Origin of the sequence: Nocardioides sp. S5, from assembly GCF_017310035.1 — a bacterium.
Classification (GTDB): Bacteria; Actinomycetota; Actinomycetes; order Propionibacteriales; family Nocardioidaceae; genus Nocardioides.
In genome coordinates this window covers 2,716,028-2,772,346 of sequence record NZ_CP022296.1, presented here as the reverse complement: position 1 = coordinate 2,772,346, position 56,319 = coordinate 2,716,028, and the positions used below count along the sequence as shown (strand labels likewise).

The 56,319-nt window shown below is 71.3% G+C and carries 60 protein-coding genes (2 of these 60 only partly in view); 40 read left to right on the top strand and 20 right to left on the bottom strand.

The features are described 5' to 3' along the window. A protein-coding gene (locus tag CFI00_RS13705; RefSeq protein WP_242532395.1) for a potassium channel family protein crosses the window boundary here: on the bottom strand, positions 1-229 show its beginning. The gene continues 431 nt to the left of window position 1, outside the view; only the first 229 of its 660 coding nucleotides appear in the window; its start codon is at positions 227-229; its stop codon lies off the left edge, out of view. Between the two features lie 66 nt (positions 230-295). Here CFI00_RS13705 and CFI00_RS13700 point away from each other — a divergent pair, with 66 nt between their 5' ends. The 7 genes from CFI00_RS13700 (at position 296) to CFI00_RS13670 (ending at position 5,938) form a co-directional block, all read left to right on the top strand. Then, positions 296-814: a hypothetical protein gene (locus tag CFI00_RS13700; RefSeq protein WP_207081683.1), complete on the top strand. Its 519-nt coding sequence runs from the start codon at positions 296-298 to the stop codon at positions 812-814. After that, positions 811-1,329 (top strand): hypothetical protein, encoded by a 519-nt coding sequence (locus CFI00_RS13695; RefSeq protein WP_207081682.1) that lies wholly within the window; start codon positions 811-813, stop codon positions 1,327-1,329. Before CFI00_RS13700 ends, CFI00_RS13695 begins: the two co-directional genes overlap by 4 nt. Before the next feature lie 30 nt (positions 1,330-1,359). Then, positions 1,360-2,331: an NAD(P)/FAD-dependent oxidoreductase gene (locus CFI00_RS13690; protein ID WP_207081681.1), complete on the top strand. Its 972-nt coding sequence runs from the start codon at positions 1,360-1,362 to the stop codon at positions 2,329-2,331. 8 nt (positions 2,332-2,339) lie between these two features. Then, a complete protein-coding gene (locus CFI00_RS13685; protein ID WP_207081680.1) occupies positions 2,340-2,753 on the top strand; it encodes a hypothetical protein in 414 nt (137 codons plus the stop codon). A gap of 74 nt (positions 2,754-2,827) precedes the next feature. Continuing rightward, complete coding sequence (locus tag CFI00_RS13680) at positions 2,828-4,105, top strand: glycosyltransferase family 4 protein (RefSeq protein WP_207081679.1); 1,278 nt, start codon at positions 2,828-2,830, stop codon at positions 4,103-4,105. Continuing rightward, positions 4,092-4,835 (top strand): methyltransferase domain-containing protein, encoded by a 744-nt coding sequence (locus CFI00_RS13675; RefSeq protein ID WP_207081678.1) that lies wholly within the window; start codon positions 4,092-4,094, stop codon positions 4,833-4,835. The genes CFI00_RS13680 and CFI00_RS13675 overlap by 14 nt, the downstream gene beginning before the upstream one ends. After that, complete coding sequence (locus CFI00_RS13670; RefSeq protein ID WP_207081677.1) at positions 4,832-5,938, top strand: prenyltransferase; 1,107 nt, start codon at positions 4,832-4,834, stop codon at positions 5,936-5,938. The genes CFI00_RS13675 and CFI00_RS13670 overlap by 4 nt, the downstream gene beginning before the upstream one ends. Here CFI00_RS13670 and CFI00_RS13665 read toward each other — a convergent pair. Together CFI00_RS13665 and CFI00_RS13660 are read right to left on the bottom strand one after the other, a co-directional pair. Next, positions 5,894-6,550 carry a class I SAM-dependent methyltransferase gene (locus CFI00_RS13665; RefSeq protein ID WP_242532394.1) on the bottom strand — a complete coding sequence of 219 codons (657 nt, stop codon included), beginning with the start codon at positions 6,548-6,550 and terminating at the stop codon, positions 5,894-5,896. The genes CFI00_RS13670 and CFI00_RS13665 overlap by 45 nt on opposite strands. Further along, positions 6,551-7,852, bottom strand: a complete 1,302-nt coding sequence (locus tag CFI00_RS13660) for an alpha/beta hydrolase (protein WP_207081676.1) — start codon at positions 7,850-7,852, stop codon at positions 6,551-6,553. Between the two features lie 37 nt (positions 7,853-7,889). Between CFI00_RS13660 and CFI00_RS13655 the strand changes: the two genes are divergently transcribed. Beyond that, positions 7,890-8,780 carry an aminoglycoside phosphotransferase family protein gene (locus tag CFI00_RS13655; protein WP_207081675.1) on the top strand — a complete coding sequence of 297 codons (891 nt, stop codon included), beginning with the start codon at positions 7,890-7,892 and terminating at the stop codon, positions 8,778-8,780. A 208-nt stretch (positions 8,781-8,988) separates the two neighbouring features. Here CFI00_RS13655 and CFI00_RS13650 read toward each other — a convergent pair whose 3' ends face one another. Next, on the bottom strand, positions 8,989-10,413 hold the full coding sequence (locus CFI00_RS13650; RefSeq protein ID WP_207081674.1) for an HNH endonuclease signature motif containing protein: 1,425 nt from the start codon (positions 10,411-10,413) through the stop codon (positions 8,989-8,991). Between the two features lie 100 nt (positions 10,414-10,513). Beyond that, positions 10,514-11,260: a dienelactone hydrolase family protein gene (locus CFI00_RS13645; protein ID WP_242532393.1), complete on the bottom strand. Its 747-nt coding sequence runs from the start codon at positions 11,258-11,260 to the stop codon at positions 10,514-10,516. A 137-nt stretch (positions 11,261-11,397) separates the two neighbouring features. On the opposite strand from CFI00_RS13645, the gene CFI00_RS13640 reads away from it, so the two are divergent. Both CFI00_RS13640 and CFI00_RS13635 read left to right on the top strand, forming a co-directional pair. Continuing rightward, positions 11,398-12,342: a zinc metalloprotease gene (locus CFI00_RS13640; RefSeq protein ID WP_207081673.1), complete on the top strand. Its 945-nt coding sequence runs from the start codon at positions 11,398-11,400 to the stop codon at positions 12,340-12,342. A 134-nt stretch (positions 12,343-12,476) separates the two neighbouring features. After that, a complete protein-coding gene (locus CFI00_RS13635) occupies positions 12,477-13,130 on the top strand; it encodes a hypothetical protein (RefSeq protein ID WP_207081672.1) in 654 nt (217 codons plus the stop codon). Here the strand turns inward: CFI00_RS13635 and CFI00_RS13630 are convergent. Then, on the bottom strand, positions 13,124-13,765 hold the full coding sequence (locus CFI00_RS13630) for a sulfotransferase family 2 domain-containing protein (protein WP_207081671.1): 642 nt from the start codon (positions 13,763-13,765) through the stop codon (positions 13,124-13,126). The genes CFI00_RS13635 and CFI00_RS13630 overlap by 7 nt on opposite strands. Before the next feature lie 296 nt (positions 13,766-14,061). Between CFI00_RS13630 and CFI00_RS13625 the strand changes: the two genes are divergently transcribed. Both CFI00_RS13625 and CFI00_RS13620 read left to right on the top strand, forming a co-directional pair. Beyond that, positions 14,062-14,478: a hypothetical protein gene (locus CFI00_RS13625; RefSeq protein ID WP_207081670.1), complete on the top strand. Its 417-nt coding sequence runs from the start codon at positions 14,062-14,064 to the stop codon at positions 14,476-14,478. A gap of 13 nt (positions 14,479-14,491) precedes the next feature. Further along, entirely contained in the window at positions 14,492-15,028 is a 537-nt protein-coding gene (locus CFI00_RS13620; protein ID WP_207081669.1) for a cytochrome b/b6 domain-containing protein, read from the top strand. Between the two features lie 6 nt (positions 15,029-15,034). Here CFI00_RS13620 and trxA read toward each other — a convergent pair whose 3' ends face one another. Genes trxA through CFI00_RS13605 form a run of 3 tightly spaced genes read right to left on the bottom strand, consistent with a single transcriptional unit; the run spans position 15,035 to position 17,169 of the window. Further along, positions 15,035-15,715: a thioredoxin gene (trxA, locus tag CFI00_RS23980; protein ID WP_207081668.1), complete on the bottom strand. Its 681-nt coding sequence runs from the start codon at positions 15,713-15,715 to the stop codon at positions 15,035-15,037. A gap of 60 nt (positions 15,716-15,775) precedes the next feature. Then, a complete protein-coding gene (locus tag CFI00_RS13610) occupies positions 15,776-16,471 on the bottom strand; it encodes an MBL fold metallo-hydrolase (RefSeq protein ID WP_207081667.1) in 696 nt (231 codons plus the stop codon). Then, positions 16,465-17,169: a maleylpyruvate isomerase family mycothiol-dependent enzyme gene (locus CFI00_RS13605; protein WP_207081666.1), complete on the bottom strand. Its 705-nt coding sequence runs from the start codon at positions 17,167-17,169 to the stop codon at positions 16,465-16,467. Before CFI00_RS13605 ends, CFI00_RS13610 begins: the two co-directional genes overlap by 7 nt. Before the next feature lie 172 nt (positions 17,170-17,341). On the opposite strand from CFI00_RS13605, the gene uvrA reads away from it, so the two are divergent. The 12 genes from uvrA (at position 17,342) to CFI00_RS13545 (ending at position 30,820) form a co-directional block, all read left to right on the top strand. Next, entirely contained in the window at positions 17,342-20,383 is a 3,042-nt protein-coding gene (gene uvrA, locus CFI00_RS13600) for an excinuclease ABC subunit UvrA (protein ID WP_207081665.1), read from the top strand. 44 nt (positions 20,384-20,427) lie between these two features. Beyond that, positions 20,428-20,886, top strand: coding sequence for a Rieske (2Fe-2S) protein (locus tag CFI00_RS13595; RefSeq protein ID WP_207081664.1), 459 nt, complete (start codon positions 20,428-20,430; stop codon positions 20,884-20,886). 43 nt (positions 20,887-20,929) lie between these two features. Then, the gene (uvrC, locus tag CFI00_RS13590) at positions 20,930-22,924 is read left to right on the top strand and encodes an excinuclease ABC subunit UvrC (protein WP_207081663.1); all 1,995 of its coding nucleotides are present in this window, start codon (positions 20,930-20,932) and stop codon (positions 22,922-22,924) included. Between the two features lie 22 nt (positions 22,925-22,946). Further along, entirely contained in the window at positions 22,947-23,816 is an 870-nt protein-coding gene (rapZ, locus tag CFI00_RS13585) for an RNase adapter RapZ (protein ID WP_207081662.1), read from the top strand. Position 23,817: 1 nt separating this feature from the next. Continuing rightward, positions 23,818-24,789 carry a uridine diphosphate-N-acetylglucosamine-binding protein YvcK gene (gene yvcK / locus CFI00_RS13580; protein WP_207081661.1) on the top strand — a complete coding sequence of 324 codons (972 nt, stop codon included), beginning with the start codon at positions 23,818-23,820 and terminating at the stop codon, positions 24,787-24,789. 63 nt (positions 24,790-24,852) lie between these two features. Then, on the top strand, positions 24,853-25,839 hold the full coding sequence (whiA, locus tag CFI00_RS13575) for a DNA-binding protein WhiA (protein WP_207081660.1): 987 nt from the start codon (positions 24,853-24,855) through the stop codon (positions 25,837-25,839). A 159-nt stretch (positions 25,840-25,998) separates the two neighbouring features. Then, a complete protein-coding gene (gap, locus tag CFI00_RS13570; protein ID WP_207081659.1) occupies positions 25,999-26,994 on the top strand; it encodes a type I glyceraldehyde-3-phosphate dehydrogenase in 996 nt (331 codons plus the stop codon). A gap of 5 nt (positions 26,995-26,999) precedes the next feature. Then, a complete protein-coding gene (locus tag CFI00_RS13565) occupies positions 27,000-28,202 on the top strand; it encodes a phosphoglycerate kinase (protein ID WP_207081658.1) in 1,203 nt (400 codons plus the stop codon). Positions 28,203-28,233: 31 nt separating this feature from the next. Then, positions 28,234-29,004 (top strand): triose-phosphate isomerase, encoded by a 771-nt coding sequence (gene tpiA / locus CFI00_RS13560; RefSeq protein WP_207085525.1) that lies wholly within the window; start codon positions 28,234-28,236, stop codon positions 29,002-29,004. A 44-nt stretch (positions 29,005-29,048) separates the two neighbouring features. Further along, positions 29,049-29,288, top strand: a complete 240-nt coding sequence (secG, locus tag CFI00_RS13555; protein ID WP_207081657.1) for a preprotein translocase subunit SecG — start codon at positions 29,049-29,051, stop codon at positions 29,286-29,288. A 31-nt stretch (positions 29,289-29,319) separates the two neighbouring features. Beyond that, positions 29,320-29,679, top strand: coding sequence for an RNA polymerase-binding protein RbpA (locus CFI00_RS13550; RefSeq protein WP_207081656.1), 360 nt, complete (start codon positions 29,320-29,322; stop codon positions 29,677-29,679). A 148-nt stretch (positions 29,680-29,827) separates the two neighbouring features. Beyond that, positions 29,828-30,820: a hypothetical protein gene (locus CFI00_RS13545; RefSeq protein ID WP_207081655.1), complete on the top strand. Its 993-nt coding sequence runs from the start codon at positions 29,828-29,830 to the stop codon at positions 30,818-30,820. Between the two features lie 81 nt (positions 30,821-30,901). Here CFI00_RS13545 and pgl read toward each other — a convergent pair whose 3' ends face one another. Genes pgl through tkt form a run of 6 tightly spaced genes read right to left on the bottom strand, consistent with a single transcriptional unit; the run spans position 30,902 to position 39,009 of the window. After that, positions 30,902-31,633, bottom strand: a complete 732-nt coding sequence (gene pgl / locus CFI00_RS13540) for a 6-phosphogluconolactonase (protein ID WP_207081654.1) — start codon at positions 31,631-31,633, stop codon at positions 30,902-30,904. Beyond that, positions 31,630-32,541 (bottom strand): glucose-6-phosphate dehydrogenase assembly protein OpcA, encoded by a 912-nt coding sequence (locus CFI00_RS13535; protein WP_207081653.1) that lies wholly within the window; start codon positions 32,539-32,541, stop codon positions 31,630-31,632. The genes pgl and CFI00_RS13535 overlap by 4 nt, the downstream gene beginning before the upstream one ends. Beyond that, positions 32,541-34,064, bottom strand: coding sequence for a glucose-6-phosphate dehydrogenase (gene zwf / locus CFI00_RS13530; protein WP_207081652.1), 1,524 nt, complete (start codon positions 34,062-34,064; stop codon positions 32,541-32,543). The genes CFI00_RS13535 and zwf overlap by 1 nt, the downstream gene beginning before the upstream one ends. Beyond that, a complete protein-coding gene (pgi, locus tag CFI00_RS13525; protein ID WP_207081651.1) occupies positions 34,064-35,725 on the bottom strand; it encodes a glucose-6-phosphate isomerase in 1,662 nt (553 codons plus the stop codon). Before pgi ends, zwf begins: the two co-directional genes overlap by 1 nt. Next, the gene (gene tal / locus CFI00_RS13520; protein ID WP_207081650.1) at positions 35,722-36,837 is read right to left on the bottom strand and encodes a transaldolase; all 1,116 of its coding nucleotides are present in this window, start codon (positions 36,835-36,837) and stop codon (positions 35,722-35,724) included. The genes pgi and tal overlap by 4 nt, the downstream gene beginning before the upstream one ends. A gap of 42 nt (positions 36,838-36,879) precedes the next feature. Continuing rightward, positions 36,880-39,009 (bottom strand): transketolase, encoded by a 2,130-nt coding sequence (gene tkt, locus CFI00_RS13515; RefSeq protein WP_207081649.1) that lies wholly within the window; start codon positions 39,007-39,009, stop codon positions 36,880-36,882. Positions 39,010-39,247: 238 nt separating this feature from the next. Here tkt and CFI00_RS13510 point away from each other — a divergent pair, with 238 nt between their 5' ends. Next, positions 39,248-40,207 carry a heme o synthase gene (locus tag CFI00_RS13510; RefSeq protein WP_242532391.1) on the top strand — a complete coding sequence of 320 codons (960 nt, stop codon included), beginning with the start codon at positions 39,248-39,250 and terminating at the stop codon, positions 40,205-40,207. 7 nt (positions 40,208-40,214) lie between these two features. Here the strand turns inward: CFI00_RS13510 and CFI00_RS13505 are convergent, their stop codons facing one another. The 3 genes from CFI00_RS13505 to CFI00_RS13495 are packed head-to-tail and all read right to left on the bottom strand — an operon-like array spanning position 40,215 to position 42,861. Further along, the gene (locus CFI00_RS13505; RefSeq protein ID WP_242532390.1) at positions 40,215-41,141 is read right to left on the bottom strand and encodes a COX15/CtaA family protein; all 927 of its coding nucleotides are present in this window, start codon (positions 41,139-41,141) and stop codon (positions 40,215-40,217) included. Beyond that, positions 41,141-41,926, bottom strand: a complete 786-nt coding sequence (locus CFI00_RS13500) for an ABC transporter permease (protein WP_207081646.1) — start codon at positions 41,924-41,926, stop codon at positions 41,141-41,143. Before CFI00_RS13500 ends, CFI00_RS13505 begins: the two co-directional genes overlap by 1 nt. Next, positions 41,923-42,861, bottom strand: coding sequence for an ABC transporter ATP-binding protein (locus tag CFI00_RS13495; protein WP_242532389.1), 939 nt, complete (start codon positions 42,859-42,861; stop codon positions 41,923-41,925). Before CFI00_RS13495 ends, CFI00_RS13500 begins: the two co-directional genes overlap by 4 nt. Positions 42,862-42,925: 64 nt before the next feature. Between CFI00_RS13495 and CFI00_RS13490 the strand changes: the two genes are divergently transcribed. From CFI00_RS13490 to CFI00_RS13430, 13 genes are all read left to right on the top strand, one after another. Then, positions 42,926-43,918 carry an ATP-binding cassette domain-containing protein gene (locus CFI00_RS13490; protein ID WP_207081645.1) on the top strand — a complete coding sequence of 331 codons (993 nt, stop codon included), beginning with the start codon at positions 42,926-42,928 and terminating at the stop codon, positions 43,916-43,918. Continuing rightward, positions 43,915-44,739, top strand: a complete 825-nt coding sequence (locus CFI00_RS13485; RefSeq protein ID WP_207081644.1) for an ABC transporter permease — start codon at positions 43,915-43,917, stop codon at positions 44,737-44,739. Before CFI00_RS13490 ends, CFI00_RS13485 begins: the two co-directional genes overlap by 4 nt. A gap of 85 nt (positions 44,740-44,824) precedes the next feature. Next, entirely contained in the window at positions 44,825-45,547 is a 723-nt protein-coding gene (locus CFI00_RS13480) for a metalloregulator ArsR/SmtB family transcription factor (protein WP_207085523.1), read from the top strand. Next, positions 45,544-46,971, top strand: a complete 1,428-nt coding sequence (gene sufB / locus CFI00_RS13475) for a Fe-S cluster assembly protein SufB (RefSeq protein WP_207081643.1) — start codon at positions 45,544-45,546, stop codon at positions 46,969-46,971. The genes CFI00_RS13480 and sufB overlap by 4 nt, the downstream gene beginning before the upstream one ends. Positions 46,972-47,016: 45 nt before the next feature. Next, complete coding sequence (sufD, locus tag CFI00_RS13470; protein ID WP_207081642.1) at positions 47,017-48,210, top strand: Fe-S cluster assembly protein SufD; 1,194 nt, start codon at positions 47,017-47,019, stop codon at positions 48,208-48,210. Further along, entirely contained in the window at positions 48,210-48,572 is a 363-nt protein-coding gene (locus CFI00_RS13465; protein ID WP_207081641.1) for a non-heme iron oxygenase ferredoxin subunit, read from the top strand. Before sufD ends, CFI00_RS13465 begins: the two co-directional genes overlap by 1 nt. Beyond that, positions 48,569-49,330, top strand: a complete 762-nt coding sequence (gene sufC / locus CFI00_RS13460; RefSeq protein WP_207081640.1) for a Fe-S cluster assembly ATPase SufC — start codon at positions 48,569-48,571, stop codon at positions 49,328-49,330. Before CFI00_RS13465 ends, sufC begins: the two co-directional genes overlap by 4 nt. 40 nt (positions 49,331-49,370) lie before the next feature. Further along, positions 49,371-50,597, top strand: coding sequence for a cysteine desulfurase (locus CFI00_RS13455; protein ID WP_207085522.1), 1,227 nt, complete (start codon positions 49,371-49,373; stop codon positions 50,595-50,597). A 2-nt stretch (positions 50,598-50,599) separates the two neighbouring features. Continuing rightward, entirely contained in the window at positions 50,600-51,097 is a 498-nt protein-coding gene (gene sufU / locus CFI00_RS13450; protein ID WP_207081639.1) for a Fe-S cluster assembly sulfur transfer protein SufU, read from the top strand. Further along, positions 51,090-51,470 carry a metal-sulfur cluster assembly factor gene (locus CFI00_RS13445; RefSeq protein ID WP_207081638.1) on the top strand — a complete coding sequence of 127 codons (381 nt, stop codon included), beginning with the start codon at positions 51,090-51,092 and terminating at the stop codon, positions 51,468-51,470. Before sufU ends, CFI00_RS13445 begins: the two co-directional genes overlap by 8 nt. A 68-nt stretch (positions 51,471-51,538) precedes the next feature. After that, positions 51,539-52,321, top strand: a complete 783-nt coding sequence (locus tag CFI00_RS13440; RefSeq protein WP_207081637.1) for an aminoglycoside adenylyltransferase domain-containing protein — start codon at positions 51,539-51,541, stop codon at positions 52,319-52,321. Positions 52,322-52,353: 32 nt separating this feature from the next. After that, positions 52,354-52,740 carry a hypothetical protein gene (locus tag CFI00_RS13435; RefSeq protein WP_207081636.1) on the top strand — a complete coding sequence of 129 codons (387 nt, stop codon included), beginning with the start codon at positions 52,354-52,356 and terminating at the stop codon, positions 52,738-52,740. Positions 52,741-52,771: 31 nt separating this feature from the next. Then, positions 52,772-53,317, top strand: coding sequence for an NYN domain-containing protein (locus CFI00_RS13430; protein WP_207081635.1), 546 nt, complete (start codon positions 52,772-52,774; stop codon positions 53,315-53,317). A 57-nt stretch (positions 53,318-53,374) separates the two neighbouring features. Here CFI00_RS13430 and CFI00_RS13425 read toward each other — a convergent pair whose 3' ends face one another. Beyond that, positions 53,375-54,322, bottom strand: coding sequence for a superoxide dismutase (locus CFI00_RS13425; RefSeq protein WP_207081634.1), 948 nt, complete (start codon positions 54,320-54,322; stop codon positions 53,375-53,377). A 65-nt stretch (positions 54,323-54,387) separates the two neighbouring features. Further along, entirely contained in the window at positions 54,388-54,846 is a 459-nt protein-coding gene (locus CFI00_RS13420; protein ID WP_207081633.1) for a hypothetical protein, read from the bottom strand. A 117-nt stretch (positions 54,847-54,963) separates the two neighbouring features. Here CFI00_RS13420 and CFI00_RS13415 point away from each other — a divergent pair, with 117 nt between their 5' ends. Then, the gene (locus CFI00_RS13415; protein ID WP_207081632.1) at positions 54,964-55,572 is read left to right on the top strand and encodes an acVLRF1 family peptidyl-tRNA hydrolase; all 609 of its coding nucleotides are present in this window, start codon (positions 54,964-54,966) and stop codon (positions 55,570-55,572) included. Positions 55,573-55,627: 55 nt separating this feature from the next. Further along, on the top strand, positions 55,628-56,319 hold the 5' portion of the coding sequence (locus tag CFI00_RS13410; RefSeq protein ID WP_207081631.1) for a phosphotransferase. Its footprint extends 229 nt past the window's final position; 692 of the gene's 921 nt are visible here — the first part of the coding sequence; its start codon is at positions 55,628-55,630; the stop codon falls past the right edge of the window.

Below are 56,319 nucleotides of genomic sequence, written 5' to 3'. Positions count from 1 at the left end.
GGGTGAAGACGATCGTCGGCGCGCCGAGGAACAGCACCACGCGGCTCACGTGCGGCGTACGCCGGACCGCGAGCACCGCGGAGCCGACCGCGAGCATCCCGATCACGCCGAGGAACGCGCCCCCGACCCGGGAGCCGCCGAGGAAGGGCCACGCCAGGACCTGCAGCAGCTGGGCGCCCAGCAGCATCGCGGAGGGGTGCGCCGTGAGGTACTGCATCGGTCGGGTCACGACCACGGAGTCTAGGAGCGCGTGGATCAGCCGCGCGCCGACGCTCCGCTGGGCTAGGTTCGGCTCGTGGCGGGACGAGTGGCTGGACGACGGGTCGGGCGGGCGGACCGCTGGGTGGTCGGTGGCCTCGCCATCGTGCTGGTCGCGCTGCTGGTGGCCATCGGCCTGGTGGCCACGTCGCGGGGCGACGTCGACGACGGGCTCTCGACCGCCCAGCGTGAGGTCGCCGCGGCTGCGCGCGCCGAGGCGGTCGCCTTCCTGACCGTCGACCACGAGGACATGGACGCCGTCGTCGACGCGGTGCTGGCGGGCGCGACGGGCGACTTCGCCGAGCAGTACGCCGCCCAGCGCGACACGCTCGTCAGCGAGGCGGAGCGCACCGAGGCCACCTCGACCGGCGAGGTCGTGGCCCTCGGCGTGGGCGACCTCGACGACGACTCCGCGACGGTCCTCGTCGCGGCCAACAGCACCGTCACCAACACCGGCACCGGTCCCGACGGGCAGGTGCGCTACTACCGGCTGCGCCTGGACCTGGTGCGCGAGGACGGACGCTGGCTGACCAGCGCCGTGGAGTTCGTCCGGTGAGCGCGGTGAGGCGCGTGGCCGTCGTGCTGGCGGTCCTGGTGGTCGTCGCGGCCGTCGCCCTCGCCTGGCTGGTGCGCGAGGGGAGCCCAGGCGCGACGTCGGTCAGCTCCGCCGAGTCCGCCGACGCGACCGTCGCCTCGCAGGCCGTGAAGCAGGAGGTCCGCGAGGTCGCCGCGGAGGCCGCCACCCGGGCCTACAGCTACTCCTGGGACACCCTCGCCGAGGACAAGGCGCAGGCCCGGGCCCTCATGACCACCGCCATGCAGGCCCGCTACGACCGCACGATGGCCGGCACCGGGACCACCGGTCGGCGCGAGCGGACAGTCGTGACGGCGGAGGTCGTCGACACCGCCCTCGTGACGGCGGCGCCGACCGGGGCCCGGGTGCTGGTCTTCGTCAACCGGCGCACCACCGGTCGCGGGCTCGAGGAGCCGCTCCTCGACCTCGACCGGGTGCTGGTGAGCCTGGAGGACGTGGACGGCGAGTGGAAGGTCAGCGGGCTCGATGCCTTGTGAGCAGGGCGTCCCGGACGCGAGGATCACAGCGTGGACGACGTGACGACCGACCTGCTGATCATCGGAGCCGGTCCCACCGGCCTGTACGCCGCCTACTACGCGGGCTTCCGCGGGATGTCGGTGGCGGTCGTCGACTCGTTGCCCGAGCTCGGCGGACAGATCACCGCGATGTACCCCGAGAAGGCGATCCTCGACGTCGCGGGGTTCCCCAGCATCAAGGGTCGTGACCTGGTCGAGGGGTTGGTGGCGCAGGCCGCGACCGCCGAGCCGACGTACCTCCTCGACCGCACCGCGACCGCCCTCGAGCACGGTGAGGACCAGGTCGTCGTCACCCTCGACGACGGCACGACGGTGACCGCCCGTGCCGTGCTGATCACCTCCGGCATCGGCAAGTTCAGCCCCCGGCCGCTCCCGGCCGGAGAGGGCTGGGTGGGGCGCGGCATGGAGTTCTTCGTGCCGAGCTTCGCGCCCTACGCCGGCAAGGACGTGGTGATCGTCGGTGGAGGCGACAGCGCGTTCGACTGGGCCCAGCACCTCGAGCCGGTCGCGTCCACGGTGACCCTGGTGCACCGGCGCGAGGCCTTCCGCGCCCACGAGCGCACCGTCGCCGAGGTGCAGGCCTCCAGCGTCGAGATCATCACCAGCGCCCAGGTCACCGAGCTGCGCGGCGACGCCCACCTCGAGGAGGTGGAGATTACCGTCGACGGCCACGAGCCGCGGGTGGTCCCGGCACAGGCGCTCGTGGCAGCGCTCGGCTTCATCGCCGACCTCGGCGCGATCCAGCGCTGGGGACTGGTCACCGAGAAGCGCCACGTCGTCGTCGACTCCGCGATGCGCACCAACCTGCCGCGCGTCTTCGCCGCGGGCGACATCACCGACTACCCCGGCAAGGTGCGGCTGATCGCGGTCGGCTTCGGCGAGGCCGCCACCGCGGTCAACAACGCCGCCGTGGTCCTGGATCCCTCGGCCCACGTCTTCCCCGGTCACTCCAGCGAGGGGTGAGGGCGGTCATGGGCCTCTTCACGCGCCAGTCCACGGCAGTCGACCTGCGCGACCGCGACTACGTGCTCACCGGGTGCCCGGTGGTGGCGCAGGACGACATGCTCGTGCTCGTCGACCTGACGGTCCGCCTCGCGGTGCGTCCGCCGCGCGAGGACGAGTCCGACGCGCTCGGCTACGACCCCGCCGACGAGAGGTCGGTCCACGCGGTCTGCGTCCTGGTCCTTCGCCAGCTCGGGATCGCCGTGCCCTCGGACGAGCTGCTGGTGGGACGCGCGCGCATCGTCGAGGCGGTCGAGCAGGGCCTCACGTTCGCGCCGGTCGGCGCCGGCGTGAAGGGCAGGGTGGCGCAGGTGGAGGTCCGCCCGTACGACGCTGCCGGGGCCACGTTCGACCACGAGTTCCGCGTCGCCTCGCGTCCCTGACCCTGCGCGGTCAGCACCTACCGACGAGTAGGCATAATGGGGGCTTCATCGAGCGACGCGAAAGGCAGACCACAGTGCGCATCGCCATGCTGTCGTACCGCAGCAAGCCGCACTGCGGCGGCCAGGGTGTCTACATCCGCCACCTCAGCAGGGAACTCGTACGACTCGGGCACGAGGTCGAGGTGTTCTCCGGCCAGCCCTACCCCGACCTGGACGAGGGCGTGCGGCTGACCAAGGTGCCGAGCCTGGACCTCTACCGCGAGCCCGACCCCTTCCGCGTGCCGAAGCTGCGCGAGTTCCGCGACCGCATCGACGTCGAGGAGTTCCTCACGATGTGCACGGCCGGGTTCCCCGAGCCGAAGACCTTCGGGTCGCGCATCGCGCGGCTGATGGAGGAGCGGGCGGGCGACTTCGACATCGCCCACGACAACCAGGTCCTGGCCCCCGGCGTCCTCGAGCTCGAGTCCTACGGCCTGCCGGTGATCGCGACCATCCACCACCCGATCACCATGGACCGCCGCATCGACCTCCAGACGGCGCCCGGATGGCGCAAGCGGATGACGCTGCGCCGGTGGTACGGCTTCCTGCGCATGCAGACCAAGGTGGCGCGCCGCTTGCGGAAGGTGCTCACGCCGTCGGAGTCCTCGCGGCGCGACGTGGCGCGCGACTTCGGCGTGGACCCCGACCGGATGCAGACCATCCTGCTGGGCGTCGACGACGTCTTCGCCCCGCCGACCGCGTCGCGCGTGCCGGGCCGGATCCTCGCGATGGCCAGCGCCGACGCCCCGATGAAGGGCATCGCCACCCTGCTCGAGGCGTTCGCCAAGCTGAGCGTCGAGCGCGAGGTGTCGCTGGTGCTGGTGACCCGCCCCGAGCCGGGCGGACGCACCGAGCAGCTGATCGACCAGCTCGGCATCGCCGACAAGGTCACCTTCGTCAGCGGCGTCACCGACGAGGAGCTCGTCGCAGTGATGGGCTCGGCCGAGGTGGCGTGCGTGCCGTCGCTCTACGAGGGCTTCTCGCTGCCCACCGCCGAGCTGATGGCGTGCGCCACGCCGCTGGTGGTCTCGCGCGCCGGTGCCATCCCCGAGGTCGTCGGCCCCGACGGCGAGTGCGCCGACCTCGTCACGCCGGGCGACGTCTTCGAGCTGGAGCAGGCCATCGCCGCGCTGCTCGACGACCCCGAGCGGCGTACGACGATGGGCGCGGCCGGGCGGGCGCGCGTCGAGGAGCTGTTCAGCTGGCGTGCGGTCGCCGAGGCCACCGCCGCCGCCTACGAGGAGACCATCGCCGACTTCCGCCGCGAGCGGGGTCCGCGCGAGCAGGAGGAGCGCCACCGTGCTGACCGTTGACTTCGACCGCCTGGGCCTGCGGCCCGGCGACCGGGTGCTGGACATGGGCTGCGGCGCCGGGCGCCACGCCTTCGAGATGTACAAGCGAGGCGCCGACGTCATCGCCTTCGACCGTGACGCCGACGAGCTCGCGACCGTGCGCGAGTGGTTCGCCGCGATGCGCGACGCCGGTGAGGTGCCGGCCGGTGCCGAGGCCGACGTGAAGGAGGGCGACGCGCTCGCCCTGCCCTTCGCCGACGGCGAGTTCGACCGCATCGTCGCCGCGGAGGTGCTCGAGCACATCCACTCCGACGTCGACGCCATCAAGGAGCTGGTCCGGGTGCTGCGCCCCGGCGGCACGCTCGCGATCTCGGTGCCGCGCTGGCTGCCGGAGATCGTGAACTGGAAGCTCTCCGACGACTACCACAACGCCGAGGGCGGCCACATCCGCATCTACACGGCCGAGGAGCTCGTCGACAAGGTCACCAAGGCCGGCCGCTCCAACGACGGCACGCCCGGCGACGCGATGGTCTTCACCGGCAAGGACTACGCCCACGGCCTGCACACGCCCTACTGGTGGATCAAGTGCGCGGTGGGCGTCACCAACGACGAGCACCCGCTCGCCAAGGGCTACCACAGGCTCCTGGTGTGGGAGATCATGAAGAACCCGAAGGCGCTCCAGTACGCCGGCAAGGTCCTCGACCCGCTCATCGGGAAGAGCATGGTGCTCTACTTCCGCAAGCCGGCATGACGCAGGTCCTCACCCGCGCCCAGGTCGAGCAGACCGCGGCCACGATCGTGGCGATGCAGGAGCCGTCCGGCGCGATCCCGTGGACACCGGGGGAGCACACCGACGTGTGGAACCACCTCGAGTCGGCGATGGCGCTCATGGTCGGCGGCGAGCGCGAGGCCGCCGAGCGCGCCTTCGCGTGGGCGGTCTCGACGCAGCGGGCCGACGGGTCGTGGCCGATGAAGATCGTCGTGGGCGAGGTCGAGGACCACTCCGGCGAGACCAACATGTCGGCGTACGTCGCCGTGGCGACCTGGCACCACTGGCTGGTCGCGCGCGACGAGGCGTTCGTGCGCCGGATGTGGCCGACGGTGCGCCGGGCGCTGGACTTCGTCGTGTCCCTCCAGCTGCCGTTCGGCGGCGTCGCCTGGTCGCAGGAGTGGCACGACGGCGCTCCCGCGCGCGTCAACGAGGACGCGCTGCTGGCCGGGTCGTCGAGCATCTACCACTCGCTGCGCGCGGGCGTGGCGCTCGCCGAGCTGGTCGACGAGCCGCAGGTCGAGTGGGAGCTGGCCGGTGGCCGGCTCGGCCACGCGCTGCGCGAGCACCGCGACCTCTTCCTGGACAAGTCGACCTTCTCGATGGACTGGTACTACCCCGTCCTCGGCGGTGCGGTCCGCGGGCCGGCCGCCCACGCGCTGCTGGCGGAGCGGTGGGACACCTTCGTCGAGCCCGGGCTCGGCATCCGCTGCGTGTCGACCAACCCGTGGGTGACCGGCGCGGAGACCTGCGAGCTGGCGCTCGCGCTCGACGCGATGGGGGACCGCGAGCGGGCCCTGCGGCTGCTCGCCGACATGCAGCACCTGCGCACCGACGAGGGGTCCTACTGGACCGGCTACGTCTGGCCGGACGAGGTGAACTGGCCGGCCGAGCAGACCACCTACACCGCGGCGGCCGTCATCCTGGCAGTCGACGCGCTCTCCGACGGCACGCCGGGCGCCGACATCATGCGCGGCACCACGCTGGCCGCCGACTTCGCGGAGATCGGCCTCGAGTGCGGGTGCCTGCCCGAGGACGGCTCAGTCGGCGACCGGGTCGCCGGCGGCCCCCGCCACACGACGTAGGACCCGCATCGAGCCGACGACCTCCACCTCGGTGAAGGCCCCGCCGGCCAGCGCGGGGAGGTAGATCTCCTCGTAGGGCGGGCGCCCGCCGTCCGCGGGGTCGGGGAAGACGTCGTGGATGAGCAGCACGCCACCGGGCATGACCCACTGCGGCCACCCGCGGAAGTCGGCGCGGGCGGGCTCGACGCCGTGGCCGCCGTCGATGAAGAGCAGCGAGAGCGGCGTACGCCACCAGCGGCTCACCGTCTCCGAGCGGCCGACGACCGCGACCACCTGGTCCTCGAGGCCCGCGGCGGCGATGGTGCGGCGGAAGGTGGGCAGGGTGTCCATCACGCCGGCCTCGGCGTCCACGAGGGTGTCGTCGTGGTGCTCCCAACCGGCCTGGTTCTCCTCGGAGCCGCGGTGGTGGTCGACGGTGAAGACGGTGCCGCCGGTCTCGCGGGCCGCGCCGCCGAGCCACACCGCGGACTTGCCGCAGTAGGTGCCGACCTCCAGGGCGGGGCCGTGCGGGAGTCGTGCGAGCGCCCATCGGTGCAGCAGGGCGCCCTCGTCCTCGGGCATGAAGCCCTTGGCGGCGCGGGCGTGTTCCAGCAGGTCGGCCGGGAGGGTCACCTAGGCGCTCCGGTCGGTGCGCGCGTCGCCGTCGAGGTCGCCGGGCTCGACGCCGCTGTCCGCCTCGAGCCCGTGGCGCCAGGTGTTCCAGTGCCAGGAGAGGTAGCGGTCGACCGCGCGCACGGCGTACGTGCTGCGGATCGAGTGGTAGACGTCGAAGGCGTGCTGGGCGCCGGGCAGCTCGGCGTACACCACCGACTTGCGCGACGTGCGTCGCAGCTCGTCGACGAAGAGCCGTGCCTGGTCGACGGCGACGAGGGAGTCGAGGTCGCCATGGATGACGAAGAAGTCGGGGGCGTCCGGCTTGATCCGCAGGATGGGGGAGGCGGCCTCGTAGACGTCGGGGGAGTCGGTCCACGTCGTTTGCATGACGCGCGGGCCGAGGAAGGCGTCGCGCATCCCGATCGCGTTGGTCAGCCCGGTCGAGCCGGCGAAGTCGTAGACGCCGTAGAACGGGACCGCGGCCCGCACGCTGGTGTCGGCGTCCTCGAAGCCGGGCTGGAAGGCCGGGTCACCGGGGGTCAGCGCGGCGAGCGCGGCGAGGTGGCCGCCGGCAGATCCGCCGGTGATGGCGAGGTAGTCGGGGTCACCGCCGTAGTCGGCGATGTGCTCGCGCACCCACGCGATCGCGCGCTTGACGTCGACGATGTGAGCGGGCCAGGCGTCGCGCGGCGCGAGGCGGTAGTTGATCGCGACGCACACCCAGCCGCGGGCGGCCATGTGGTTCATCAGGGGGCGGGCCTGGTGCTCCTTGGCTCCGACGGTCCACGCGCCGCCGTGGACCTGGAGCAGGACCGGGGCGTCCTTGATCGCGTCCTCACCGGCAGGGAGGTAGATGTCGAGGTGTCCGCGCTTGCCGGCCTCGGTGTAGGGGACGTCGCTGATCACGCGTACGCCCGCTTCGGCGAAGTTGAAGGGTCGCGCCAGGCGCCGCCACGCCGTGGCCAGGTCGGCGGGGTCGGGCACCGCGTCGAGCTGCTCGACGTAGTCGACGCCGAGGCCCTCGACGAGCGCGTCCTCGAAGCTGTCGGCCGACCGCCGGCTCTGGCGCACGACCTGTGCGAGGCCGAGCGCGCTGGCGCTGGCCAGCGCGAGCCCGGCCTTCGCCCGCATCCCCGAACGACGCCCGACGCTCAGGTGGGTGGCGGCGTCGAGCGCCGTCACCGCGAGCACCTGCGGCGCTGCCTCGTTGAAGAGGAAGCCGGCGAGGAACGAGCCGAGGCCGGAGCGGCGACCCCGGCTGGGACGCAGGGCGTTGGCGGTCAGGGCGGCGACGACGCCTTGGCGCAGCAGGAAACTCACCTGCTCAATCTACTGGTCGGTACTACTGTCCTGTCCGATGACCGGGATGCACGACGACGAGGTGCTCGTCGACGAGGGAGCCGTACGCCGTCTCCTGGCGGCGCAGCACCCGCCGTGGGCCAACCGTCCGCTGCGACGGCTGCCCCCGGTCGGGACGGACAACCAGCTCTTCCGCCTCGGCGACGACCTGCTCGTGCGGCTGCCGCGGATCCCGGGGCCTGCGGAGACGGTCGCCTTCGAGCACACGTGGCTGCCCCTCATCGCGCCCCACCTGCCGCTGCCGATCCCCGCGCCCGTCGCCCTCGGCGAGCCGGGGGAGGGCTACCCGTTCCCCTGGACCGTGGTGCCGTGGATCGAGGGGACGACGCCCACGCCGTCGACGTACGACCCCGAGGAGTGGGCGGTGTCGCTCGGCTCGTTCGTGCGGGCGTGCCGCGAGGTGCCGGCGCTCGACGGGCCGGTGACGACCGAGGGGCGCGGGGGACCGCTGGCCGCGATGGACGAGTGGGTCCGCCGGTGGACCGCCCGTGCCGACCCTGCGGAGGTCTCCCGTGACGCGGTGCTCGCGGTCTGGGACGACGCCCTGGCCGCTCCGGCGTACGACGGTGAGCCGCGCTGGTTCCACGGCGACCTCCACGAGGGCAACCTGATCGTGCGCGACGGCGCGCTGGTGGCGGTCATCGACTGGGGCTGCGCCGGGCGCGGCGACCCGGCGATCGAGCTCAACGCGATGTGGGGCTCGCTGCCCCCGTCCGTGGCCGGGCTCTACCGCGAGACCGTCGGTCTCGACGAAGCGGCCTACCGCCGCGCGCGCGGCTTCGCGCTCGCACCGGCGATCAGCGGCCTGACCTACTACCGCGACACAGCGCCACACATGTCGCAGCTGGGGCTGCGGACCGTGCGGCAGCTGATCGCGTCGATGGGTTGAGGGACAGCCGAGCCGGTCGTTGACCTGGCCGTGCGAGTCCCCGAGGGGCAGCGTGCGCGAGACATTGACGGGGCGCGTGCCTGGGCCGGCTGGGTGGAAGTGGCGACGTCGGTGCGCACGCACGAAGGGCAGGTGCGCCAACCTTCGTATCGGGTCCGGGCGTGCCTGTTGCCCCGCCTCCTCCTGGGTGGCGGGGTGTGGGGCGGGGTCATCTTCGGCGCGGCGGGATCCGGGGTGGGCCGGGGTCGGGTGGGTCGAGTGCGGTGGTGCCCGCGGGGTCGCGTCGGTAGCGGTGGCCGTGAGGACTGGTCCACTCGAACACCCCGGGCGCGACCATGTCGTAGTGCCAGGCGGTGTGGGTCTTGAGGCGGTGGTGGAACCGGCACAAGGCGCCCAGGTTCTCGGTCTTCGTGGGTCCGGGCTGCGGTCTGCCTTCTGCCTCGGCATCATGGTCGTACTCGGTGACGTGGTCGACGTCGCAACCCCGGGCGGGGCGCCCGCACCACGGGAAGACGCACACGCGGTCGCGGAGAACCACGTGCTCACGGATCCGGTCCGGGATCTCGTAACCCGGCGCGGACTTCTCCTGGTTGAGGTCGATGACCGGCCGGACCGTGACCTTCGTACGCGAGTTGCCACACCAGGACCTGAGCTGGTCCAGCAGGAGGAGACGTTGGCCCTCCTCGAGCCGCCCCGTCGCCCCGAAGACGGTGGCGTCGCCGGCCATGGTGGCGTCGAAGTGGGCGTGGAGCACGACCTCCCGCGCAGTGGGCAGGTCATCGGTGGTTGAGGTGCGAGCGGAGCGTCCCTCGAAACCACTCGCATGCAGGTCGAGAGCGGTCTGCGTCCGCGCCAGAACGCCCAGCGCCTTGGCCCTGCGGGCGTCGAGGGACTCGTGCGACCCGAGGGCTTTCTGCGTGGCGGCGCCGTGGGCGAGGGCTTGGTGGAGGTCGAGTCCGTCGGCGAGGTCGATCTCGGCCTCGAGCCGCACGGTGCCGGCGAAGTGCACGTCCTCATCGTGGATGGTGACGTGGCGCGGGTCGACGTGGAGGTAGCCGTCCTCGGGGTCCGCCGAAGGGTCCGCCTCGGCGAGGTCGAACCGCTTGATGGTCTCCGCGACGAGCCGGTCCAGCTGCGCAGGCCCGATCCGACCGGCGACCGCGGCGACCTGCGCGTCGACGAACCCCGCCGCCTCCACCGTCAGCTCCGGCGTCGAGTGGATCGTCACCTCCGCAACCGCCCGGGCCCGCCAGGCGGGGACCCGCCCGGCGTGGACCTGCGCCCACAACCGGGGGAGGCGGTGACGCAGCTCGAGGGCGTGGCCGATGAGCTTCTTCGCCGACACGCTCGTGATGCCCAGCACGGTGCCGAGCTCGGCGACGCAGAACTCCGCCACCAGCGGCGTACCGGGGCCCGCGATCGGTTCCTCGTGCTCACACCCCGCCACGGTGAACGATGCGGCCGAGTGGATCGACTCCGGTGGGTGCAGGTCGGCCCAGCGGGCGGCGAGGTCGAGCTGGCGGGCGGCTTCGGTGTTCTCGATGGAGCGGGATGCCTTGATCGAGGCGAGCAGGGCTGCGGGGCCGAGGGCGTCTGCCCCGCCCTCTGCTCCTGCTTCCAGTTCCTCGATCATGCGTTCGACTCTAGAGCAGGGGTCCGACAGTCGGTCTTGGTCTCGATACGCCTCGCTCGTCCCTTACGCGGCTGCTCGACCACCGAGGGAGGACAGGTCTTCAGCCCGCGCCCAGCTTCTCCCGGAAGAAGTCCAGGACCGCGTCCACCCCGGCCTGCTGCCGGTGGGTGGTGACGGTGGAGTGCCCCTTGCCCTCGAACTCCACCCGGATGAACGCCTCGCCGAGCTCGGTGGTGAGCGTGTCGAAGCGCTTGCCGACGGCCGGGTCGGAGCGGAAGCGAAGGCCGAGCACCTGCTGACCGGCGGCGCAGCGACCCTTGACGATGTCGAGGTCGCCGGGCGACAGGTTGAGGTCGCGGCCCCGACCGGGTGTCACCGCGAAGGGCGTGCTGGGCTGGCAGAGGACGGGCGCGGTGACCGAGGGGTCGACCATCATGGCGAGGGCGAAGCCGCCCGTGAAGCACATCCCGAGGGCGCCGACACCGGGCCCACCGACCTCGGCGTGCAGGTCGCGCGCCAGCGAGCGGAGCCACCCGGCGACAGGGGTCGTCTCGCCGGTGCGGAGCTTGGTGAACTCCCTGCTCACGCACACCCGAGCGAGCGCCTTCACGGTGCTGGCAGCCGTCATCGGCTCACCGTCAGCGCCGAAGAGGCTGGGCATCAGCACGGTGTGGCCAGCCGCCACCACCTCCTCGGCGAAGGCGACCACCTCGGGCGTGATCCCGGGGATCTCGTGCACGACCACGACCCCCGGACCGGTGCCCTTGCGCCACACCGGGTGGGTGGTGGGGCGTCCCGCCACGTCGGCGGTGTGCTCGGTCCTGGTCCAGCTCGCGAGTGCGTCCACGACCAGAAATCTGCCAGCGGCACGCGTCGGACGGAAGAGGACGTCCACCGCAGCAGGCGTACGAGGGTCTGTTCATCCGGCGGTTGCGCCGGTTAGGTTGCTGGCCACAATCCCCCAGAAGAACAGGTTGATCTCGGATGCGACACTCCCGTTCCCTTCGCGGCCTCGTGGTGGCCGGCTCGCTGGCTCTCGCCGGCACGACGCTCTCCGCCACCGCGGCCGTTCCCGCCACTGCGCTCGCGCCCTCTCCCGGTGCCGCCGCGTGCGTCGACGAGCACGGCCACTCCGTCGACGAGGCCCGCGTGCGCGAGGGCTCGAAGAAGCTCGAGCCCGAGCTCTTCCAGGGCCGCGGCGACCAGTACACCAAGCTCGACAACGCCGCCACGCTCGCGGCGGCCTCGGTGTCGGTCCCCACCTACTTCCACGTCGTCGTGCCCGTCGGCACCTCGCAGACTGCCAAGGACCGTCTCGGGCGCCTCGTGCAGTCGCAGGTGGCCGTCCTCAACGAGGCGTACACCGGACGCACCGGCACGCAGTCCTCGGCCGCGACACCGTTCAGCTTCGACCTCGTCGACGTCGACTTCTTCGAGAACGACACGTGGTCGACGGTCACCCCGGGGCCGGTGGAGAAGGAGATGAAGGCCGCCACCCGCGTCGGCGGCAAGGACACCCTCAACGTGTGGACCGCCAACATCGGCGACGACCTGCTCGGCTGGGCCACCTTCCCGACCAAGAAGCTCAACAGCAGCGACGGTGTCGTGATCCTCGACGAGTCGATGCCCGGCGGCACCGCTGGCAAGTACGCCCTCGGTGACACGCTGACCCACGAGGTCGGCCACTGGCTGGCGCTCTACCACACGTTCCAGGGCGGCTGCAGGGGTCAGGGCGACCAGGTCGCCGACACCCCGGCCGAGGCCGGACCGCAGTTCGACTGCCCGACCGGCGCCGACTCGTGCACGGCCCCCGGGCTCGACCCGATCCACAACTACATGGACTACACGCAGGACTCCTGCATGTACCAGTTCACCGCCGGCCAGGTCGCCCGCATGAGCGACGCCTGGATGCAGTACCGCGCTGCCTGACGCGCAGCCGCCGATTCAGAACGGGTAGGCGAAGGCGTCGAGGTCTGCCGCGTGGACCTCGGCGACCTTCGCTCGCGTCGCGTCGGAGTAGTGGTCGCGGTAGCTGCCGCGCGGCGATGCGGGATGATCTGCGGGTGATGACGTTCCTCGAGCTCGGTCCGGGGCGGGACTTCGTGCTGCTCGCGCTGCCGAAGACCGCGAGCACGGCGCTGGAGCGCACGCTCGCGCCGTACGCCACCGAGGTCGTCAGCGCCCCGCCGGCCCGCAAGCACCTCCCGGCGCGGGGGTTCGTGCACACCAGGGCCGCCGGCCTCGCCGAGCAGGGGCACCCGCGGGAGTCGTACGAGCTGGTGACGATGTTCCGTGAGCCGATCGCGTGGCTGGAGTCCTGGTGGCGCTACCGCGCCCGCGACGACAGCCGGCAGTCGACGGCCGACATGTCCTTCGAGCAGTTCGCGCTCCACTATCTCGCCGGCGACGTCGACGCCCCGGTTCCCAGGGGCCGCCCCGCGAAGTTCCTCCACGCGCAGGGGGCCGTCGCGGTCGACCGGGTCTTCAGCGTCGAGCGCCCCGACGTCTGGTCGGCGTGGTTCAGCGAGCGGATCGGTGTGCGGCTCGAGTTCGAGCGCCGCAACGCCTCGGGTGCTGCCCGGGGTGAGCTGTCCTTCGCGACCCGCGAGGCGCTCGCCGGGCACTTCGCACCGGAGTACGACGTGTGGCGCCGGCTCGAGGCCACGGGGGAGTGGTCAGGAGCCCGGGGGACCCGGCTGGAGAGCCCGGCTCAGTAGGTGTAGCCGAAGAGCTCGATGTCCTCGGCGTAGACCTCGGCGATCCGCTGGCGGGTCTCGTCGGTGTAGTAGTCGTGGTAGGTCCCGTGCTTGGACTTGTTCTTGTGCACCGGCGTCGACGGCTCGAGCCCCAGCTGCACCTGGACGCGCTGGAGGTCCTCGACGAAGCTCTCGGTGCGGCCGATGAAGTCGACCTCACGGTTGTGCCTGGGTGCACGGAGGTACTTGATCTGCGAGGTGCCGACGCGGGGCAGCTCCTCGGTGCCGCGCATGACGAACTCGTCGAAGCCGGAGTAGGCCGCGGCCGCGCGCCACATGTCGTTGCCGTCGCGCATCGAGCCGTGCCTGACGTCCTGGGGCTTGCCGCTGGCAGGTCCGTGGCGCCGGTCCCATGCCGAGATCATCGAGTACCACGACACCATCCGGGCCCACGGGTTCCGCACGAACCCGAAGGTCCAGTAGTCCACGACCTGCGGCTCGTGCTTGATGATCTTGCCGAGGGTGGCGTGGCGGCCGATCGGCGTACGCGCCTTGCGGGCGTCCGGACAGGCTTCCTTCACCGTCTCCTCGACCGAGACGCCGCCGGTCTTGGGGACGTGGACGAAGAGCACCTGCCGGGAGTCGCTGATGAGCACGCGCCGAGGCTATCCCACGCGTGAGACGCCTCCGGCGGACGGCTCGCACCAGCGCAGCTGTGCCGCGTCGAGTCCCGGACGTGCCGAGTGGTCCAGTCCGGCAGTCTCGAAATACCTACCAAAACCGCAGGAACTATCAAGAACGGCAGATCTGCCCGTGGTTCCCCGTACGAACCTCCTACCGTCGACCAAGTCATCGTGGGGATGACACCAATGTCATCGGACCGTGGGGGTTCAGCATGTCGCAGTACAGCCGACGCACCGTCGTGCGTGGAGCAGCCTGGACCATCCCGGTCGTGGCCGTCGCCGCCAATGCACCGGCGTTCGCCGCGTCGACGGACGCGCCGCGGCCCGGATTCCTGACGGTGACGTGCCGCACCAACGGGCAGGGGCAGAACAACTGCCAGGGCTATCGACTGGTCCTCAACTTCCAGGTGGAGGGCACCTACTCCTGGAACATCCGGGTCGTCCCTGCCCAGATCACCAGCAGCGCGGGCGCGACGGGCGAGATCAAGCAGCCCATCGCGTTCCCGCAGGTCGTGTCGGCGGCGAACAAGACCATGAACCTCTGGTTCTGCGCTTCCTCCAGCCCCAGCGGGCTGACGATCGACGTCAGCTACTCGGTCTGGCGCAGCGACCTGCCCGAGTCCACGGCGGTCGTGTACTCGTTCCCTCAGCAGGTCTATCCGGGCGGAAGCATCGCCGGCTGCTGAACAGCATCGCGGGATGACAGGGGATCCCCGGCCCGGCTACCGCCACAGCCAGCAGGTCTTGCACTGGCTGACCGTGCTCGCCCTGGCGGCCCAGCTCGCGATCGGCTACGTCATGGACGCCGACGACTCGGGTCGCGGACGCGGCCGTGGACGCGGTGGCGACAGCGGGCGCGGTCGCGGCGGGGATTCCAGCGGCTACCTCGACGATCCCGACACGCTGGTCCGGGTCCACGTCGCGCTCGGCGCAACCGTCCTGGCCCTCGCAGTCGCGCGGGTGGCGTGGCGCCGGGTGGTCGGCCTGCCGCCGTGGGCCGAGCAGCTCTCCGCCGGGCAGCGCCGCCTCGCGACGTGGACCGAGCGGGCGCTCATCACGACGTTGTTCGTGATCCCGCTCAGCGGCCTCGCGCTGGTCGCGTCGAGCGACGACGACCTGGTCTGGCTGCACGTCGCCGGCCACGTGGCCTTCTTCGTGGCGCTGCTGGCCCACCTCGGCCTCGTCGTCGGTCGGGGACTCCTCCCGCGGATGCTGCCCGGCCGGTCAGTGACCTGAGCCCGTTCAGGCCTCGAGAGGCCAGCCGCGCTGCGCCCAGCCGCCGGTGCCGCCGGCGACGTTGATGGCGGGCAGGCCCTGGGCGCGCAGGTGGTCGACCACCTGGCGGCTGCGGCCACCGACCTGGCAGATGACGAAGATGGGCTGGTCCTGCGGGAGCTCGGCGACCCGGTTCGGGACGTCGTTCATCGGGATGTGGACGGCGCCGGGGACGCGACCGCCGGCCACCTCGTCGGCCTCGCGGACGTCGACGACGTACGCCCCCTGGCTGTGCGCGGCGGCGAACTCGTCGAGGCCGATCTCGTCCTGGGGGCCGTTGGCTGCGGCCTCCTCAGCGGCCTGCATCTCCTGGCGTACGGCGTCCATGTCGAGATCGCGGGCCTGCTCGATCACGCCGGCGAGCGCCTGCGGCGGGAGCGCACCGGCCTGGTTGAAGAGCAGGACGCCGTCGCGGAAGAGCATCAGGGTGGGGATGGAGGTGATCGCCGCCATCTGGGCCAGCTGCTGCTCAGCCTCGGTGTCGACCTTGCCGAAGACGATGTCGGGGTTGTCCTCGGACGCCTTCTCGTAGACGGGGGCGAACTGCCGGCACGGTCCGCACCAGGCAGCCCAGAAGTCGACGAGGACGATGCCCTCACCGCTCACGGTCTGCTCGAAGTCGGCCAGGGTCAGCTCACGGGTGCTCATGCGTCCAGCCTGCCACGCCGACGCCGTGGACTCACGTCGCAGGCGCAGAGGTGGCGGGGGTCACCAGCCGCGGGTGCGCCACTCGGCCAGCGACCCGCGCTCGGCGCCGAGCGTCGAGTCGTTGCCGTGGCCGGGGTAGAACCACGTGTCGTCGGGCAGGCGGCCGAAGACCTTCTCCTCGAGGTCGTCCATCAACGACGTGAAGTCCTCGGGGCTGGTCGTCCGGCCGGGCCCGCCCGGGAAGAGCGAGTCGCCGGTGAAGAGGTGCGGGTGCGGCGACACCGCCTCGTCGTCGAGGAGCAGCGCGATCGAGCCCGGTGTGTGCCCGGCGAGCGGGATGACGTGGAGGTCGCACGTGCCGACCGCGACCTTGTCGCCAGCGCCGACCCGTCGGTCCACGCTCACGCCGGTCTGCTCCTCGATCGCGTCCGCGTCGGGCGCGCCGGCGACGACCGTGGCGCCCGGGTGGGCCGCCTTCACCGCGGCCAGTGCGCGGTGGTGGTCCCAGTGCTGGTGCGTGGTGACGATCGACGTGAGCGGGCCGTCGCCGATCAGCCCGAGCAGCCGCTCCGGCTCGGCCGCGGCGTCGACCAGCACCCGCTCGTCGGTCTCGCTGCAGTGCAGGAGGTAGCAGTTGTTGGACATGTCCGGGTCGACCGCGACCTTCGTCACGGTCAGGCACCCCGCGCGGCGCACGTCGGGCGCGCCGCCGGGGGAGACGTCCCCCGTGTAGTCGTCCGGGCCGTCGTTCACCATGGCTGCACCTCCGGGAGATCGGTCGTGTCGGACGAGAGCCCCTCGCCCGTGCCGCGGCCGGTGAGCCACCAGCCGAGGGCGGCGGACGTGCCGGTGACGACGGCGCCGCCGGTGCCCTCGCCGTAGTGCCAGGTCCGGTCGAGGTCGGTGGGGCGCACGCTGAAGGGCGCCGGGTAGGGGCGCTTCGTCATCGAGTCGAGCAGCAGGACCCTGAAGGGCTCCGGCCAGTCGACGGGGGCGTGGCCGGCGTCGAGGTCGGCATGGTGGATCTCCACCTCACGCACCCTCATCAGCGCCACGTTGGCGAGGGCGAAGTCCGGGCCGCCGGGCGTGCGCTCGAAGCGGCCCGCCCAGTCGGCCTCGTGCATCGCGGCGAGCGCGTCGGCGAAGGATCCGGTCCCGGCGAGGAGGCGCTCGCGCAGCTCCGCCGGCTCGGCTGCGGCGAGCTCGGCGATGTCGGTGTCGCGACCCTCGGCGGAGGCGTACATCGGCTGCGGCTCACCGATGTGCGCCCCGTGCAGGACGCCCGCGAGTGCCTCGGCGTTGAGCGCGAGGTGGGCGACGACGTGGGCGCGGGTCCAGCCCGGCAGCAGCGAGGGCTCGGCGTACGCCGCCTCGTCCAGGCCGTCGACGGTGCGGACGAGCGCGCGGTCGGCGTCCGGGATCAGGTCGGCGGCGCGGGCCGGGGAGTCGGTCACGAGCCCATCGTGCCACCTCTGCGGTGCCCACCCCCGTGGGTGGACGATCCGGGCGGTGTGGGTGCCGCGTGAGAAGGTGGAACGGTGCGTCGGCTTGACCGCGGGCGCCGCCGAGACGAACATGTGTTCGACTCCACCGACCTGCCCGCCACGAGGACCGACGAGGACATCCGTGACCGACCAGCTCATCATCCGGGGCGCTCGCGAGCACAACCTCAAGGACGTCTCGCTCGACCTGCCGCGCGACGCCCTCATCGTCTTCACGGGCCTGTCCGGGTCCGGCAAGTCCAGCCTCGCCTTCGACACCATCTTCGCCGAGGGCCAGCGCCGCTACGTCGAGTCCCTGTCCGCCTACGCGCGCCAGTTCCTCGGCCAGATGGACAAGCCCGACGTCGACTTCATCGAGGGTCTGAGCCCCGCGGTCAGCATCGACCAGAAGTCCACGTCGAAGAACCCGCGCTCGACCGTCGGCACCATCACCGAGGTCTACGACTACCTCCGCCTGCTCTATGCCCGCGCCGGTCGCGCCCACTGCCCGACCTGCGGCGCGCCGATCGAGCGCCAGACCCCGCAGCAGATCGTCGACCGCATCCTCGGCCTCGAGGAGGGGCGACGCTTCCAGGTGCTCGCGCCGGTGATCCGGGGCCGCAAGGGCGAGTACGTCGAGCTGTTCCGCCAGCTCCAGCAGCAGGGCTTCAGCCGCGCCCGCGTGGACGGCGAGACGCACTCCCTCGACGAGCCGCCGACGCTCGACAAGAAGCTCAAGCACACGATCGAGGTCGTGGTCGACCGCCTCGCGGTCAAGGAGTCGTCGAAGCGGCGCCTGACCGACTCGGTCGAGACCGCGCTCGGGCTGGCCGGCGGCCTCGTGGTCTTCGACTTCGTCGACCTCGACGCCAAGGACCCGGTCCGGGAGATGAAGTTCTCCGAGAAGATGGCCTGCCCCAACGACCACACCATCGACACCGACGACCTCGAGCCGCGCTCCTTCTCCTTCAACTCGCCCTTCGGTGCGTGCACGGTCTGCTCGGGCCTCGGCACCAAGATGGAGGTCGACCCCGAGCTCGTGGTCCCCGACATCGGCGCCACGCTCGGCGAGGGCGCCATCGCGCCGTGGAGCGGCGCCCACGTCGCCGACTACTTCCTCCGCCTGGTCAACGCGCTCGGCGAGGAGCTCGGCTTCGACCTCAACACCCCGTGGGACCAGCTGACCCCCAAGCAGCGCACGTCGCTGCTCGAGGGCCACTCGACCAAGGTCCACGTCGTCACCAAGAACCGCTACGGCCGCCAGCGGGCCTACTACGCCGCCTTCGAGGGCGTACGCCCCTACGTCGAGCGCCGGCACCGCGAGGCCGAGTCCGACACCAGCCGCGAGCGCTTCGAGGGCTTCATGCGCGAGGTGCCGTGCCCGGCCTGCCAGGGCTCGCGCCTCAAGCCGGTCTCGGTGTCGGTCACCCTCGGTGCCCGCGACGAGGGCGGCAAGAACATCGCCGAGGTCTGCGCGCTGCCGATCAACGAGGCCGCCCACTACCTCCGCACCGTCGACCTGTCCGTGCGTGAGCGCCAGATCGGCGAGCGGGTGCTCAAGGAGATCCAGGAGCGCCTGCAGTTCCTCCTCGACGTCGGCCTCGACTACCTCTCCCTCGACCGGCCCAGCGGGTCGTTGTCAGGCGGTGAGGCGCAGCGGATCCGGCTCGCCACGCAGATCGGCGCGGGCCTCGTCGGCGTCCTCTACGTCCTCGACGAGCCGTCCATCGGCCTGCACCAGCGCGACAACAAGCGCCTCATCGAGACGCTCCTGCGGCTCAAGGACCTCGGCAACACCTTGATCGTCGTCGAGCACGACGAGGACACCGTGCGGGTCGCCGACTGGGTCGTCGACATCGGCCCCGGCGCCGGCGAGCACGGCGGCCAGGTCGTCCACTCGGGCTCGGTCGAGGACCTCCTCAAGCACCCGGACTCCATGACCGGCCAGTACCTCTCCGGCCGTCGCGAGATCCCCGTCCCCGCCGTACGCCGTCCGCGGACCGTCGGGCGCGAGCTCACGGTCCACGGTGCCCGCGAGCACAACCTCCAGGACGTCGACGTCAGCTTCCCGCTGGGCGTCTTCACCGCGGTCACCGGCGTCTCCGGCTCGGGCAAGTCGACGCTGGTCAACGACATCCTCTACACGTCGCTGGCCAAGCAGATCTACAACGCCCGCACCGTCCCCGGCCGGCACACCAAGATCACCGGTCTCGAGCACGTCGACAAGGTGATCCACGTCGACCAGTCGCCGATCGGCCGCACCCCGCGGTCCAACCCGGCGACCTACACCGGCGTCTTCGACCACGTCCGCAAGCTCTTCGCCTCCACCCCGGAGGCCAAGATGCGCGGCTACCTCCAGGGCCGGTTCTCCTTCAATGTCAAGGGCGGGCGCTGCGAGGCGTGCTCGGGAGACGGCACGATCAAGATCGAGATGAACTTCCTGCCGGACGTCTACGTCCCGTGCGAGGTGTGCCACGGCGCGCGCTACAACCGAGAGACGCTCGAGGCCCACTACAAGGGCAAGACCATCGCCGAGGTCCTCGACATGCCGATCGAGGAGGCGGCGGACTTCTTCGCCGCGGTGCCGGCGATCTCGCGCCACATGAACACCCTCCAGGAGGTCGGCCTCGGCTACGTCCGCCTCGGCCAGCCCGCCACGACCCTGTCGGGCGGCGAGGCGCAGCGCGTCAAGCTCGCCAGCGAGCTGCAGAAGCGCTCGACGGGCCGCACCGTCTACGTCCTCGACGAGCCCACCACGGGCCTGCACTTCGAGGACATCCGCAAGCTGCTCCACGTGCTGTCCGGCCTGGTCGACAAGGGCAACACCGTCCTGGTGATCGAGCACAACCTCGACGTCATCAAGACGGCCGACTGGCTCATCGACATGGGTCCCGAGGGTGGCTCGCGCGGTGGCATGGTCGTCGCCGAGGGCACCCCGGAGGAGGTCGCGGTGGTGGAGGCGAGCCACACCGGCACCTTCCTGCGACCGATCCTCGAGGGGCGCGGGGCCGAGCAGCCGGGCAAGCCGCGACGCGCGGCAGCGGCCACGTCGGCGCCCGCCGGCAGGACGACGAAGAAGACGGCGGCGGCCACAAAGCCCGCGACGAAGGCGGCAGCCACGAAGGCCGCGGCGAAGAAGGCCGCGGCGAAGAAGGCCGCTCCCCGGAAGGCCGCGGCGAAGAAGTAGTCGTCACAGCATTCTCACAGGTGCGCTCGCTACTGTCTGGCCGCATGACCGCCATCAACAGACGTCGCGCCCTCGCCGGCTCCGCCGCCGTCGCCGTGGGCGTCCCGCTCCTCGCCGCCTGCGGTGACGACGCGGACACCTCAGCCACCGACCCCGCCACCTCCTCCAGCCCGGACGCGTCGTCGCCGTCCGAGGACGGAGCGGCCGCTGCCGGCGGCGCGGTGCTCGCCAGCGCTGCCGACGTGCCGGTGGGCGGGGGCACCATCGTCGACGCCGAGAAGGTCGTCGTGACCCAGCCCACGGAAGGCGACTTCAAGGCGTTCTCGTCGATCTGCACCCACCAGGGCTGCCCGGTCACCGCCATCACGGACGGTGCCATCGACTGCACCTGCCACGGGAGCAAGTTCTCCATCGAGGACGGATCCCCGCTCGCCGGTCCGGCCACGGCCGCGCTGGCCGCGGTGGAGATCGCCGTCGACGGGGACTCCATCACCCGCGCCTGACCGGGCTGTCACCGCTGTCGGGGGCCGCCCGTAGGGTTGACGGGTGGCCAACCCGAGCACCTATCGACCCGCGCCGGGGTCGATCCCGACCAAGCCGGGGGTCTACCGGTTCCGGGACGCCAAGGGTCGGGTGATCTACGTCGGCAAGGCCAAGAGCCTGCGCCCGCGCCTGTCGTCGTACTTCCAGGACATCGGCAACCTCCACCCCCGCACCGCGTCCATGGTGACCACCGGTGCCAGCGTCGAGTGGACGGTCGTCGACACCGAGGTCGAGGCGCTCCAGCTGGAGTACAGCTGGATCAAGGAGTTCGACCCCCGCTTCAACGTCAAGTACCGCGACGACAAGTCCTACCCGTGGCTGGCGGTCACCGTGGGCGACGAGTTCCCGCGGGTGATGGTCGGGCGCGGTGCCAAGCGCAAGGGCACCCGCTACTTCGGCCCCTACAGCCACGCCTGGGCGATCCGCGAGACCGTCGACCTGCTGCTGCGGGTCTTCCCCATGCGTTCGTGCAGCAACGGCGTCTTCAAGCGGTCCGCGCAGATCGGGCGCCCGTGCCTCCTGGGCTACATCGACAAGTGCTCGGCCCCGTGCGTCGGCAGCGTGACGCCGGAGGAGCACCGCGAGATCGTCGACGACTTCTGCGACTTCATGGCCGGGAGCACGACCGCCTTCACCAAGCGCCTCGAGCGCGAGATGTACGCCGCCTCGGAGGCGCTGGACTTCGAGAAGGCCGCCCGGCTCCGTGACGACCTCGGCGCGCTGACCAAGGCGCTGGAGAAGCAGGCGGTGGTGCTGGGCGACGGCACCGACGCCGACGTGATCGCGCTGGCCGAGGACCCGCTCGAGGTGGCCGTGCAGATCTTCTACGTCCGCGGCGGGCGCATCCGCGGCCAGCGGGGCTGGGTGGCCGACCGCTCCGACGACAGCGACACCGCCGGCCTGGTGCAGGAGTTCCTGCTGCAGCTCTACGGCGGCGCCGACCCCGACGCGGGCGACACGATCCCGCGCGAGGTGCTGGTGCCGGCGCTGCCGCCGGACCACACGGTGATGGAGGAGCTGCTCACCGAGCGGCGCGGCAGCCGGGTCGCGATCCGGGTGCCGCAGCGCGGCGACAAGCGCGACCTCCAGGAGACCGTCGCGAGCAACGCCGCGCAGGCGCTCGCGCTCCACAAGACCAAGCGCGCCAGCGACCTCACCACCCGCAACCGCGCGCTCGAGGAGATCCAGCAGGCCCTCGCGCTCGACGAGGTGCCGCTGCGCATCGAGTGCTACGACGTGTCCAACCTCCAGGGCACCGAGGTCGTCGCGTCGATGGTCGTCTTCGAGGACGGGTTGTCGCGCAAGTCTGAGTACCGGCGGTTCGTGATCCGCGGCGTCGACGGCCAGAACGACGTGGCGTCGATGCACGAGGTCATCACCCGGCGCTTCAAGCGGCTGCTCGACGAGCAGGCGCGGAGCGAGACGGTGTCGACCGACTCCGGTCCGATGCTCGTCGATCCGGAGACGGGTCGGCCACGGAAGTTCGCCTACGCGCCCTCGCTCGTCGTCGTCGACGGCGGCCCGCCGCAGGTCGCCGCGGCCCAGCAGGCGCTGGCCGAGCTCGGCGTCACCGACATCCCCGTCTGCGGGCTGGCCAAGCGGCTCGAGGAGGTGTGGCTGCCGGGGGAGGAGGACCCCGTCATCATGGCCCGCACCAGCGAGGGCCTCTACCTCCTCCAGCGGATCCGCGACGAGGCCCACCGCTTCGCCATCAACCACCACCGCGGCCGGCGGTCCAAGTCGATGGTCGAGAGCATGCTCGACGACGTGCCGGGCCTCGGCGAGGTCCGGCGCAAGACGCTGCTCAAGCACTTCGGCTCGCTGAAGAAGCTGCGCGAGGCCGACCCCGAGGCGATCGCACTCGTGCCCGGCATCGGCCCGCGGACCGCCAGCGCGATCAAGGAAGCGGTCGCGAAGGCCGACGCGACCCGCAAGACTGCCCCCAGGGAGCCGGCGGTCAACACCGCCACCGGCGAGATCATCTCTGATGATGATTGAGCACCGCATCGAGGAGGACTGAATGGTCGAGGCGACCCCCGGCGAGCTGGTCATCGTCACCGGCATGACCGGCGCCGGCCGGAGCACGGCGGCCAAGGAGCTGGAGGACCTCGGCTACTTCGTGGTCGACAACCTTCCGCCGACGCTGGTGCGCGACGTCGTACGCCTCGTCGACGACAGCCGCGGCATCGACCAGCCGATCGCGGTGGTCGTCGACGTGCGCTCGGGCTCGTTCTTCGACTCGCTCCAGGCCAACCGCCACCAGCAGGTCACCGGTCGGCCGACGACGCTCCTGTTCCTCGAAGCGACCGACGAGGTGCTCGTACGCCGCCAGGAGGCCGCCCGTCGTCCGCACCCGATGCAGGGAAGCGGCCGTTTGCTGCACGGGCTGCACCGCGAGCGGGAGGTCATGGCCGACATCCGCGGCGACGCCGACGTGCTGCTCGACACCTCGAACTTCAACGTCCACCAGCTCCAGGACCGCATCACCGAGCTCTTCGGCACCGCCGCCACCACGCGCCTGAAGGTGACCGTCATCAGCTTCGGCTTCAAGTACGGCATCCCCGTCGACGCCGACTGGGTGGCCGACATGCGGTTCCTGCCCAACCCGCACTGGGTCCCCGAGCTGCGTCCGCAGAACGGCCGCGACCCCGACGTGTCGGCCTACGTGCTGTCCCAGCCCGGCGCCGGCACGTTCCTCGAGCAGTACCTCCCGGTCCTGCAGACTGTCGCCCAGGGCTACATGACGGAGGGCAAGCGCTTCATGCAGGTCGCCGTCGGCTGCACCGGCGGCAAGCACCGCAGCGTGGCCATGACCGAGGCGATCGCCGGGCTGATGCGGCAGGCGGGCTACGACGTGCGCACCGCGCACCGCGACCTCGGCAGGGAGTGAGGTGGCGCGCGAGACCGCGCAGGCTGCGGTCGCCCTCGGTGGCGGCCACGGCCTGGCCGCCACGCTGTCGGCGCTGCGGCGGCTCAACGACGACCTCACCATCGACGACCTGACGGCCGTCGTGACGGTGGCCGACAACGGCGGGTCGTCGGGCCGCCTGCGGGGCGAGTTCGGCGTACTGCCTCCCGGGGACCTGCGGATGGCGCTCGCCGCGCTGTGCGGCGACGACGAGTGGGGCCGCACCTGGGCCGACGTGGTGCAGCACCGCTTCGCCGGCCAGGGGGAGCTCAACGGTCACGTCGTCGGCAACCTCCTCATCGTCGGCCTGTGGGAGCTGATGGGTGGCGATCACGTCCGGGGCCTCGACTGGGTCGGTCGCCTGCTCGGCGCCCACGGACGCGTGCTGCCGATGGCCACCACGCCGATGGACATCACCGCGCGCGTGCGCGGCGCGGACCCGGCCGACCCGGGTGCCGTCACGGTCGTACGCGGCCAGGTCGAGGTCGCCACGACCGCCGGGCAGATCGAGTCGGTCGCCCTGGTGCCGGAGGACCCGCTGGCCTGCGCGGAGGCGGTCGAGGCCGTCCTCGCCGCCGAGTGGGTCGTGCTCGGGCCCGGCTCGTGGTTCAGCTCGGTGATCCCGCACCTGATGGTGCCGGGCCTGCGCCGGGCGCTGGCAGAGACGCCGGGGCGTCTGGTCGTGGTGCTCAACCTCGAGGCGCAGGCGGGCGAGACGACCGGCTTCGGGCCCGAGGAGCACCTCGCGGCGCTGTTCGAGCATGCTCCCGACCTCAACGTGCACGCCGTGGTGGTCGACGCCGGGTCGCTGGCGGGGGAGCGCGAGGCCCTCGAGAAGGCGGTCGCCGAGCGGGGCGCCCGGCTGGTCGTCGAGGACATCGCCGTCCGGGGCGAGCCGCGCCACGACCCGGACCGTCTCGCAGCCGCCTTCCGGCGCATCGTCGACGAGGCCTGAGCGGCGCCGACCCCGTCGGCCGGGCCGTCGAGGGTCGTTGACCAGCATGGCAGGATTCGGCCCATGGCTATGACGGCACAGGTGAAGGCAGAGCTCGCCTCCACCCAGATCACCAAGACCTGCTGCCGCAAGGCCGAGGTCGCCTCGATGCTCCGCTTCGCCGGCGGCCTGCACATCGTGAGCGGCCGCATCGTCGTGGAGGCCGAGCTCGACACCGGTGCCGCCGCGCGACGCCTGCGCAAGGACATCTCCGAGGTCTACGGCCACCCCTCAGACGTGGTCATGGTGCAGGGCAACGGCATCCGCAAGGGCTCGCGCTACATCGTGCGGGTGACCAAGGACGGCGAGGCCCTGGCGCGCCAGACCGGCCTGCTCGACCAGCGCGGTCGCCCCGTGCGCGGCCTCCCGCCCGCCGTCGTCAGCGGTGGCGGCTGCGACGCCGTCGCGGCATGGCGCGGTGCCTTCCTCGCCCACGGCTCCCTGACCGAGCCCGGCCGCTCGTCGTCGCTGGAGATCACCTGCCCCGGCCCGGAGGCCGCGCTCGCGATCGTCGGTGTCGCCCGTCGTCTCGGCATCTCCGCCAAGGCGCGCGAGGTGCGTGGCGTGGACCGGGTCGTGATCCGTGACGGCGACGCCATCGGCGCTCTGCTCACCCGGCTCGGCGCCCACGAGTCGCTGATGGCGTGGGAGGAGCGTCGGATGCGCCGCGAGGTCCGCGCCACAGCGAACCGCCTCGCGAACTTCGACGACGCCAACCTGCGCCGGTCCGCCCGGGCGGCGGTGGCCGCGGGTGCCCGCGTCGAGCGCGCGCTGGAGATCCTCGGTGAGGAGATCCCCGACCACCTGCGCCAGGCCGGTCACCTCCGCCTCGAGCACAAGCAGGCCTCGCTCGAGGAGCTCGGCCAGCTGCACGACCCGGTCCTGACCAAGGACGCGATCGCCGGGCGGATCCGCCGCCTGCTCGCGATGGCGGACAAGCGCGCCGAGGAGCTCGGCATCCCCGACACCGAGGCGTCGCTGACGCCGGAGATGCTGGCCGAGGAAGGCTGAGGCTGCGGGCCTTGGATCGATCCAAAGTTACCTGTCCGTACCGCGGGCGACCTCGCTCCGCGGCGTCGGCGTGACCCGATAGGGTCGGTGATGCTGGTCACCGAAGACCAGAGCTGTCGACGGGGTCACCGAAGGCCCCGCACCTAGGAGGCATCCACCATGACCGTCCGCGTAGGCATCAACGGCTTCGGCCGCATCGGCCGCAACTTCTTCCGCGCCGTGCGCGCCTCGGGCGCCGACATCGAGATCGTCGGCGTCAACGACCTCACCGACAACGCGTCGCTGGCCCACCTGCTCAAGTTCGACTCGATCCTCGGGCGTCTCGACGCCGACGTGTCCAGTGACGACACCTCGATCATGGTCGGCGACCAGAAGATCGCGGTGTCCGCCGAGCGCGACCCGGCCAACCTGTCGTGGGGCGACCTGGGCGTGGACGTCGTCGTCGAGTCCACCGGCTTCTTCACCGACGCGACCAAGGCCAAGGCCCACGTCGACGCCGGCGCCAAGAAGGTCATCATCTCCGCGCCCGCCTCCAACGAGGACATCACCATCGTGATGGGCGTCAACCACGAGCTCTACGACCCCTCGCAGCACACGGTCATCTCCAACGCGTCCTGCACCACCAACTGCCTGGCGCCCATGGCGAAGGCCCTGCACGACGGCCTCGGCATCAACAAGGGCCTGATGACCACCATCCACGCCTACACCGCCGACCAGAACCTGCAGGACAACATCCACAAGGACCCGCGTCGCGCCCGCGCCGCCGCGCTCAACATGGTGCCCACCTCGACCGGTGCCGCGAAGGCCATCGGCCTGGTGCTGCCCGAGCTCAAGGGCAAGCTCGACGGCTACGCCATGCGCGTCCCGGTCCCGACCGGCTCGGCGACCGACCTCACCTTCGAGGCCGCGCGCGAGACGTCGGTCGACGAGGTCAACGACATCGTCAAGGCTGCCGCCGACGGCCGCTACCTGCGCTACTCGACCGACCCGCTCGTCTCCACCGACATCGTCACCGACCCGGCGTCCTGCATCTTCGACGCCCCGATGACCAAGGTCATCGGCAACCAGGTGAAGGTCCTCGGCTGGTACGACAACGAGTGGGGCTACTCCAACCGCCTCGCCGACCTCATCACCCACGTCGGCTCGAGCCTCTGAGCTCCATGTCGGACATCGCTTCGCTGGGGGACCTGTCGGGCAAGCGCGTGCTGGTCCGCTCGGACCTCAACGTGCCGCTCGACGGCACCACCATCACCGACGACGGCCGGATCCGCGCGAGCGTCCCGACCATCACGCAGCTGTCCGACGCGGGCGCCCGGGTGGTCGTCACCGCCCACCTGGGCCGCCCGGGCGGCTCTCCCGACCCGAAGTACTCCCTCGAGCCGGTCGCACACCGGCTCTCCGAGCTGCTGGACCGTCCCGTCGCGTTCGCGTCCGACACCGTCGGCGCCAGTGCGTCGGAGACGGTGGCCGGTCTCGAGGACGGCGGGATCGCCCTGCTGGAGAACGTCCGGTTCAACGACGGCGAGACGTCGAAGGACGACGCCGTCCGCGGCGCGTTCGCCGACCAGCTCGCGCAGCTGGCCGACGCCTTCGTCTCCGACGGCTTCGGCGTCGTGCACCGCAAGCAGGCCAGCGTGTACGACGTCGCACTGCGACTGCCGTCCGCGATGGGTGGACTGGTCGCGGCGGAGGTCGACGTGCTGCGACGACTGACCGAGCACCCCGAGCGCCCCTACGTCGTCGTCCTCGGCGGCTCGAAGGTGTCGGACAAGCTCGGCGTCATCGACAACCTCATCGACAAGGCCGACAAGCTGCTCATCGGTGGCGGCATGGTCTTCACCTTCCTCAAGGCCCAGGGCCACGAGGTCGGCAAGAGCCTGCTCGAGGCCGACCAGCTCGACACCTGCACCCGCTACCTCGCCGAGGCGGCGGACCGCGGGGTGGAGATCCTGCTCCCGACCGACGTCGTGGTCGACACGGCGTTCCCGTCGGGCGACCGCGAGCCCGAGCCACACGTCGTACCCGCCTCGGAGATCCCGTCGGACGCTCTCGGGCTCGACATCGGTCCCGAGTCGGCGGCTGCCTTCGCGGCGGCGCTGGGCGACGCTCGTACGGTCTTCTGGAACGGGCCGATGGGCGTCTTCGAGGTCGAGGCGTTCGCCGACGGCACCCGTGCCGTCGCCGAGGCGCTGACGAAGGTCGAGGGCCTGTCCGTCGTGGGTGGTGGCGACTCCGCTGCCGCCGTACGACAGCTGGGCTTCGACGAGGCCGCCTTCGGCCACATCTCCACCGGCGGTGGCGCGTCGCTGGAGTTCCTGGAGGGCAAGGAGCTCCCGGGCATCGCCGTACTCGAGAGGGACTGAACCCGTGGCCACGAACGACCGCACGCCGCTGATGGCGGGCAACTGGAAGATGAACCTCAACCACCAGGAAGCGGTGGTGCTGGTCCAGAAGCTCGCCTGGACGCTGTCGGACAAGCGCCACGACTTCGGCAAGGTCGAGGTGGTCGTGGTGCCGCCGTTCACCGACATCCGGTCGGTGCAGACGCTGGTCGACGGTGACCGCCTCTCGATCCGCTACGGCGCGCAGGACGTGTCCGTGCACGACGAGGGCGCCTACACCGGCGAGATCTCCGCAGGCATGCTCAGCAAGCTGGGCTGCTCCTACGTCGTGGTCGGGCACTCCGAGCGCCGGATGCACCACGACGAGTCCGACGAGCTGGTCAACGCCAAGGCCCACAGGGCGCTGTCGGCCGGCATGACGCCGATCGTGTGCGTCGGCGAGGGACTCGACGTGCGCCAGGCGGGCGAGCACGTGCCGTTCACGCTCACGCAGGTGGACGGCTCGCTCGACGGCTTCACCGCCGAGCAGGTCGCCGGCCTCGTGGTCGCCTACGAGCCCGTGTGGGCCATCGGGACCGGCGAGGTCGCCACGCCCGACGACGCCCAGGAGGTCTGCGGGGCGATCCGTGAGCGGGTGCGCGAGGTGCACGGCGACGCCGCGGCGGACGGCCTGCGGATCCTCTACGGAGGGTCGGTCAAGGCGGCCAACGTGGGAGGGATCATGGACAAGCCGGACGTCGACGGATGCCTCGTGGGCGGTGCCAGCCTGCAGGTCGACGAGTTCGGTGGCATCTGCCGTTTCTACGACATGCCGGTGCTGTGAGGGCGCTCACCGGTTCCGCGTGGGCGTGACGTAGGCTTCCGCTCGTGATTCTGCTCTTCACCATCCTGCTCGTCATCACGAGCGCGATCATGATCCTGCTGGTGCTGCTCCACAAGGGCCGCGGTGGTGGCCTCTCCGACATGTTCGGTGGCGGCGTCTCCAGCAGTTTGGGGGGATCGTCGGTGGCCGAGCGCAACCTCGACCGCTTCACGGTCGGCGTCGGTGTCATCTGGTTTGCGTGCATCATCGCCCTGGGCCTGCTCAAGGCCTACGCGGGCAACTAATCCCCCTGAGCTTTCTTTCGAAGGAGTCGTCGTGGCTGGTGCTGGAAATGCGATCCGCGGTAGTCGAATCGGTGCCGGTCCCATGGGCGAGGCGGAGCGCGGCGAGGCCGCGCCCCGCCAGACCGTCACCTACTTCTGCAGCCACGACCACCGGTCGGTGGTGACGTTCTCGATCGAGGCCACCGTCCCCGACTCGTGGGACTGCCCCAAGTGCGGCCTGCCCGCGAGCCTGGACTCGGAGAACCCGCCCCCGGCGCCGAAGATCGAGCCGTACAAGACGCACCTCGCCTACGTGAAGGAGCGTCGCAGCGAGACCGAGGCGGCCGACATCCTCGACGAGGCCGTCGCCCTGCTGCGCAGCCGCCGCAAGGCCGGCGAGATCATCTTCTGACCGACGAGCGGGCGCTTCGTTGCGCTGAGACCTGCCGACCGGGCGCTTCGTTGCGCTGAGGCCTGCCGACCGGGCACTTCGTTGCACGCGTAGCTGCGCCTGTGGATGACTTCTGCACCGGTTGTCGGATCCGGGCAGGGTCGCCGTCATGCCGCAGCTGCCCGCCTGGTGCCGAGACGTCGCGTTCCTCAACGGATCGGCGCCGGTCCCGATCGATCGCCCGTTCACTGCCGCCGAGGCTGATGTCGCCGGGGTGCCTGCCAGCTTGCGCCGCCGGCTCGTTGCGGGCGGGCTGCTCCGGCCCATGCTCCGCGGAGTGTTCGTGGCATCGCACGTCCCCGACTCACTGCGACTCCGGGTGGCGGCAGTCGAGCTGGTGCTGCCTCCGCACGTCGTGGTCGTCGACCGCACAGCGGCGTGGGTGCACGGTGTCGATGCGCTGCCGAGGAGCGCGATCCACCAGATGCCGTCCCTCGACCTGTTCAGCCTCGCCGGAAGTCGCATGCGTCGAGCCGGGGTCAGGAGCGGAGTGCGTGAGCTGCTTCCGCGTGACATCGAGGAGCTCGGAGGAGTTCTCATCACCTCGCCGCTGCGTACGGCCTGCGACCTCGGTCGGCTCCTGTGGAGGTACGACGCACTCGCAGCGATCGACGGCTTCCTGCGCCTCGGCGTGGACCAGGGCCGGCTGCTCGCCGAGGTCGACCGGTTCAAGGGCCGACGTGGCGTCGTACAGCTGCGCCACCTCGCCCCCTTGGGCGACACCGGCGCCGAGTCACCGCCGGAGAGCGCGCTCCGACTGCACTGGCACGAGTCAGGGATTCCCGTTCCACCCGAGACGCAGATCTGGGAGTACGCCGATGACGGGACGCCCCGGTTCCGGATCGACGTGGGAAGTCGTGAGGTGCGCTACGGCGCGGAGTACTTCGGCGAGGAGTTCCACGACGACGACGCGGAGGAGCACGACGACGAACGACTCTCGTGGTTGAGGACGCGGCGCGCCTGGATGATGGACGTGTTCGTCGGGAAGGACTGCTACGGCAGCGAGCTCGGCGCCGGTGACCGACTCCGGATCGGGTTCGAGTCGGCGCGGGCGTCGTACGCCACGCGCAGTGCCACCGTCATCGACCTTGCGCGCACGTGACGCGCGAGGAACTGCCCGGTCGGCGGGGTCCAGGGCTAGGAAGTGCCCGGTCGGCGGGGTCCAGGGCTAGGAACTGCCCGGTCAGCGGGGGAGGGCGGAGGCGGCATCCTCGTCGAGCCACCACACGGTCTCGTCGCCGCGTACGCCGCGGGCAGGGGTCTCCTCGACCGAACCCTCTTCGGCGAGCGCGCGCGCGACCGCCTCGGCCTTGCCCTCGCCGCTGGCGATGAACCACACGGCGCGGCACCGCTCCATGGCCTCGAACGTGAGGGTCACGCGATCCGGCGGCGGCTTGGGGGAGTCGTGCACCGCGACGGCGATGGCGTCGCGGGCGCTGAGCGCGGGGTGTCCCGGGAAGAGCGAGGCGCAGTGCCCGTCCGGGCCGATGCCCAGCATCAGCACCTCGAAGAACCCGGCGCCGTGCTCGCGCAGGTCCGCGCTGTAGGCATCTGCAGCATCCTCGGCGGTGGTCACGGCGTCGCTGGCCGGCACCTCGTGGACGTTGGCGGGGTCGACGCCGACGTGGTCGAGCAGGGCCTCGCGGGCCTGGCGGGCGTTGCGGTCGGGCGAGTCGGCCGGCACGAACCGCTCGTCGCCCCACCAGAAGACCACGCGCGACCAGTCGAGCGAGGAGTCGGTCGCACGTCGCGCGAGCTCGCGGTGGAGCGCCTCGGCGATGCTTCCGCCGGTGAGCCCGACCTGCGGGACCTCGCCACGTGCCTGAGCGGCTTCCAGCCGGTCGAGGAGGGCGGAGGCGATGTCGCCGACGAGGAGGTCGGCGTCGTCGTGACGTCGGATCTCGGCGGCGCTCACTTCGCGCCCCGCAGCTTGACCAGGCGGGCGGCGACGGAGGCGTAGACGTCGTCCTCGTCGAGGCGGCGCAGCTCCTCCGAGAGCAGGGCCGGGACCTCGCGGCGCTTGAGGGCGACGGGCCGGTCGGGCCGGTGCGGGGAGCTGAACGTCGCCAGGCGGCCGTCGGCCCGCGAGATGCGGATCGCGCCCTCCTTGGTGTCCATGCTCACCTCGGTGATGCCAGGCCCCTCGGAGTTGCCGCGCGTCACCTCGATCTTCAGCCTGTCGCACAGCCACGCCACCAGCAGGTCGGCGCTCGGGCTGACCCGCTCCGCGGTGACCTTGGCACCGGTGACCTTCAGCGGGTGCTGGTCGAGCGCCGCCGCGAGCAGGGCGCGCCACGGCGTCAGGCGGGTCCAGCTGAGGTCCGTGTTGCCCGGCGAGTAGTGCTGGCACTGGGTGACCATCGCCGTCGCCCTGCCGCGAGTGACCGTGGCCGAGTCAGTGATCCGACGCTGGGCCAGCGCGCCGAGCGGGTCCGACGCCGGGTCGGCGGGCGCCGACGTCGGCCACCAGATGGCGACGGGGGAGTCGGGCAGGAGCAGCGGCAGCACCACCGACTCGGCGTGCTTGACCACCTCGCCCTTGAGCCGGATGAGGGCGGTCTCGCCGCCCCACCCGTCGCCGCTGCCGACCTGCGCGTTGACCACGGCGGAGCCACGGGCGTCGCCGAGGATCACGCCGAGCACGCGTGAGGGGTGCTCGCGCGAGGCTCGCTTGGCCGCCAGCATCGCCTCTGCGGCATCGTCCTCGGGCGCCACGATGATCAGGGTCATCACCATGCCCATCGCGGGGCTGCCGGCGCGGGTGCGGGCGCGGACGAACTCGGCAGCGATCTTGGACGAGTTGGTGTCGGTGAGCTCGATCATCAGGGCCTCCTCCAGGTGCGGCCGTCGCGGGCCAGCATCTTCTCGGCGGACGGGGGACCCCACGTGCCGGAGTCGTACGCGTCGGGCCGGCCCTTCTTCGCCCAGTGGTCGATGACCGGGTCGAGCAGCTTCCACGACAGCTCGACCTCCTCGTGGCGCGGGAAGAGCGGCGGGTCGCCCAGCAGCACGTCGAGGATGAGGCGCTCGTAGGCCTCGGCGCTCGCCTCGGTGAAGGAGCCGCCGTAGGCGAAGTCCATGTTGACGTCGCGGATCTCCATCGCGGTGCCCGGCACCTTGGAGCCGAAGCGCATCGTCATGCCCTCGTCGGGCTGGACCCGGATGACGAGGGCGTTCTGGGTGAGGTCTTCGGTCGAGGTCTGCGAGAACGGCAGGTGCGGCGCCTTCTTGAACACCACAGCCACCTCGGTGACGCGTCGGCCCAGGCGCTTGCCGGTGCGGAGGTAGAACGGCACGCCGGCCCAGCGCCGCGTCTCGACGTGGACGGTGATCGCGGCGAAGGTCTCGGTCGTCGAGGTCTTCTTGATGCCCTCCTCGTCGAGGAAGCCGGTCACCTTCTCGCCACCGGCCCAGCCGGGGGCGTACTGACCGCGCGCGGTGGTCGTGTCGAGCCGCGGGGGCAGCTGGGCGGAGGCGAGCACCTTGAGCTTCTCGATGCGCAGGCTCTCGGCGTCGAAGGCGATCGGTTCCTCCATGGCGACCAGCGCCATGAGCTGGAGGAGGTGGTTCTGGATGACGTCGCGGGCGGCGCCGATCCCGTCGTAGTAGCCGGCGCGGCCGCCGATGCCGATGTCCTCGGCCATCGTGATCTGCACGTGGTCGACGTAGTTGGCGTTCCAGATCGGCTCGAACATGTTGTTCGCGAAGCGCATCGCGAGGATGTTCTGCACCGTCTCCTTGCCGAGGTAGTGGTCGATGCGGAAGATCGAGCCGGACGGGAAGACGTCCGCGAGGACGTCGTTGAGCTCACGCGCGGACTCGAGGTCGTGGCCGAAGGGCTTCTCCACGACCACGCGGCGCCACTGGTCGCCCTCGCGGTCGGCCAGGCCGTGCTTCTTGAGCTGCCCCACGACCGTGCCGAAGAACGACGGCGGGATCGCGAGGTAGAAGGCCATGTTGCCGCCGGTGCCGCGGAGCTGGTCGAGCTCCTCGACGGTGCGACGCAGCTGCTCGAAGGCGTCGTCGTCGTCGAAGTTGCCCGGCACGAAGCGGAAGCCCTCCGAGAGCTGGTTCCAGACCTCCTCGCGGAACGGCGTACGCGCGTGCTCCTTGACCGCGTCGTGCACGATCTGCGCGAAGTCCTGGTCGGCCCAGTCACGGCGGGCGAACCCGACGAGGCTGAAGCCCGGGGGCAGCAGCCCGCGGTTGGCGAGGTCGTAGATGGCCGGCATGACCTTCTTGCGCGACAGGTCGCCGGTCACACCGAAGAGCACCATCCCGCAGGGGCCGGCGATGCGGGGGAGCCGGCGGTCCTGCGGGTCGCGCAGCGGGTTCACGTGCGTCATCAGGTTCGGTGCTCCTGGTAGTAGCCGATCAGGGTCTGGGTGGAGGGGTCCTGCTGCGCGAGCACGGCGGCGTCGCCCGACACGGCGGGGCCGAGCTCCTGGGCGAGCTGCTTGCCGAGCTCGACGCCCCACTGGTCGAAGCTGTCGATGCCCCACACCGCGCCCTCGACGAACGTGATGTGCTCGTAGAGCGCGACCAGCTGGCCCAGCACCGAGGGCGTCAGGAGCGGCGCCATGATCGAGGTCGTGGGGCGGTTCCCCGGGAACGTGCGGGCCGACACCAGCGCCTCGTCCACCCCCTCGGCACGGACCTCGTCGGCGGTCCTGCCGAAGGCCAGCGCCTTGGTCTGGGCGAAGAAGTTGGCCAGGAACAGCTCGTGGACGTCCACCTGCTGTCCGTCGACCTCGTCGACGAGGGGGTACGCCGGCCGCGCGAAGGCGATGAAGTCCGCCGGCACGAGCCGGGTGCCCTGGTGGATCAGCTGGTAGAAGGCGTGCTGGCCGTTGGTGCCGGGCTCGCCCCAGAAGACCTCGCCGGTGTCGTAGCCCACCGGCGTGCCGTCCCACCGCACACCCTTGCCGTTGGACTCCATCGTGAGCTGCTGGAGGTAGGCGGGGAAGCGGTGCAGGAGCTGGGAGTAGGGCAGCACCGCGTGGGTGTGGGCACCGAGGAAGTTGGTGTACCAGACGTTGAGCAGGCCCATCTTCAGCGGGACGTTGGCCGCCGGGGGCGCGGTGCGGAAGTGCTCGTCCATCGCGTGGAAGCCGGCCAGCAGCTCGGCGAAGCGCTCAGCGCCGACGGCGATCACCAGCGAGAGGCCGATGGCGGAGTCCATCGAGTAGCGGCCGCCGACCCAGTCCCAGAAGCCGAAGGCGTTGTCGGTGTCGATGCCGAAGTCGGCGACCTTGTCGAGCGCGGTCGAGACGGCGACGAAGTGCTGCGCGACCGCCGCGCCGGCGTCGGTGCCGCCCGGCAGGTGCTCGAGCAGCCAGGCCTTGCAGAGCCTCGCGTTGGTCAGCGTCTCGAGCGTCCCGAAGGTCTTGCTGGAGACGATGAACAGCGTCGACTCGGGGTCGAGGCCGGACAGCGACTGACCGGCGTCGGTGGGGTCGATGTTGCTGATGAACCGGCAGGACAGGCCGTCCTGGCGGTAGGGCTCGAGGGCCTCGTAGGCCATCACCGGACCGAGGTCCGAGCCGCCGATGCCGATGTTGACGACCGTCTCGATGCGGCGCCCGGTGACCCCGGTCCACTCGCCGGAGCGCACGCGCTCCGCGAAGGCGTACGCCCGCTCGAGCACCCCGTGCACGTCAGCCACCACGTCCTGGCCGTCGACCGTCAGCGAGGCGCCTGCCGGGAGACGGAGCGCGGTGTGGAGCACGGCGCGGTCCTCGGTGACGTTGATGCGCTCACCGGCGAGCATCGCGTCGCGGCGACCCAGGACGTCGACCTCGTCGGCGAGGGCCAGGAGCGCCGACTCGATCTCTGCATCGACGAGGTTCTTCGACAGGTCGACGTGCAGGTCGCCGGCGACCAGCGTCTGCTCCTCGACCCAGTCGGGCGTGAGGGAGGAGCGCAGGTCGGGCTGGAAGGAGCCGGCCAGCCGTGCCAGCCGGCTCCACGCGGCCGTGGTGGTGGGATCGACCGCGTCCGTGCTCATGCCCGCGCGGCCTCGAGGGAGGCCGACAGGGTGGTCTGGAGCTCGTCCCAGGCGACGACGAACTTGTCGACGCCCTCCGCGATCAGCACCGCGATGACGTCGTCGTAGTCGATGCCTGCGTCGGCGAGCGCCTTCATGTGGGCGGCAGCGTCGTCGTAGAAGGGGCGTACGCGGTCGCCTCGCACCTCACCGTGGTCGGCGACGGCGTCGAGGGTCTTCTCCGGCATGGTGTTGACGGTGTCCTCGACGACGAGGTCGACGACGTACATCGTGTCGTCGTAGTCGGGGTTCTTCACACCGGTCGAGGCCCACAGCGGTCGCTGCTTGCGCGCCCCCTCGGCCTCGAGGGCCTCCCAGCGGGAGCCGGCGAAGAACTCCTCGTACATCTGGAACGCCAGGCGGGCGTTGGCCACGCCGGCCTTGCCGCGCAGGGCCGGGTCGGTGCCCGGGCCCTCGGTCGCGGCCTCGAGGCGCTTGTCGATCTCGGAGTCCACGCGGGAGACGAAGAACGAGGCGACCGAGTGGATGTCGCTGAGGTCGTGGCCGTTCTCGAGCGCCTTCTCGAGGCCGGAGACGTAGGCCTCCATGACGTTGCGGTACTGCTCGAGCCCGAAGATCAGCGTCACGTTGACCGAGATGCCGGCGGCGATGGTCTCGGTGATGGCGGGCCAGCCGGCCTCGGTGCCGGGGATCTTGATCATCACGTTGGGCTGGTCGACGGTCTTCCACAGCGTGGCGGCCTCGGCGACGGTGTCGTCGGTCGAGTGGGCCAGGCCGGGGGAGACCTCGATGGAGACGCGGCCGTCGACACCGTCGGTGGCGTCGAAGACCGGACGCATGACCTTGCAGGCCTCGCGCACGTCGTCGGTGGTGATGACCATCGTGGCGCGGTCGACGTCGGCGCCGTCCGCGGCGAGCTCGCGCACCTGCGCGTCGTAGCGCTCGCCGTCGGCCAGCGCGGTCTGGAAGATCGAGGGGTTGGACGTCACCCCGACCACGTTGCGGTTCTGCACGAGATCGGCGAGGTTGCCGGTCTCGAGGCGCTCGCGGGACAGGTCGTCGAGCCAGATGGACACCCCGGCGTCGGCCAGGGCCTTGAGGCGGTCGTTCATGCGGGTTCCTCCCGTGGATGGGGTCTGGACGGTCGGGGTCGCTCAGGCGTTGACGACGGCGACGCTGTCGCGAGCGGCGTCGGCGACGGCCTGGGCGGTGATGCCGAGCTCGGTGTAGATCCGGGCGTAGTCGGCGGACGCGCCGTAGTGGTCGATGGAGATGATCCGGCCGTTGTCGCCGACGATCTCGCGCCAGCCCTGCTTGACGCCCGCCTCGACGGAGACGCGTGCCTTCACAGTGGGGGGCAGGACGGTGTCGCGGTAGGACTCGTCCTGCTCCTCGAACCACTCCAGGCAGGGCATCGACACCACGCGGGCGTCGATGCCGTCCTCCGCGAGCAGCGCCCGCGCCTCGACGGCGAGCTGTACCTCCGAGCCGGTGCCGACGAGGATCACGTCGGGCGTGCCCTTGTCGGCGTCGAGCAGGACGTAGGCGCCGCGGGCCACGCCCTCGGTGGAGCCCCACGTCTGCCCCGAGTCGGCGTCCTCGCCGCGCGGGAAGACCGGCACGTTCTGACGGGTCAGGGCCAGCGCGGCGGGGGAGTCGGTGCGGCCCAGGATCGTCTGCCAGGCGGCGACGGTCTCGTTGGCGTCCGCAGGGCGTACGACGTCGAGGCCGGGCATGGCGCGCAGGGCTGCGAGGTGCTCGACGGGCTGGTGCGTGGGGCCGTCCTCGCCGAGGCCGATCGAGTCGTGCGTCCACACGTAGGTGACCGGCAGCTTGCTGAGCGCTGCCACGCGCACCGAGCCGCGCATGTAGTCGGAGAACGTGAGGAACGTGCCGCCGAAGACGCGGGTGAGCCGGTCGGCAGCGATGCCGTTCATGATCGCGCCCATGCCGTGCTCGCGGATGCCGAAGTGGAGGACGCGACCGGCGTAGGGGTCGGTGCTCCACTCGCCGATCTCGGCGACCTCAGGACCGACGGACGGGGCGCTGGTGATCGTGGTGTTGTTGGAGCCGGCGAGGTCGGCCGAGCCGCCCCACAGCTCGGGCAGCACCGGCGCCAGGGCGTTGATGACCTTGCCCGAGGCCGACCGGGTGGCGACGCCCTTGGCGTCGGCGGGGAAGGTCGGCAGCGCCTCGGCGAGGTCGGCGGGGACCTCGCGGCGCTTGAGGCGGTGCAGCAGCTCGGCGGACTCGGGGTGCGCGTCGGCCCAAGCGGCGTACGCCTCGTCCCACTCGGCTCCCCACGCGGAGCCGCGCTCGCGCAGCTCGCGGGTGCGCTCGAGCACGCCCGGCGGGACCTCGAAGGTCTGGTCGGGGTCGAAGCCGAGGACCTTCTTGGTGGCGGCGACCTCCTCGGCGCCGAGGGCGCTGCCGTGGGCGGCCTCGGTGCCCTGGGCGTTGGGGGCCGGCCAGGCGATGACGGTGTCGAGGACGATCAGCGAGGGCTGGTCGCTCACGCCGCGGGCCTCGCGGATGGCGGAGTAGAGGGCCGGGACGTCCTCGACGTAGTCGGTGCCGCCGTTGGTCCAGTCGACGGTCTGGACGTGCCAGCCGTAGGCCTCGTAGCGGGCGGCGACGTCCTCGGTGAAGGCGATGTCGGTGTCGCCCTCGATCGAGATCCGGTTGCGGTCGTAGATGACGGTGAGGTTGCCGAGCTTCTGGGTGCCGGCGATCGAGCTCGCCTCGGAGCTGACGCCCTCCTGGAGGTCGCCGTCGGAGGCCACGACGTAGACCTGGTGGTCGAAGAGGCCCTCGCCGGGCGCGGCGTCGGCGTCGAGCATGCCGTGGACGCGTCGTCCCGACAGCGCCATGCCGACCGCGTTGCCGACGCCCTGGCCGAGCGGTCCGGTCGTCACCTCGACGCCGGCGGTGTGGCCGAGCTCGGGGTGGCCGGGGGTCTTGGAGCCCCACGTGCGCAGCGCCTTGAGGTCGTCGAGCTCGAGGCCGAACCCACCGAGGTAGAGCTGGGTGTAGAGGGTGATCGAGCTGTGACCGCACGACAGCACGAAGCGGTCGCGGGCGATCCACTCCGGGTCGGCCGGGTCGTGGCGCATGACCTTCTGGAAGAGCAGGTACGCCACCGGCGCGAGGCTCATGGCCGTGCCGGGGTGGCCGTTGCCGACCTTCTGGACCGCGTCCATCGCCAGGACCCGGGAGGTGTCGACCGCGCGCTGGTCGACGTCGTCCCACTCGAGGGTGGTGGGCAGGGCGGACTTCTCGGTCAACGCGGTTCCTCTCGGTGGAGTGCGGCCCGGGACTCGGGCTGGAGCCCGGGCTGGAGTGCAGGATCACAGGTGCGTGAGGTGGCCTCGACTGCGAGCCTATCGCCGTGGCCGAGTAGACTCGACCCCGCCCGACGGGCCGTCCGGATGCCGGTTCATGTGCTCCTCATCCACCTCGGTTCCCCGAAAGTCGGGATCCCATCCGTCCAGCCCACCCGCTCCTGTCACCGAGGTCCCCACCGTGTCCCACGTCGGTCCGCACGCAGCATCCGCGCGGCCGTCGACCGGTGACGAGCCCGGGGCCGAGGGGCCACCCACCTGGCGCGACGTCATCGCTGCCTACGTGGGACTGACCAAGCCGCGCGTCATCGAGCTCCTGCTGCTCACGACGGTGCCGGTGATGTTCTACGCCGCCCGGGGCGTGCCGGACCTGTCCACGGTCGTGTGGACCGTCCTCGGCGGCACCTTCTCCGCGGGCTCCGCGTCGGTCTTCAACTGCGTCTACGACCGTGACATCGACGAGCAGATGCGCCGGACCAGGCGCCGGGCGCTCCCGCGGCACATCGTGTCCCCGCGCGCCGCTCTCGTCTTCGGGGCCGTGCTGGGCGTGCTGTCGACGGTGGTCCTCTGGGCGGGGGTCAACACCCTGTCAGCGGTGCTCTCGGTGACCGCGATCGCGTTCTACGTCTTCGTCTACACGATGCTGCTCAAGCGACGCACGACGCAGAACATCGTCTGGGGCGGGATCGCCGGCTGCTTCCCGACCCTCATCGGGTGGACGGCCGTGACCGGCTCGCTCGCGTGGACGCCGGTCGTGCTCTTCATGGTCGTCTTCTTCTGGACCCCGCCCCACACGTGGGCGCTGGCGCTGCGCTACCGCGAGGACTACCGCAACGTCGACGTCCCGATGCTGCCGGTGGTGAAGCCCGCTGCCGAGGTGGGCCGCCAGGTGGTCGTCTACAGCTGGGTGATGGTGGCCACCTCGCTGCTGCTGTGGCCCGTGGCGGGCACGAGCCTGGTCTACCCCGTGGCCGCCGCCGTGCTCGGCGCGGTCTTCCTGGTGGAGGCCCACCGCATGTGGGGGCGCGCGAAGCGCTCCGACGCGCTCTCCGAGATCAACCCGATGCGCCTGTTCCACGCATCGAACCTCTACCTCTCGCTGCTCTTCGTCGCGGTCGCGCTCGACCCGCTGCTCGGCTGATCCCGCCTCAGCCGAGGTGCGTGGCGGCGTGCGGCTGCGTGCCCTCGTCGGCGTGGGCCTCGTTCTCCGACGCGTGCGGCAGCACCGCGAGCCCGACCCGGGCGAGCCCCGCCGCGAGAAGCCCGGCGCCGAGCATGTGCAGGGCGACGAGGGCGACCGGCAGGTCCAGCCAGTACTGCACCCACCCGAGGATTCCCTGCAGCACCTCGACGAGGAGCACCAGGCCGGTCACCCGGGCCAGCCACTGGTGGCCACCGCGGACGGCGACGACCAGCAGCGCGACCGTCAGGGCCACGAGGACGTAGACGGAGATGGCGTGCGCCTGGGAGACGGTGGCCGGGTCGAGCCCGTTGCGCGGCGAGTCCGTGTCGCCGGCGTGCGGACCGGCGCCGGTGACGACGGTGCCGAGGTAGAGAGCCACCCAGCCGGAGGCGAACGTCGCCCAGGCGAGCGCGCGGGGCAGCGGGGGAGCAGCACCTCGGTCGGGGCTGCGCAGCTCGTCGAGGAGCGCGACGCACACCATGATCATCGCCATCGAGAGCAGGAAGTGCCCGGCCACGATCCACGGGTTGAGGTCAGTGAGCACCGTGATGCCGCCGATGACGGCCTGGAGCGGGATGCCGAGGCCGATGACGAGCGAGAGGCGCGTCGCCCGGCGGTGCCTGGCGCCCAGCGCGGCGAGGAAGCACAGGAGCGCGATCGCGACCAGCACGAAGGTGAGCAGCCGGTTGCCGAACTCGATGGCACCGTGGAGGCCCAGCTCGCCGTGCGCGACGTAGGACTCGTCGGTGCAGCGTGGCCAGGTCGGGCAGCCCAGCCCGGAGCCGGTGAGGCGTACGGCACCACCGGTGACCACGATGCCGATGTTGGCGAGGAGGTTGGCCACCGCGAGGGGCCAGAGGTACCGGGAGAGCCCGGCGAGCAGGGTGTGCATCATTCCCACCTGAAGGTTCGAGCCGTGAGCAGCGTGCCCAGAGCGGCCCACGCAGCGAGGACGAGCAGGGAGCGGCCGTCGACGCCAGCGTCCACGAGGGCCGTACGCATCGCCTCGCCGAGCGCGCCCGACGGGAGCCACTGGATGACGGTCGACGCAGCGCCGTAGGTGCTCGTCGGGAGCACCACGCCGCCGCCGGCCATGAGGAGGAGGTAGACGAGGTTGGCGAGGGCGAGGGTCGCCTCGGCGCGCAGGGCGCCGGCCACGAACAGGCCGAGCGCGGCGAAGGCGGCGGTGCCGAGCGCGACCGCCAGGACCACACCCAGCACCGTGCGCGTAGGTGCGGCGGGCGTCGGTTCCCAGCCGAGCAGCAGCCCGACGACCACCAGCACGACGAGCTGGAGCGCGACCACGTTGAGCAGGGCGAGCACCTTGCCGAGCAGCAGGCCGTGGCGTGGCAGCGGGGACGCGCCGAGGAGCTTGATCACTCCGTAGCGGCGCTCGAAGCCGGTCGAGATCGCCACCGAGGTGAAGGCCGTCGACATCACCGCCAGGGCGAGCACGCCGGGCGTGAGGATGTCGACCGCGCGGTGCCCGTCGAGGTCGATCCCGATCCGCCCGGCCGCGGCCACGCCGCCGACGAGCACGATCACCGGGATGACGATGGCGAGCAGCAGCTGCTCGCCGTTGCGGAGCATGAGCCGCGCCTCCATCCGGGACTGGGCGAGCACCATGCGGCGCAGCGACGCCCCGCCGGGGGCGGGGACGAAGGTCTGGGGGCTCATGACGCGAGCTCGCGTCCGGTGAGCTCGAGGAAGACGTCCTCGAGGGTGCGCTGGCCGAGGTTGAGGGTCTGGGGGAGCACGCCGTGCTCCTCGCACCAGCGCGAGACCCGGCCCAGTGTGGTCGAGTCGGCGGGGCCGTGGATGAGCATGCTGACCTCGTCGAGCTGCCGCACCTCGGTCTCGGGGCCGAGCTCGGCGCGCAGCGACTCGGGGGCACCCTCGGGGAAGGGCCGGTTGACCACGAGCCGGATGGTGGCCGAGCGGCCGCCGCGGGTCAGCTCGGCCGGTGTGCCGCTGGTGATCACGCGGCCGCGGTCGATGATGTGGATGCGGTCGGCGAGGTGCTCGGCCTCGTCCATGTGGTGGGTGGTGAGCACCACCGTCACGCCGTCGGCGCGGATCTCCTCGAGCAGCTCCCAGGTCGTGCGTCGGGCCTGCGGGTCCATGCCTGCCGTCGGCTCGTCGACGAAGACCAGCTCTGGACGACCCACCAGCGCGATGGCGAGCCCCAGACGCTGCTTCTGCCCGCCGGAGAGCCGGCGGTAGGGCGTGCGTCCGCAGTCGCCCAGGCCGAGGCGCTCGACCAGCATCGCGGTGTCGAGCGGGTGGGCGTGCAGGGAGGCCATGTGCTCGAGCATCTCCACCGCGCGTACGCCGCTCCACGCGCCGCCGGCCTGGAGCATCACGCCGATGCGGGGGAGGAGAGCTGCGCGGTCGCGCTGCGGGTCGAGTCCGAGCACCCGCACCGTGCCCCGCTGGGGGACGCGGTAGCCCTCACAGGTCTCCAGCGTGGTGGTCTTGCCGGCGCCGTTCGGACCCAGGACGGCGGTGACGGACCCGCGGGCGACCTCGAGCGAGAGCCCGTCGACGGCCACCTTCTCGCCGTACGCCATCACCAGGCCGTCGATCTCGACGGCGGGGGAGGCGGTTGGCACGGTCCAATCCTAGGCGCGGGTTAATGGGCGGCGGCTGTCGGTCCCCACGGCTAGCGTGGCGGCCATGACTCGCCCAGCGATCGAGGCCGAGGGCCTCGTCAAGCACTTCGGGGACACCGTGGCCGTGGAGGGGGTGTCCTTCGTCGTGCCGGAGGGCACCGTGCTCGGCCTCCTGGGGCCCAACGGAGCCGGCAAGACCACGACGGTCCGCATGATGACGACGCTGACCCGCCCCACGTCCGGCACCGCCCGTGTCGCCGGGCACGACATCCTCGACGATCCCGCCGCGGTGCGCCGTAGCATGGGGCTGACCGGTCAGGCGGCCACGGTCGACGAGCTGCTGACCGGCCGGGAGAACCTGCGCCTCATCGGCCAGCTCTACGGCCTCGACGCCGGCTACATCACCCGCGCCAGTGCCGAGCTGCTGGAGCGCTTCTCGCTCGCCGAGGCCGGTGACCGCATCGCCAAGACCTACTCCGGCGGCATGCGACGGCGCCTCGACCTCGCCGTCAGCCTGATCGCCACGCCGCCGGTGCTGTTCCTCGATGAGCCGACCACCGGCCTCGACCCGCGCTCGCGCGTCGAGCTCTGGGAGGTGCTGCGCGAGCTGGTCAAGGACGGCACCACGCTCCTGCTGACCACCCAGTACCTCGAGGAGGCCGACCAGCTGGCCGACAACATCGTGGTCATCGACCGCGGCACGGTCATCGCCGAGGGCACCCCGCTCCAGCTCAAGGACCAGTCCGGTGCCGCGGCGCTGGTGGTGACGGTGTCCCACGCCGACGACCTGGCCGCGGCCGAGGCGCTCATGCGTCCGCACGTGCGCGAGGTGCACCTCGACGCCGGTGCCCGGCAGCTGACCGCGCCGGCCGAGGGGCTGGGCCACATGACCCGCGTCGCCGGGATCTTCGACGAGAGCGGGATCGTGCTGGACGACATCGGGCTCAAGCGCCCGAGCCTGGACGACGTGTTCCTCCACCTCACCGGCCACCGGGCCGAGGACGGCGTCGTGGATGACGAGACCGCCGGCCAGCCGGCAGGGGAGGTGGCCCGATGAGCACGATCGAACGACCCGAGATCCGCACCACCGGCCTGCTCACCCAGTCGTGGGCGATCGCTCGCCGCAACTTCCGCCACATCCGCCGGATGCCGGAGATGCTGCTCGACGTCACCATCCAGCCGGTGATGTTCGTGCTGCTCTTCGCCTACGTCTTCGGCTCGTCCATCGACGTGGCCACGCCCGCCGGCTACCGCGCCTTCCTGCTTGCCGGGATCATGGCGCAGACGGTGGCCTTCGCCTCCTTCATCGTCGCGGTCGGGCTCACCGCCGACCTCGACAAGGGCATCGTCGACCGGATGCGCTCGTTGCCGATCAACCCGGCCGCGGTGCTGGTCGGTCGCAGCATCTCGAGCCTTGCCCACGCGTCGATCGGCCTGGTGGTGATGTCGCTGACCGGCCTCGTCATCGGCTGGCGCATCCACACCAACGTCTTCGAGGCCGCACTGGGCTACCTCCTGCTGCTCGGCTGGGGATTCGCGATGATCTGGGTGGGCATCTGGGTCGGCTCCGCGATGCGCTCGGTCGAGGCGGTCAACGGGGTCATGTTCGCGACGATGTTCCCGATCACGTTCCTGGCCAACACCTTCGCGCCCACCGACCGGATGCCCACGGTGCTGCGCTTCATCGCCGAGTGGAACCCGATCTCCTCGCTCACCCAGGCGGTGCGCGAGCTCTGGGGCAACGACCAGCCACTGGCCGAGGGCGCGGCCTTCCCGATGCACCACCCGATCCCGTTCACGATCGGCTGGATCATCCTGATCACCGCCGTGGTGGCCCCGCTCGCGATCCGCACGTTCCGCAGTCGCACGGCCGACTGAGCGCGGTGCGACCGAGTGCCGGGCGCACTTAGGTGACCCTTCCTTGAAGCAGGTGGGGCAATAACGTCACACTGTCGTTGTGGAATTGACCGGATCGACCGCAGGAGCGCCCACCCGCGCTCCGGCGAGCCCTGACGGGGACGCGCCGACGCGCGACCGCGTGGCGCGCACGATCCTGGAGAACGGACCGTCCACCGCGGCCGACCTCGCCGGGCGCCTCGACCTGACGCCGGCCGCCGTGCGCCGCCACCTCGAGCACCTGCTCGCGGAGGGCATCGTGGAGTCGCGCGAGCAGAAGGTCTACGGCACGCGCGGTCGCGGTCGCCCGGCGCGCGTCTTCGCGCTCACCGAGGCGGGGCGCGACAGCTTCGATCAGCAGTACGACGACCTCGCCGTGCAGGCGATGCGGTTCCTCGCCGAGACCCAGGGCGAGGACGCCGTCGTCGAGTTCGCCCGCCGTCGCGTCGCCTTCGTCGAGCGCGACTACGCCGTCGTCACTGCTGCTGACCCCGACCTGACGCCTGCCGAGGCGCTCGCGCGGGTCTTCACCCAGAACGGCTACGCCGCGTCGGTGCGCGACCTGCCGGTCGTGGGGGAGCAGCTGTGCCAGCAGCACTGCCCGGTCTCCCACGTCGCCCACGAGTTCCCGCAGCTGTGCGAGGCCGAGACCGAGGCGATCGCGTCCGTGCTCGGCACCCACGTCCAGCGGCTCGCGACCATCGCCCACGGCGACGGTGTGTGCACCACCTGCATCCCCCAGACCCTCAAGACGGACCCTCAGACGGACCCCAAGAAGGAGCAGTCATGACCCAGAACCTGAGCATCGAAGAAATGAACCCGGAGCTCAAGGGCATCGGCCGCTACGAGTTCGGCTGGTCCGACAGCGACGCGGCGGGCTCCGTCGCCAAGCGCGGCCTCAGCGAGGACGTCGTACGCGACATCTCCGGTCTCAAGAGCGAGCCGCAGTGGATGCTCGACCTGCGCCTGAAGGGCCTCAAGCTCTTCCACCGCAAGCCGATGCCGACGTGGGGCTCGGACCTCAGCACGATCGACTTCGACAACATCAAGTACTTCGTGCGCTCCAGCGAGAAGCAGGCGGCCACGTGGGACGACCTCCCCGAGGACATCAAGAACACCTACGACAAGCTCGGCATCCCCGAGGCCGAGAAGCAGCGTCTCGTCTCCGGCGTGGCCGCCCAGTACGAGTCCGAGGTCGTCTACCACTCGATCCGCGAGGACCTCGAGGAGCAGGGCGTCATCTTCGTCGACACCGACACCGCGCTGAAGGAGCACGAGGAGCTCTTCAAGGAGTACTTCGGCACCGTCATCCCGGTCGGTGACAACAAGTTCGCCGCGCTCAACACCTCGGTGTGGTCGGGCGGCTCGTTCATCTACGTCCCGAAGGGTGTCCACGTCGACATCCCGCTGCAGGCCTACTTCCGGATCAACACCGAGAACATGGGCCAGTTCGAGCGGACGCTGATCATCGTCGACGAGGACGCCTACGTGCACTACGTCGAGGGCTGCACCGCGCCGATCTACTCCTCGGACTCGCTGCACTCCGCGGTCGTCGAGATCATCGTCAAGAAGGGTGGTCGCTGCCGCTACACGACCATCCAGAACTGGTCGAACAACGTCTACAACCTCGTCACCAAGCGTGCCACCTGCGAGGCTGGCGCGACCATGGAGTGGGTCGACGGCAACATCGGCTCCAAGGTGACGATGAAGTACCCCGCCATCTACCTGATGGGCGAGCACGCCAAGGGCGAGACGCTGTCGATCGCGTTCGCCGGCGAGGGCCAGCACCAGGACGCCGGCGCGAAGATGGTGCACGCAGCGCCGCACACGTCGAGCTCGATCCTGAGCAAGTCGGTGGCGCGCGGCGGCGGGCGTACGTCGTACCGCGGCCTCATCCAGGTCAACGAGGGCGCCCACGGCTCGAAGTCCAACGTGCTGTGCGACGCGCTGCTCGTCGACCAGATCAGCCGCAGCGACACCTACCCCTACGTCGACATCCGCGAGGACGACGTCTCGATGGGCCACGAGGCCAGCGTCTCGAAGGTCTCCGACGACCAGCTCTTCTACCTCATGTCGCGTGGCATGGAGCAGGACGAGGCGATGGCGATGATCGTGCGCGGCTTCGTCGAGCCGATCGCCAAGGAGCTGCCGATGGAGTACGCCCTCGAGCTCAACCGCCTCATCGAGCTCCAGATGGAAGGGGCCGTGGGCTGACGCTCGCGCCCGTCCCCGTCCGATCCGCACGTAGAAAGAGAAGTAGTGACCGTCACCACTGATTCAGTCCGCTCCGCGCTGGAGCAGGCGCCGCTCGACAAGGTGGAGAGCCACCTCCACCCGGCCGGCTCCTACGACGTCGCCGATCACCTGGTCCCGACCGGCCGCGAGGAGATCTGGCGCTTCACGCCGCTCAAGCGGCTCAAGGGCCTGCACGCCGACGCCCCGCTCGACGGGCGCAACACCCGCGCGACCTGGGACGCCCCCGAGGGCGCCACGGTCAACGTGGTGACCGGCGACGAGGCCACCGCGCTGCGCGGCGTGAGCGGCTGGGCGCCCAACACCCGCTTCACCGCGCGGATCCTCGCCGAGGTCCCGGCGACGCTGCTGGTCGACGTGCCGGCCGACACCGAGGTGTCCGAGCCGATCGTGATCGACGTCGACGGCACCGACGCCGAGGTGACCAGCGGCGCGCACGTGGTGCTGCGCTTCGGCACCCACAGCAAGGCCGTCGTGGTGCTCAACCACACCGGCTCGGCCGCGGTCTCGGCCGTCGTCGAGGTGGTCGTGGCCGACGGGGCCGACGCCTCGGTCGTCTCGATCCAGGACTGGGCCGACGACGCCGTCCACCTCTCGCACCACCAGGCGCGCGTCGGTCGCGACGCGTCCTACAAGCACGCCGCGATCTCCTTCGGCGGCGACGTGGTGCGCATGGACGCCAACGTGACCTACGACGGCCCCGGCGGCTCCGCCGAGCTGCTCGGTCTCTACTTCGCCGACGCCGGCCAGCACATCGAGCACCGGATCTTCGCCGACCACACCGCGCCCCGCACGAAGTCGCACGCCGTCTACAAGGGCGCGCTGCAGGGCGAGAAGGCGCACACCGTGTGGGTGGGCAACGTGCTGATCCGCAAGGTCGCCGAGGGGATCGAGACCTACGAGGAGAACCGCAACCTCGTCCTCACCGACGGCTGCCAGGCCGACTCGATCCCCAACCTCGAGATCGAGACCGGCGAGATCGAGGGCGCGGGCCACGCCTCGGCCACGGCCCGCTTCGACGACGAGCAGCTGTTCTACCTCCAGTCGCGCGGCGTCTCCGAGAAGGAGGCCCAGCGCCTGGTCGTGCACGGCTTCTTCAACGACCTGATCCGCAAGGTCGGCGTGCCCTCCATCGAGGCGCGCCTGCTGGCCACGGTCGAGGCGGAGCTGGCCAAGAACGTGCTGAAGGAGCTCTCCTGATGAGTTTCGAGCGCGCCTGCTCCCTCGACGAGGTGCCGACCGACCAGGCCCTGGCCGTCACGCTCGGTCGCTACGAGATCGCCATCGCCCGTGACGGCGACGAGGTCTTCGCGGTCGAGGACCTCTGCAGCCACGCCGAGGTCGCCCTGAGCCAGGGCGAGGTCGCCACCAACGACGGCGGCTGCCAGATCGAGTGCTGGCTGCACGGGTCGATGTTCGACCTGCGCACCGGCAAGCCCACCAACTTCCCTGCGACCGAGCCGGTCGCCACCTTCCCCGTCGACGTACGCGCCAATGCCGACGGCACCAGCGACGTCTACGTCGACATCGAGACCACCCTGAACGGAGTCACCCCCGCATGAGCAAGCTCGTCATCACCGACCTGCACGTCACCGTCGACACCGAGGACGGCCCCAAGGAGATCCTCAAGGGCGTCACCCTGACCATCAACGACGGCGAGACGCACGCCATCATGGGTCCCAACGGCTCCGGCAAGTCGACCCTGGCCTACTCCATCGCCGGCCACCCGAAGTACACGATCACCGGCGGCTCGGTCACCCTCGACGGCCAGGACGTGCTGTCGCTCTCGGTCGACGAGCGCGCCCGCGCCGGCCTGTTCCTCGCGATGCAGTACCCCGTCGAGGTCCCCGGCGTCTCGGTGTCGAACTTCCTGCGCACCGCGAAGACCGCCATCGACGGCGCGGCACCCAAGCTGCGCACGTGGGTCAAGGACGTCAACGCTGCCCTCGAGCAGCTGAACCTCGACCCGACCTTCGGCACCCGCAACGTGAACGAGGGCTTCTCCGGCGGCGAGAAGAAGCGCCACGAGATCGCTCAGCTCGAGCTGCTCGACCCGAAGGTCGCCGTCCTCGACGAGACCGACTCCGGCCTCGACATCGACGCGCTGAAGATCGTCTCCGAGGGCGTGAACCGCTTCCGGGCGCGCGAGGGCAAGGGTGTCCTGCTGATCACCCACTACACCCGCATCCTGCGCTACATCGAGCCCGACCACGTCCACGTCTTCGTCGACGGCAAGGTCGCCGCATCCGGCGGCAAGGAGCTCGCCGACCAGCTCGAGGCAGAGGGCTACGACCGCTACCTCAACCCCGCCTCGGCCTGACCCACCCGCCGGAACGAGAGAGGAGACCACCGTGGACGGACTGCTTCCTGACCTGGACGTGATCCGCAAGGACTTCCCGATCCTCGAGCGCACGCTCGGGGGTGGGGTGCCGCTGGTCTACCTCGACAGCGCCAACACCTCGCAGAAGCCGCAGGTGGTCATCGACACGATGGTCGACCACCTCGAGCGCCACAACGCCAACATCGCCCGCGCGATGCACCAGCTCGGCGCGGAGTCGACCGAGGCCTACGAGGGCGCTCGCGACAAGGTCGCTGCCTTCCTCAACGCGCCGTCGCGCAACGAGGTGGTCTTCACCAAGAACGCCACCGAGGCGCTCAACCTGCTGGCGCGCACGATCGAGCTCGGCCCCGGCGACAACGTCGTCATCACCGAGATGGAGCACCACTCCAACATCGTGTCGTGGCAGCTGGCCTGCGAGCGCTCGGGCGCGGAGCTGCGCTGGTTCGGGCTGACCGACGAGGGCGAGCTCGACCTGGGCAACGCCGACCAGCTCGTCGACGAGAACACCAAGGTCCTCGCCTTCACCTGGGTCTCCAACATGCTCGGCACGATCAACCCGGTCACCGACCTGGTCGAGCGTGCCCGCGCGTTCGGCGCGCTGTCGGTCATCGACGCCTCGCAGGCCGCACCGCAGCTCCCGGTCGACGTGCAGGCCGTCGGCTGCGACTTCCTGGTCTTCACCGGCCACAAGGTCTGCGGCCCGACGGGCATCGGCGTGCTGTGGGGTCGCGAGGAGCTGCTCAACGCGCTCCCGCCCTTCCACGGTGGCGGCGAGATGATCGAGACCGTGACCATGGCGCGCTCGACCTACGCGAAGGTGCCCCACCGCTTCGAGGCCGGCACCCCGCCGATCGTCGAGGCGGTCGGGCTCGGCTGCGCGGTCGACTACCTCGGCCACATCGGGCTCGAGGCGATCCACGCCCACGAGCAGGCGATCACGGCGTACGCCCTCGAGGGCCTGCAGTCGGTCCCCGGCCTGCGGGTGATGGGTCCGCTCGACGCCACGCGGCGCGGCGGTGCGATCTCCTTCGAGCTTGACGGCGTCCACCCCCACGACATCGCCCAGGTGCTCGACTCGCGCGGCGTCGCAGTGCGCGCCGGGCACCACTGCGCCAAGCCCGCGCACGCCCGCTTCGGGGTGCAGAGCTCGACGCGGATGTCGTCCTACCTCTACACGACGCCGGCCGAGATCGACGCGCTCGTGGAGGGCCTCCACCACACCCGCAGCTACTTCAAGGTGGGATGACAATGAGTGCCGAGCTGGACTCGCTCTACCAGGAGATCATCCTGGACCACTACAAGAACCCGCACCACAAAGGACTGAGGGGCGACCCGTCCTCCGCTGGCACTGCCGAGGTGCACCACGTGAACCCGACGTGCGGCGACGAGGTCACCCTGCGCGTGCACCTCATTGACGGGCCGGAGGGTCGTGTCGTGCAGGACGTGTCCTACGACGCCGTCGGGTGCTCGATCTCCCAGGCGTCCACGTCGGTGATGGCCGACCTCGTGATCGGCAAGCCGGTCGACGAGGCCCTGTCGGTCCACCAGACCTTCCTCGAGCTCATGCAGGGCAAGGGACAGGTGGAGCCCGACGAGGACGTCCTCGAGGACGGCATCGCGTTCGCCGGTGTCGCCAAGTTCCCCGCACGCGTGAAGTGCGCGCTGCTCTCCTGGATGGCGTGGAAGGACGCGACCACCCAGGCCCAATCCGATTCGGTCCCGACCGGAGGAGTCACCCATGACTGACCAGCAGATCGACCACGGCGACCTGCCCGACGTGCCCGAGGCGAGCGCCGGAGGCGGCACGTCGACGGTGACCGTCGACGACGTCACCGAGGCGATGAAGGACGTCGTCGACCCCGAGTTCGGGATCAACGTCGTCGACCTCGGCCTCGTCTACGACGTGCACCTCGACGAGCACAGCAACGCCGTGCTCGACATGACGCTGACGTCCGCGGCCTGCCCGCTGACCGACGTGATCATGGACCAGACCAACGCCGCCCTCGAGGGCCTCGTCAACGACGTCGCGATCAACTGGGTCTGGATGCCGCCGTGGGGTCCGGACAAGATCACCGACGACGGCCGCGAGCAGCTGCGCGCCCTCGGCTTCAACGTCTGAGGTCAAGGCGCCCCTGACCTGCGGATATTCCGTGGCGTCGGGGCCGTGCGGGGGCGCACACTCCATCCGTGCTGAACCCCCACCCCACGCGCTACGCCGAGCTCAACGGCGTGCTCCACGTGCTCGTCACGGGCGCCCAGCAGGCGCTGGGGGAGTCGTTCGCGGGCGCCTACCTGCAGGGTTCGTTCGCGCTCGGCGCTGGTGACCTGCACAGCGACTGCGACTTCGTCGTCGTGGTGCGGAGGCGTCCCGACGCTGCCCAGGAGGCGGCGCTGCGCGCGCTCCACCGGGATCTGCCGCACCGGGACGGGCACTGGTACGGCCACCTCGAGGGCTCGTACGCCGTCGCCGAGGACCTGCGCTCGGTCGACGGCCTGGGTCGCGAGTGGCTCCACGTCGACCACGGCCACGACGAGATGACATGGTCGACCCACTGCAACCAGCCGTGGACGCGCTGGATCCTGCGTGAGCACGGCATCACGCTCGTCGGGCCGTGCCCGGTGGCGGTGGTCGGCGAGGTGCCGGACGAGGTTCTGCGCGCCAGTGCGCGCGCGGGCCTCGCGAGCCTCACCGACGACATCGCGGCCTGGTGCTCCTCGGACGTCGCCTGGTGCCAGCGCTACCTCGTCGTCCAGGCCAGCCGCAGCCTCTACACCGTCCGCACCGGCGAGGTCGCGAGCAAGCGCGACGCGCTGCGCTGGGCGATGGTCCACGGCGACGCGCGGTGGCGACCGCTGCTCCAGCAGGTGCTGGCCGACCGCGACCTCGGGCTCGACCCGCAGGCTGCGCCGCGACCGGGCTCGATGGAGGCAGCTCGGGACTTCGCGGCGTACGTCGCCGCCGTCGCCTGAGCGGGTCGGGATCGGCTCGCTAGGCTCCGGTCATGGATGAGCCCGAGGTCGACCTGTCCGAGACCGACTTCGACCACGAGGAGCTCCGCGTCTTCTGGGACCTCGCGCGCTTCCACGCCAAGCTCAACGCGGCGCCGTCCTACTTCGGGCCGACCACCCTCGAGTCGGTGCCGCCGCCGGCGTGGGCGTACGGCGACTCCGCGCAGGAGTCCGACGCGTTCGTCGAGCAGGTGCTGGCCGACGAGCGTGGTGAGACGACTGCCGACGCCGCGGACTACCTCGGTGACCTGCCGCAGCTGGGCGTGCTGTCGATCCTGTGCGACGGATCGGGTGTGCCGCGCGCGCTGGTGGAGGTCAGCGAGGTCCGCACGACCGGCGACCAGGTCGTCGAGGCGTTCCGGGTGGTCTACCGCGCCTGAGCGCCGCGCACGCGTGTGGGAGAGTCCTCGCATGGCCGAGCGGATGACCTACCTCCTCGTCGACGGGGAGAACATCGACGCCACCCTGGGCACCTCGATCCTGGGGCGGCGCCCCCGGCCCGAGGAGCGGCCGCGGTGGGACCGGCTGCTGGAGTGGGCCGAGCGGGCCTTCGACCAGGACGTCACCGGCCTGTTCTTCCTGGCCGCCAGCACCGAGATGCCGATCAGCTTCGTGCAGGCCCTGCTCGCGATCGGCTTCAAGCCGGTCCCGCTGAGCGGTGAGGGCAAGATCGTCGACATCGCGATCCAGCGCACCGCCGAGGCGCTCGTCGACCGTGACGCCGACGTCGTGCTCGTCAGCCACGACGGCGACTTCGTCGACCAGGTCGCGCAGCTGTGCGACGGCTCGCGGCAGGTCGGCGTCATCGGCTTCACCGAGTTCGTCAACTCGCAGTTCCGCAACCTGCCGGGCCTGCGGATCTTCGACCTCGAGTACGACCTCGGCGCCTTCAACACCCCGCTGCCGCGCGTGCGGATCATCCCGATCGACCAGTTCGACCCGCTCGACTTCCTCTGACGCCGGAGTGCGGACGCCGTCCGGGCTCGAGGCCCGGGACGGCGCCCGCCTCAGCCGTCACGGCTTCGCGCGGACCTTCGTCACCCAGTAGTCGGTGTCGGGGGTCGCGGTGGTGCCGAAGCGCGCGTTGGGCAGGTAGAGCTTTCCGCCGAACTTCGAAACAGTGGTCGGCACGTCGAAGCTCGTCGACTCGTCGAGGTCCTCGGCGGTGATGGTCCGCACGAGCTCGCCGCTGGACCCCGTGCGGTCGAGGCGGATCACGGCGATCTCGTTGATGCGGTTGCGCACGACGTAGAGCAGCCGGCCGTGGCGGAGCATGCCGTCGCCCATGGTGAGCGAGGTGCCACCCAGGTCCACCGCGGTCGCGACCCCGGTCGACGGGTCGACGCGGTAGAGCACGCCGGTGCCGGAGTTGATGACGAGCAGGTCGCCGCCGGTGGGCGTCGTGCTGATGCCGTTGGCGCCGAAGCCGGTGCCCTGCACCCACTCGCCGGTCAGCGGGAGCGTGGTCGCCGTCGCGGCAGCTGCGCCCTTCGCGTCGCGCGCGACGCGGTAGAGCTGCGGCAGGCCGGAGTCGGTGAACCAGGCGGCCCGCTTGGTGAGGACCACGTCGTTGACGAAGGCGCCGTCGAGGTCGTAGTCGGTGACGTCGCCCGAGCGGGTCTCGATCACGCGGGCGGTGCCGGAGCCGCCGCCGGCGACGAAGAGCCGGGCGCGACGGTCGGACTTCAGGCCGACCGCGGGGGTGCCGGTGCCGTCGACGACGACCTCGCCCTCGCCGGTGCGCAGCGAGACGCGGTAGATGTCGCCGTCGGCGAGCGAGCCCAGCCAGGCCTTCGCGCCGGGACCGATCGCGATGCCCTCGGGCTCGAAGCCGTCGGGCAGCTCGATGCGTGAGGGGAAGGGCTTGTCGCGTTCGGCGAGTGCCGCCGACGCGGGGGACGTGGCGGTCAGGGCGCTGAGCCCGAGGACGGCGGTGAGGGCGGGGACGAGGAAGCGGCGCACGGTGGGACCTCCCGGAAGTGGTGGACTCCTCGACTGTAACCACGGGGGCGAAGAGGGGCCGGGCCTCAGACGCCGAAGGTCGTGAACAGCGTGAACAGCACGGCCCCGAACCCGGCCAGCGCAGGAGGGCCCGCCCCCCACGCGATCGCGCGCTGCTGACCCGGGTCTGCGCCGGCGGCAGCGAGATGGGACCTCCAGGTCCTGTACGCCGTGCCCCCGAGGGGTGCCATCGCCAGGACCACGGGTGCGTAGGCGAGCATGGCCGGCCCCGAGAGCAGCAGGGCCCACAGCGGGTGGCCGAGCCCGGTCGCCAGCAGGTCGCCGAGCCACGCGACGACGCAGTAGATCGCCAGCAGGAGGGTCGACCTGATGAACGACACCGGGCCCGTCGCCACTCCCAGGCCTCGCGCGCCGTCCAACCACCACGTCGCGAGGCGGTGCTCGTAGTCGATGCGGTCCTCCAGCACGAACGTCCAGCCGATCAGGCCCACCGAGATGATGCCGACGTAGACCCAGCCGGTCACGACGTCACCTCGGGACCAGGGCTGTGGGAGGACCCGGCGCGTGCATGACGGGGACCCTAGGCGAGGCGGACGGGACGCGGACACCTCCTCGCGAGGCACAGCGGCTAGGTTCGGCCCGTGCCCCACGTCCTCGTCCCTGCCGCCCGCTGGCCACGCTGGGTCGACAACTTCACGACCGGCCACGGCGACACCGACCTGCAGGTCCGGGACGGCGACCTGTCGGGGCGCGCCGCGGACGGCTCGCACTTCACCGCCCACCTGCCGTTCGCGACGGCGTACGCCGGACCGGCCGACGCCGTGGCCTTCGCCGACGCAGCCGTGCCGCCGGGTCAGTGGGGCGTCCTGCTGGTGCGCAAGGGCGGCTTCGCCGTCGCCCGACTGCGGGGCACCGGTCTCGTCGAGCACAAGATCGGGCAGCGCCACGTGCAGGGCCGCACCAAGGCGGGCGGCCAGAGCCAGCAGCGCTTCGCCCGCCGTCGCGACAACCAGGCGCGGCAGGCCTACGAGGCGGCGGCCGAGCACGCCGCGCGGATCCTTGCCGGCGTCGGGCCGGTCGTGACCGGGGGCGACCACGGCGCGGTCGAGGCCGTGCTGACCGACCCGCGGCTCGCGCGGCTCACGGTCGTCGAGCCGTGGCTGGCCGTGCCCGACCCCCGGCGTGCGGTGCTCGACCAGGCGGTCCTCGACGCGCAGTCGATCCGCGTCGAGGTCATCAACGCCGGCTGAACCCCACGCGCGATCCTGCGCCCCAGCGGCTGCGGGGTGCGCTAGGTTCGCGCCCATGGACGGCTCCCGCTGGCAGCCCGAGCCCGGGTGGCGAGCCCTCCCCGGTGCGGGACCGGCCACCGCCGGGGTCTGGTCGGCCAGCATCGGCGGGCGTGACGTGGTGGTCAAGCGGCTGCAGGCCCCGGACCCCTACGCCGCCGGCGGTGCTCTTGCGCCGCGTGACGTGAACTACTGGCGACGCGCCGCCGACGTCGCCCTCAGCGGCGTGGTGGCCGGATCACCGGGCCTGCGCGAGGCCGGCGTCGTACGGGTCGAGGAGGACGACGAGGGCGTCACGCTCGTCCACGAGCGCGTCGAGCACCACGACGCGCCCGGCCTCTGGCTGGCCGCCTGCCTCGGTCGCTTCGCGGCCGTCGACCTGGGCGAGCACCCGTGGCTGGCCCGCGACCAGCTCCGCACCCGGCTCGCGCTGGTGGACCGGCGCGGCGGTTGGCGCATCCTTGCCCGGACGCCCGTGGCCGACATCGCCGACCACCTCTGGAGGCACCGCGAGCCCTGGCTGGACCGGTGCGACGCGCTGCCGCAGGTCGCCCAGCACGGCGACCCGTCGGCGGCCAACATCCCCGGGCGGGTGCCCGGGGATCACGGAGCGATCGCCATCGACTGGGCCCACCTGGGACGCGGACCGGTCGGCGCCGACCTGGGCTACCTCTCCCTCGCGACCCGTGAGGACGTCGAGCCCCTCGT

What these genes read in the sequence shown, in the direction of transcription:
- tpiA (WP_207085525.1), top strand. Translation starts at nt 28,234, where the DNA reads ATGGCGGGCAACTGGAAGATGAACCTCAACCACCAGGAAGCGGTGGTG.
- gap (WP_207081659.1), top strand. Translation starts at nt 25,999, where the DNA reads ATGACCGTCCGCGTAGGCATCAACGGCTTCGGCCGCATCGGCCGCAAC.
- pgi (WP_207081651.1), bottom strand. Translation starts at nt 35,725, where the DNA reads ATGAGCACGGACGCGGTCGATCCCACCACCACGGCCGCGTGGAGCCGG.
- CFI00_RS13485 (WP_207081644.1), top strand. Translation starts at nt 43,915, where the DNA reads ATGAGCACGATCGAACGACCCGAGATCCGCACCACCGGCCTGCTCACC.
- CFI00_RS13435 (WP_207081636.1), top strand. Translation starts at nt 52,354, where the DNA reads ATGGATGAGCCCGAGGTCGACCTGTCCGAGACCGACTTCGACCACGAG.
- CFI00_RS13505 (WP_242532390.1), bottom strand. Translation starts at nt 41,141, where the DNA reads ATGCACACCCTGCTCGCCGGGCTCTCCCGGTACCTCTGGCCCCTCGCG.
- CFI00_RS13490 (WP_207081645.1), top strand. Translation starts at nt 42,926, where the DNA reads ATGACTCGCCCAGCGATCGAGGCCGAGGGCCTCGTCAAGCACTTCGGG.
- zwf (WP_207081652.1), bottom strand. Translation starts at nt 34,064, where the DNA reads ATGACGCACGTGAACCCGCTGCGCGACCCGCAGGACCGCCGGCTCCCC.
- CFI00_RS13535 (WP_207081653.1), bottom strand. Translation starts at nt 32,541, where the DNA reads ATGATCGAGCTCACCGACACCAACTCGTCCAAGATCGCTGCCGAGTTC.
- sufU (WP_207081639.1), top strand. Translation starts at nt 50,600, where the DNA reads ATGAGTGCCGAGCTGGACTCGCTCTACCAGGAGATCATCCTGGACCAC.
- CFI00_RS13430 (WP_207081635.1), top strand. Translation starts at nt 52,772, where the DNA reads ATGGCCGAGCGGATGACCTACCTCCTCGTCGACGGGGAGAACATCGAC.
- CFI00_RS13595 (WP_207081664.1), top strand. Translation starts at nt 20,428, where the DNA reads ATGACCGCCATCAACAGACGTCGCGCCCTCGCCGGCTCCGCCGCCGTC.
- CFI00_RS13655 (WP_207081675.1), top strand. Translation starts at nt 7,890, where the DNA reads ATGACCGGGATGCACGACGACGAGGTGCTCGTCGACGAGGGAGCCGTA.
- tal (WP_207081650.1), bottom strand. Translation starts at nt 36,837, where the DNA reads ATGAACGACCGCCTCAAGGCCCTGGCCGACGCCGGGGTGTCCATCTGG.
- sufB (WP_207081643.1), top strand. Translation starts at nt 45,544, where the DNA reads ATGACCCAGAACCTGAGCATCGAAGAAATGAACCCGGAGCTCAAGGGC.
- sufC (WP_207081640.1), top strand. Translation starts at nt 48,569, where the DNA reads ATGAGCAAGCTCGTCATCACCGACCTGCACGTCACCGTCGACACCGAG.
- trxA (WP_207081668.1), bottom strand. Translation starts at nt 15,715, where the DNA reads ATGAGCACCCGTGAGCTGACCCTGGCCGACTTCGAGCAGACCGTGAGC.
- CFI00_RS13620 (WP_207081669.1), top strand. Translation starts at nt 14,492, where the DNA reads ATGACAGGGGATCCCCGGCCCGGCTACCGCCACAGCCAGCAGGTCTTG.
- CFI00_RS13610 (WP_207081667.1), bottom strand. Translation starts at nt 16,471, where the DNA reads ATGGTGAACGACGGCCCGGACGACTACACGGGGGACGTCTCCCCCGGC.
- CFI00_RS13650 (WP_207081674.1), bottom strand. Translation starts at nt 10,413, where the DNA reads ATGATCGAGGAACTGGAAGCAGGAGCAGAGGGCGGGGCAGACGCCCTC.
- CFI00_RS13670 (WP_207081677.1), top strand. Translation starts at nt 4,832, where the DNA reads ATGACGCAGGTCCTCACCCGCGCCCAGGTCGAGCAGACCGCGGCCACG.
- CFI00_RS13685 (WP_207081680.1), top strand. Translation starts at nt 2,340, where the DNA reads ATGGGCCTCTTCACGCGCCAGTCCACGGCAGTCGACCTGCGCGACCGC.
- CFI00_RS13545 (WP_207081655.1), top strand. Translation starts at nt 29,828, where the DNA reads ATGCCGCAGCTGCCCGCCTGGTGCCGAGACGTCGCGTTCCTCAACGGA.
- CFI00_RS13500 (WP_207081646.1), bottom strand. Translation starts at nt 41,926, where the DNA reads ATGAGCCCCCAGACCTTCGTCCCCGCCCCCGGCGGGGCGTCGCTGCGC.
- CFI00_RS13465 (WP_207081641.1), top strand. Translation starts at nt 48,210, where the DNA reads ATGAGTTTCGAGCGCGCCTGCTCCCTCGACGAGGTGCCGACCGACCAG.
- whiA (WP_207081660.1), top strand. Translation starts at nt 24,853, where the DNA reads ATGGCTATGACGGCACAGGTGAAGGCAGAGCTCGCCTCCACCCAGATC.
- CFI00_RS13445 (WP_207081638.1), top strand. Translation starts at nt 51,090, where the DNA reads ATGACTGACCAGCAGATCGACCACGGCGACCTGCCCGACGTGCCCGAG.
- rapZ (WP_207081662.1), top strand. Translation starts at nt 22,947, where the DNA reads ATGGTCGAGGCGACCCCCGGCGAGCTGGTCATCGTCACCGGCATGACC.
- CFI00_RS13565 (WP_207081658.1), top strand. Translation starts at nt 27,000, where the DNA reads ATGTCGGACATCGCTTCGCTGGGGGACCTGTCGGGCAAGCGCGTGCTG.
- CFI00_RS13640 (WP_207081673.1), top strand. Translation starts at nt 11,398, where the DNA reads ATGCGACACTCCCGTTCCCTTCGCGGCCTCGTGGTGGCCGGCTCGCTG.